At 68.1% G+C, this 55,881-nt stretch carries 53 protein-coding genes and 4 pseudogenes (2 of these 57 only partly in view); 29 read left to right on the plus strand and 28 right to left on the minus strand.

The genetic code is table 11. The annotated features are described in order from the left end of the window. A protein-coding gene (locus BLQ77_RS20160) for a DUF3280 domain-containing protein (RefSeq protein WP_089962508.1) crosses the window boundary here: on the minus strand, positions 1 to 57 show its start. 435 nt of this gene lie to the left of the window's left edge; only the first 57 of its 492 coding nucleotides appear in the window; it begins with the start codon at positions 55 to 57; the stop codon falls past the left edge of the window. A gap of 160 nt (positions 58 to 217) precedes the next feature. Between BLQ77_RS20160 and pedA1 the strand changes: the two genes are divergently transcribed. From pedA1 to BLQ77_RS20190, 6 genes are all read left to right on the plus strand, one after another. After that, complete coding sequence (gene pedA1 / locus BLQ77_RS20165; protein WP_089962510.1) at positions 218 to 1,405, plus strand: lanthanide ABC transporter ABC transporter substrate-binding protein PedA1; 1,188 nt, start codon at positions 218 to 220, stop codon at positions 1,403 to 1,405. Positions 1,406 to 1,414: 9 nt separating this feature from the next. Further along, positions 1,415 to 2,386, plus strand: a complete 972-nt coding sequence (locus BLQ77_RS20170; protein WP_008887341.1) for a YVTN family beta-propeller repeat protein — start codon at positions 1,415 to 1,417, stop codon at positions 2,384 to 2,386. 98 nt (positions 2,387 to 2,484) lie between these two features. Continuing rightward, positions 2,485 to 2,739, plus strand: coding sequence for a PepSY domain-containing protein (locus tag BLQ77_RS20175; protein WP_089962512.1), 255 nt, complete (start codon positions 2,485 to 2,487; stop codon positions 2,737 to 2,739). Positions 2,740 to 2,810: 71 nt separating this feature from the next. Next, positions 2,811 to 3,776, plus strand: a complete 966-nt coding sequence (locus BLQ77_RS20180) for an ABC transporter substrate-binding protein (RefSeq protein ID WP_089962514.1) — start codon at positions 2,811 to 2,813, stop codon at positions 3,774 to 3,776. After that, positions 3,773 to 4,444, plus strand: coding sequence for an ABC transporter ATP-binding protein (locus BLQ77_RS20185; protein ID WP_242661787.1), 672 nt, complete (start codon positions 3,773 to 3,775; stop codon positions 4,442 to 4,444). Before BLQ77_RS20180 ends, BLQ77_RS20185 begins: the two co-directional genes overlap by 4 nt. Positions 4,445 to 4,457: 13 nt before the next feature. After that, positions 4,458 to 4,886 (plus strand): cupredoxin domain-containing protein, encoded by a 429-nt coding sequence (locus BLQ77_RS20190; protein ID WP_089962517.1) that lies wholly within the window; start codon positions 4,458 to 4,460, stop codon positions 4,884 to 4,886. Between the two features lie 54 nt (positions 4,887 to 4,940). Here the strand turns inward: BLQ77_RS20190 and BLQ77_RS20195 are convergent, their stop codons facing one another. Next, positions 4,941 to 7,226, minus strand: coding sequence for an arginine/lysine/ornithine decarboxylase (locus BLQ77_RS20195; RefSeq protein WP_008887376.1), 2,286 nt, complete (start codon positions 7,224 to 7,226; stop codon positions 4,941 to 4,943). A 167-nt stretch (positions 7,227 to 7,393) separates the two neighbouring features. Next, positions 7,394 to 7,960: an SDR family oxidoreductase gene (locus BLQ77_RS20200; RefSeq protein WP_165617163.1), complete on the minus strand. Its 567-nt coding sequence runs from the start codon at positions 7,958 to 7,960 to the stop codon at positions 7,394 to 7,396. 243 nt (positions 7,961 to 8,203) lie between these two features. Here BLQ77_RS20200 and BLQ77_RS20205 point away from each other — a divergent pair, with 243 nt between their 5' ends. Both BLQ77_RS20205 and BLQ77_RS20210 read left to right on the plus strand, forming a co-directional pair. Further along, positions 8,204 to 8,446 (plus strand): type II toxin-antitoxin system Phd/YefM family antitoxin, encoded by a 243-nt coding sequence (locus BLQ77_RS20205; RefSeq protein WP_008887339.1) that lies wholly within the window; start codon positions 8,204 to 8,206, stop codon positions 8,444 to 8,446. Continuing rightward, entirely contained in the window at positions 8,443 to 8,850 is a 408-nt protein-coding gene (locus BLQ77_RS20210) for a type II toxin-antitoxin system VapC family toxin (RefSeq protein ID WP_089962523.1), read from the plus strand. The genes BLQ77_RS20205 and BLQ77_RS20210 overlap by 4 nt, the downstream gene beginning before the upstream one ends. 14 nt (positions 8,851 to 8,864) lie before the next feature. Here BLQ77_RS20210 and BLQ77_RS20215 read toward each other — a convergent pair whose 3' ends face one another. The 6 genes from BLQ77_RS20215 to BLQ77_RS20240 are packed head-to-tail and all read right to left on the minus strand — an operon-like array spanning position 8,865 to position 14,747. Further along, a complete protein-coding gene (locus tag BLQ77_RS20215) occupies positions 8,865 to 10,103 on the minus strand; it encodes a four-carbon acid sugar kinase family protein (RefSeq protein ID WP_089962527.1) in 1,239 nt (412 codons plus the stop codon). A 1-nt stretch (position 10,104) separates the two neighbouring features. Continuing rightward, on the minus strand, positions 10,105 to 11,370 hold the full coding sequence (locus BLQ77_RS20220) for a ribulose-bisphosphate carboxylase large subunit family protein (protein ID WP_089962528.1): 1,266 nt from the start codon (positions 11,368 to 11,370) through the stop codon (positions 10,105 to 10,107). 8 nt (positions 11,371 to 11,378) lie between these two features. After that, the gene (locus BLQ77_RS20225) at positions 11,379 to 11,918 is read right to left on the minus strand and encodes a VOC family protein (protein WP_089962531.1); all 540 of its coding nucleotides are present in this window, start codon (positions 11,916 to 11,918) and stop codon (positions 11,379 to 11,381) included. Between the two features lie 8 nt (positions 11,919 to 11,926). Further along, entirely contained in the window at positions 11,927 to 13,204 is a 1,278-nt protein-coding gene (locus tag BLQ77_RS20230) for a TRAP transporter large permease (protein ID WP_089962534.1), read from the minus strand. After that, the gene (locus BLQ77_RS20235; RefSeq protein WP_089962536.1) at positions 13,201 to 13,734 is read right to left on the minus strand and encodes a TRAP transporter small permease; all 534 of its coding nucleotides are present in this window, start codon (positions 13,732 to 13,734) and stop codon (positions 13,201 to 13,203) included. Before BLQ77_RS20235 ends, BLQ77_RS20230 begins: the two co-directional genes overlap by 4 nt. Further along, on the minus strand, positions 13,734 to 14,747 hold the full coding sequence (locus BLQ77_RS20240; protein ID WP_089962538.1) for a TRAP transporter substrate-binding protein: 1,014 nt from the start codon (positions 14,745 to 14,747) through the stop codon (positions 13,734 to 13,736). Before BLQ77_RS20240 ends, BLQ77_RS20235 begins: the two co-directional genes overlap by 1 nt. 151 nt (positions 14,748 to 14,898) lie before the next feature. On the opposite strand from BLQ77_RS20240, the gene BLQ77_RS20245 reads away from it, so the two are divergent. From BLQ77_RS20245 to BLQ77_RS20260, 4 genes are all read left to right on the plus strand, one after another. After that, the gene (locus BLQ77_RS20245) at positions 14,899 to 15,933 is read left to right on the plus strand and encodes a LacI family DNA-binding transcriptional regulator (RefSeq protein ID WP_089962540.1); all 1,035 of its coding nucleotides are present in this window, start codon (positions 14,899 to 14,901) and stop codon (positions 15,931 to 15,933) included. Positions 15,934 to 16,126: 193 nt separating this feature from the next. After that, a complete protein-coding gene (locus tag BLQ77_RS20250; RefSeq protein WP_089962542.1) occupies positions 16,127 to 18,424 on the plus strand; it encodes a DEAD/DEAH box helicase in 2,298 nt (765 codons plus the stop codon). A gap of 129 nt (positions 18,425 to 18,553) precedes the next feature. After that, positions 18,554 to 19,462, plus strand: a complete 909-nt coding sequence (locus BLQ77_RS20255) for an AEC family transporter (protein ID WP_089962544.1) — start codon at positions 18,554 to 18,556, stop codon at positions 19,460 to 19,462. Between the two features lie 102 nt (positions 19,463 to 19,564). Next, positions 19,565 to 21,607: an ATP-dependent helicase gene (locus tag BLQ77_RS20260; protein ID WP_089962547.1), complete on the plus strand. Its 2,043-nt coding sequence runs from the start codon at positions 19,565 to 19,567 to the stop codon at positions 21,605 to 21,607. Between the two features lie 18 nt (positions 21,608 to 21,625). Here the strand turns inward: BLQ77_RS20260 and BLQ77_RS20265 are convergent, their stop codons facing one another. The 7 genes from BLQ77_RS20265 to BLQ77_RS20295 form a co-directional block, all read right to left on the minus strand. Continuing rightward, positions 21,626 to 23,230, minus strand: coding sequence for an HWE histidine kinase domain-containing protein (locus BLQ77_RS20265; RefSeq protein WP_089962551.1), 1,605 nt, complete (start codon positions 23,228 to 23,230; stop codon positions 21,626 to 21,628). A gap of 187 nt (positions 23,231 to 23,417) precedes the next feature. After that, positions 23,418 to 24,302 (minus strand): formyltetrahydrofolate deformylase, encoded by an 885-nt coding sequence (gene purU / locus BLQ77_RS20270; RefSeq protein WP_089962553.1) that lies wholly within the window; start codon positions 24,300 to 24,302, stop codon positions 23,418 to 23,420. Positions 24,303 to 24,318: 16 nt separating this feature from the next. Further along, positions 24,319 to 24,873: a sarcosine oxidase subunit gamma gene (locus BLQ77_RS20275; RefSeq protein ID WP_089962556.1), complete on the minus strand. Its 555-nt coding sequence runs from the start codon at positions 24,871 to 24,873 to the stop codon at positions 24,319 to 24,321. Positions 24,874 to 24,883: 10 nt separating this feature from the next. Next, the gene (locus BLQ77_RS20280; RefSeq protein WP_089962559.1) at positions 24,884 to 27,874 is read right to left on the minus strand and encodes a sarcosine oxidase subunit alpha; all 2,991 of its coding nucleotides are present in this window, start codon (positions 27,872 to 27,874) and stop codon (positions 24,884 to 24,886) included. Then, entirely contained in the window at positions 27,871 to 28,173 is a 303-nt protein-coding gene (locus BLQ77_RS20285; RefSeq protein ID WP_089962561.1) for a sarcosine oxidase subunit delta, read from the minus strand. Before BLQ77_RS20285 ends, BLQ77_RS20280 begins: the two co-directional genes overlap by 4 nt. An 11-nt stretch (positions 28,174 to 28,184) precedes the next feature. Next, complete coding sequence (locus BLQ77_RS20290; protein ID WP_089962563.1) at positions 28,185 to 29,438, minus strand: sarcosine oxidase subunit beta family protein; 1,254 nt, start codon at positions 29,436 to 29,438, stop codon at positions 28,185 to 28,187. Between the two features lie 151 nt (positions 29,439 to 29,589). After that, positions 29,590 to 30,633, minus strand: a complete 1,044-nt coding sequence (locus tag BLQ77_RS20295; RefSeq protein ID WP_089962565.1) for a GlxA family transcriptional regulator — start codon at positions 30,631 to 30,633, stop codon at positions 29,590 to 29,592. Positions 30,634 to 30,914: 281 nt separating this feature from the next. Here BLQ77_RS20295 and BLQ77_RS20300 point away from each other — a divergent pair, with 281 nt between their 5' ends. The 3 genes from BLQ77_RS20300 to BLQ77_RS20310 all read left to right on the plus strand — a co-directional run bounded on the left by BLQ77_RS20300 (position 30,915) and on the right by BLQ77_RS20310 (position 35,305). After that, on the plus strand, positions 30,915 to 31,664 hold the full coding sequence (locus BLQ77_RS20300; RefSeq protein ID WP_089962568.1) for an electron transfer flavoprotein subunit beta/FixA family protein: 750 nt from the start codon (positions 30,915 to 30,917) through the stop codon (positions 31,662 to 31,664). A gap of 20 nt (positions 31,665 to 31,684) precedes the next feature. Beyond that, entirely contained in the window at positions 31,685 to 32,620 is a 936-nt protein-coding gene (locus tag BLQ77_RS20305; protein WP_089962571.1) for an electron transfer flavoprotein subunit alpha/FixB family protein, read from the plus strand. Between the two features lie 123 nt (positions 32,621 to 32,743). After that, the gene (locus BLQ77_RS20310) at positions 32,744 to 35,305 is read left to right on the plus strand and encodes a GcvT family protein (RefSeq protein WP_089962573.1); all 2,562 of its coding nucleotides are present in this window, start codon (positions 32,744 to 32,746) and stop codon (positions 35,303 to 35,305) included. Positions 35,306 to 35,392: 87 nt separating this feature from the next. Here the strand turns inward: BLQ77_RS20310 and BLQ77_RS20315 are convergent, their stop codons facing one another. Next, positions 35,393 to 36,265, minus strand: a complete 873-nt coding sequence (locus BLQ77_RS20315; protein WP_089962622.1) for a LysR family transcriptional regulator — start codon at positions 36,263 to 36,265, stop codon at positions 35,393 to 35,395. A gap of 157 nt (positions 36,266 to 36,422) precedes the next feature. Here BLQ77_RS20315 and BLQ77_RS20320 point away from each other — a divergent pair, with 157 nt between their 5' ends. The 7 genes and pseudogenes from BLQ77_RS20320 (at position 36,423) to BLQ77_RS29465 (ending at position 42,499) form a co-directional block, all read left to right on the plus strand. Next, entirely contained in the window at positions 36,423 to 37,661 is a 1,239-nt protein-coding gene (locus BLQ77_RS20320; RefSeq protein ID WP_089962575.1) for a stachydrine N-demethylase, read from the plus strand. A gap of 6 nt (positions 37,662 to 37,667) precedes the next feature. Further along, positions 37,668 to 38,744: an FAD-binding oxidoreductase gene (locus tag BLQ77_RS20325; protein ID WP_008887385.1), complete on the plus strand. Its 1,077-nt coding sequence runs from the start codon at positions 37,668 to 37,670 to the stop codon at positions 38,742 to 38,744. Positions 38,745 to 38,775: 31 nt separating this feature from the next. After that, a pseudogene (locus BLQ77_RS20330) lies at positions 38,776 to 39,465 on the plus strand (TRAP transporter large permease subunit); the annotation flags it as partial. A gap of 5 nt (positions 39,466 to 39,470) precedes the next feature. Further along, on the plus strand, positions 39,471 to 39,917 hold the full coding sequence (locus BLQ77_RS29455) for an NAD-dependent epimerase/dehydratase family protein (protein WP_242661788.1): 447 nt from the start codon (positions 39,471 to 39,473) through the stop codon (positions 39,915 to 39,917). Positions 39,918 to 39,989: 72 nt separating this feature from the next. Continuing rightward, entirely contained in the window at positions 39,990 to 40,268 is a 279-nt protein-coding gene (locus BLQ77_RS29460) for a hypothetical protein (RefSeq protein WP_242661789.1), read from the plus strand. 14 nt (positions 40,269 to 40,282) lie between these two features. After that, positions 40,283 to 41,808, plus strand: a pseudogene (locus tag BLQ77_RS20340) (aldehyde dehydrogenase (NADP(+))). A gap of 340 nt (positions 41,809 to 42,148) precedes the next feature. Then, a complete protein-coding gene (locus tag BLQ77_RS29465; protein ID WP_242661790.1) occupies positions 42,149 to 42,499 on the plus strand; it encodes an amidohydrolase family protein in 351 nt (116 codons plus the stop codon). A gap of 154 nt (positions 42,500 to 42,653) precedes the next feature. On the opposite strand, the pseudogene BLQ77_RS29895 reads toward BLQ77_RS29465, so the two are convergent. The 3 genes and pseudogenes from BLQ77_RS29895 to BLQ77_RS20365 all read right to left on the minus strand — a co-directional run. Next, positions 42,654 to 43,547, minus strand: a pseudogene (locus BLQ77_RS29895) (glycosyl hydrolase family 28 protein); the annotation flags it as partial. Positions 43,548 to 44,148: 601 nt separating this feature from the next. After that, positions 44,149 to 44,412, minus strand: a pseudogene (locus BLQ77_RS20360) (cupin domain-containing protein); the annotation flags it as partial. Positions 44,413 to 44,441: 29 nt separating this feature from the next. Beyond that, positions 44,442 to 45,188 carry a FadR/GntR family transcriptional regulator gene (locus BLQ77_RS20365; protein WP_089962625.1) on the minus strand — a complete coding sequence of 249 codons (747 nt, stop codon included), beginning with the start codon at positions 45,186 to 45,188 and terminating at the stop codon, positions 44,442 to 44,444. A 476-nt stretch (positions 45,189 to 45,664) separates the two neighbouring features. Here BLQ77_RS20365 and BLQ77_RS29470 point away from each other — a divergent pair, with 476 nt between their 5' ends. The 3 genes from BLQ77_RS29470 (at position 45,665) to BLQ77_RS20380 (ending at position 47,325) form a co-directional block, all read left to right on the plus strand. Beyond that, positions 45,665 to 46,114 (plus strand): ABC transporter permease, encoded by a 450-nt coding sequence (locus BLQ77_RS29470; RefSeq protein ID WP_242661791.1) that lies wholly within the window; start codon positions 45,665 to 45,667, stop codon positions 46,112 to 46,114. Further along, positions 46,111 to 46,263, plus strand: coding sequence for a hypothetical protein (locus BLQ77_RS29475; protein ID WP_242661792.1), 153 nt, complete (start codon positions 46,111 to 46,113; stop codon positions 46,261 to 46,263). Before BLQ77_RS29470 ends, BLQ77_RS29475 begins: the two co-directional genes overlap by 4 nt. Positions 46,264 to 47,013: 750 nt before the next feature. After that, positions 47,014 to 47,325 carry an FCD domain-containing protein gene (locus tag BLQ77_RS20380; RefSeq protein ID WP_165617165.1) on the plus strand — a complete coding sequence of 104 codons (312 nt, stop codon included), beginning with the start codon at positions 47,014 to 47,016 and terminating at the stop codon, positions 47,323 to 47,325. Between the two features lie 77 nt (positions 47,326 to 47,402). On the opposite strand, the gene pqqE is transcribed toward BLQ77_RS20380, so the two are convergent. From pqqE to BLQ77_RS20420, 8 genes are all read right to left on the minus strand, one after another. Continuing rightward, the gene (pqqE, locus tag BLQ77_RS20385; protein ID WP_008887353.1) at positions 47,403 to 48,515 is read right to left on the minus strand and encodes a pyrroloquinoline quinone biosynthesis protein PqqE; all 1,113 of its coding nucleotides are present in this window, start codon (positions 48,513 to 48,515) and stop codon (positions 47,403 to 47,405) included. Between the two features lie 139 nt (positions 48,516 to 48,654). Further along, complete coding sequence (pqqD, locus tag BLQ77_RS20390; protein WP_089962584.1) at positions 48,655 to 48,930, minus strand: pyrroloquinoline quinone biosynthesis peptide chaperone PqqD; 276 nt, start codon at positions 48,928 to 48,930, stop codon at positions 48,655 to 48,657. After that, complete coding sequence (gene pqqC / locus BLQ77_RS20395; protein ID WP_089962586.1) at positions 48,927 to 49,676, minus strand: pyrroloquinoline-quinone synthase PqqC; 750 nt, start codon at positions 49,674 to 49,676, stop codon at positions 48,927 to 48,929. The genes pqqD and pqqC overlap by 4 nt, the downstream gene beginning before the upstream one ends. Next, on the minus strand, positions 49,673 to 50,569 hold the full coding sequence (gene pqqB / locus BLQ77_RS20400) for a pyrroloquinoline quinone biosynthesis protein PqqB (RefSeq protein ID WP_089962589.1): 897 nt from the start codon (positions 50,567 to 50,569) through the stop codon (positions 49,673 to 49,675). Before pqqB ends, pqqC begins: the two co-directional genes overlap by 4 nt. Positions 50,570 to 50,592: 23 nt before the next feature. Continuing rightward, positions 50,593 to 50,685: a pyrroloquinoline quinone precursor peptide PqqA gene (pqqA, locus tag BLQ77_RS20405; protein ID WP_040384855.1), complete on the minus strand. Its 93-nt coding sequence runs from the start codon at positions 50,683 to 50,685 to the stop codon at positions 50,593 to 50,595. 123 nt (positions 50,686 to 50,808) lie between these two features. After that, a complete protein-coding gene (locus BLQ77_RS20410; RefSeq protein ID WP_089962592.1) occupies positions 50,809 to 51,288 on the minus strand; it encodes an acyl-CoA thioesterase in 480 nt (159 codons plus the stop codon). Between the two features lie 87 nt (positions 51,289 to 51,375). Beyond that, positions 51,376 to 52,056 carry a response regulator transcription factor gene (locus tag BLQ77_RS20415; RefSeq protein ID WP_089962594.1) on the minus strand — a complete coding sequence of 227 codons (681 nt, stop codon included), beginning with the start codon at positions 52,054 to 52,056 and terminating at the stop codon, positions 51,376 to 51,378. Positions 52,057 to 52,065: 9 nt separating this feature from the next. Next, entirely contained in the window at positions 52,066 to 53,643 is a 1,578-nt protein-coding gene (locus BLQ77_RS20420) for a sensor histidine kinase (RefSeq protein ID WP_089962596.1), read from the minus strand. Positions 53,644 to 53,822: 179 nt separating this feature from the next. Between BLQ77_RS20420 and BLQ77_RS20425 the strand changes: the two genes are divergently transcribed. From BLQ77_RS20425 to pedC, 4 genes are all read left to right on the plus strand, one after another. Next, complete coding sequence (locus BLQ77_RS20425; protein ID WP_008887429.1) at positions 53,823 to 54,026, plus strand: hypothetical protein; 204 nt, start codon at positions 53,823 to 53,825, stop codon at positions 54,024 to 54,026. Between the two features lie 186 nt (positions 54,027 to 54,212). Then, on the plus strand, positions 54,213 to 55,013 hold the full coding sequence (locus tag BLQ77_RS20430; protein WP_089962598.1) for an ABC transporter permease: 801 nt from the start codon (positions 54,213 to 54,215) through the stop codon (positions 55,011 to 55,013). Between the two features lie 36 nt (positions 55,014 to 55,049). Continuing rightward, positions 55,050 to 55,772: a lanthanide ABC transporter ATP-binding protein PedB/LutE gene (gene pedB, locus BLQ77_RS20435; protein WP_040384856.1), complete on the plus strand. Its 723-nt coding sequence runs from the start codon at positions 55,050 to 55,052 to the stop codon at positions 55,770 to 55,772. Beyond that, positions 55,769 to 55,881: the beginning of a lanthanide ABC transporter permease protein PedC gene (gene pedC, locus BLQ77_RS20440; protein WP_008887349.1), read on the plus strand. Its footprint extends 685 nt past the window's final position; the window shows 113 of its 798 coding nt (coding positions 1-113); it begins with the start codon at positions 55,769 to 55,771; its stop codon lies off the right edge, out of view. Before pedB ends, pedC begins: the two co-directional genes overlap by 4 nt.

Consider the following 55,881-nt stretch of genomic DNA (forward strand, 5'->3'; position numbering starts at 1 on the left):
GCCGGCCGTGGCAGGGCCGGAGAGCGCCAGGATCAGAAGGGTTGCGCGGCTAAGCATCACATCTTCTTAGAAATTAAGAGTCGCGAACAATGGTGCCGCCGCTACCGTCATGACTGCAACCGATCCGGAAGTATCGGTTGGCAGAAACTGCGCGAGGATCGAGGTTTCGGGCCGTGGACGGGCTGGGAGGTACCGTCCAGATCATGGGAGGAAGATCGTGTCCAAGAGGATCGTGCCGCTGCTGGCAGCGGCCTGTCTTGCCGTCATCGCAGGCGGCGCCGAGGCGGTCGACGTGCGGGCGGGCGTGCTGCGGGTGGATTACCCCGCGCTGCTGCCGATCTCGCGCTACGACCTGCGCCCGGACGATCTGGCCTTCGCCGGGGCGGTGCTCGCGGACGAGGACAACGCCACCACCGGGCGCTTCATGGGCCACAGCTTCGAGACCACGACCCTCGCGGTGCCGCCCGAGGGCGCGACCGAGGCGCTGGCCGGGCTGCTCGACGACGGCGTCCGCTACATCGTCGTGGACGCGATGCGCGAGGAACTGGCGGCGCTGTCGGACCAGGCGGCCGAGGCCGGCGCGCTGGTGTTCAACGCCCGCGCCGCGGACGTGGACCTGCGCAGCGAGAGCTGCCGTGCCAACCTCCTGCACATCGCGCCCTCCTACGCCATGCAGGCCGAGGCAGTGGCCCAGTTCGCGGTCTGGAAGCAGTGGAAGCGCTGGTTGCTGGTCTCGGGCTCGAACCCCGCCGACCGTGCGCTGGCCGAGGCCTACCGCCACGCCGCCCGCAAGTTCGGTGCGCAGATCGTCGAGGAGCGCGAGTTCGAGGACACAGGCGGATCTCGCCGCACTGACAGCGGCCACGTGCTGGTGCAGCGCCAGCTGCCGACCTTCATGCAGCGGACCGAGCCGCATGACGTGGTGATCGCCGCCGACGCCACCGACTATTTCGCCGCTTACCTGCCGTATCACCTCTGGACGCCGCGCCCGGTGATGGGCAGCGCCGGGCTGCGCCCCGTCACCATGCACGGCGCCCACGAGGCCTGGGGCGCGACGCAGTTCCAGACCCGCTTCGAGAAGCTCGCCCGCCGCCACGTGCAGGAAGAGGACTACAACACCTGGCTGGCCCTTCGGGTGCTGGGCGAGGCGGTGACCCGCACCGGCTCGGCCGATCCCGCGAAGATCGAGACGTACGTGCTCTCGGACGCCTTCGAACTCGCCGCCTTCAAGGGGCAGAAGGTCACCTTCCGCCCGTGGAACGGCCAGCTCCGGCAGCCGATCCTGCTTTACGACGGGCGCATCACCGTGAGCGTGAGCCCGCAGGAGGGGTTCCTGCACCAGGTCTCTCCGCTTGATACCCTCGGGCTCGACCGTCCCGAGTCCAGTTGCACCGCCTTCGACTAGGGGACCGACATGATCCGACCGCTTCTGACCGCCACGCTCTGCCTCGCCGCTTCCGGTGCCTTCGCCGGCAAGGCCTTTGTCTCGAACGAGCGCGGCAACACCATCACCGTGCTCGACACCGAGACCTGGGAGGTGCTCGAGGAGTTTCCCGGCGGCAACCGGCCGCGCGGCATCACGCTCTCGCCGGACGGGACGCTGCTCTATGTCTGCGCCTCGGACGACGACACGGTGCGGGTCTTCGACACCGCGAGCTATGAAGAGCTCTACACGCTGCCCTCGGGCCCGGACCCCGAGCTCTTCGTGATCCATCCCTCGGGCAACCCGCTCTATACCGCCAACGAGGACGACAACCTGGTGACGGTGACGGACACCGAGAGCCACAGCATCCTTGCCGAGGTGCCGGTGGGGGTGGAGCCCGAGGGCATGGCGATCTCGCCCGACACGAAGTGGGTGGTGAACACCTCCGAGACCACCAACATGGCGCACTTCATCTCGACCGAGGATTACGAGATCAAGCACAACGTGCTCGTCGACCAGCGGCCGCGCTACGCGGAATACACCGCCGATGGCACCCGGCTCTACGTCAGCGCCGAGATCGGCGGCACGGTGAGCGTCATCGACATCGCCGAGGACGGCACCCCGACCCTGCGCCAGAAGATCGGCTTCGAGGTGCCGGGGGTGCTGCCCGAGTGGCTGCAGCCCGTGGGCATCAGGACCACGCAGGACGGCAGCCGCATCTTCGTGGCGCTGGGGCCGGCCAACCGCGTGGCGGTGATCGACGGCGAGAGCCTTGAGGTGATCGACTACATCATGGTGGGGCAACGGGTCTGGCAGATGGCCTTCACCCCCGACGAGAAGTTCCTCGTCACCACCAACGGGAATTCCAACGACGTGACGGTGATCGACGTCGAAAAGGAAGAAGCGATCAAGTCGGTGCAGGTCGGCCAGCAGCCGTGGGGCGTGGCGATCACACCGAACTGATCCGGGCCACCTTCGCCTTTGGTCGAATGGACCGGGCGTGGCAGACACCGGAAGGTCGAGGCAACGGCGGCGCTGCCGCCAACGGGAGGAAAGACGACATGAGGACACTGGCAATCGCGCTGGTCGCGCTGTGCCTGGCGGCACCGGCGATGGCCGACGACATGGTCTCGGACGAGGCCAAGGAGAAGATCGCTGCCAAGCTGACCGAGATGAGATGCGAGGTCGATCCGGACGACATCGAGATGACCGACGAGGGCGGCTACGACCTCGACGACGTGATCTGCGAGGGCACCGGGCAGTTCGACATCGAGCTCGACGCCGAATTCAACGAGGTGAACCGGCGGGCGGAATGACGGCGGCGCGGCGGCCCCGGCGCGCGGGGCCGTCGGCACGACGGCAGGCGCGCCTTTGGGGGGAGGGGACCATGAAGACATTCGTTGCAGCACTCGTCGCCGGCTGCGTAATCGCGGCCGGCGCCGTCGCGCAGGACCTGCCGGTGATCCGGGCCGCGACGCTCAAGATCGGCACCGTGAACTGGGAGCTGTCGACCATCACCGAGATGGGGCTCGACGAGAAGCACGGCTTCCATCTCGAGATGCAGCCCTACGCCGACAACGGCGCCACCCGCATTGCGGTCGAGGGCGACGAGGCCGACATGGCGGTGGCCGACTGGATCTGGGTCGCCCGCCAGCGCGCAGAGGGCAGGGATTACGTGGTGATCCCCTATTCCCGCGCCGTGGGCGGGCTGGTGGTGCCGCAGGACTCCGGGGCCGAGACGCTCCGCGACATCGCCGGTGGCAAGATCGGCATCGCGGGCGGGCCGCTCGACAAGAGCTGGCTGATCCTGCGCGCCTACGCGGCACAGGAATATGACATGGACCTGAAGGCCGAGACCGAGCAGGTCTTCGGCGCACCGCCGCTGATCTTCAAGTCGGGGCTTGGCGGCGACTATGCCGGGGCAATCAACTTCTGGCACTTCCTCGCCAAGATGAAGGCCGAGGGCATGCGCGAGCTGGTCTCTGTCGAGACCGCCGCCGAGGCGCTGGGGCTCGACCCGGACGTGCCGCTGCTGGGCTACTACTTCAAGTCGTCGTTCTTCGAGGCGAACCCCGGGCTGGCACAGGCCTTCTACGAAGCCTCGCGCGAGGCCAAGGACCTGCTTTCGGGCGATGACGCCGCGTGGGAGGCGCTGCGCCCGCAGATGAACGCCGGCAGCGACGCCGAGTTCGAGCAACTCCGCACCGACTGGATCGCTGGCATCCCCGCGCGCGGCCCGGTGGACGGGGCGGCGGCCGACAAGCAGCTGTCGCTGATGGCAGATCTCGGCGGCGCCGAGCTCGTTGGCTCGGCCACCAGCCTGCCCGAGGGGCTCTTCGTGGAGGTGCAATGACGCCCGGGATACGGCAGGACGGGGCGCGCGTGGTGCCCCTGCGCCCGCTCAGGCACGAGGAGGGGGCGATCCGCGTGGACGTCCGCGCCAAGCACTTCGGGCGCACGCAGGTGCTGCGCGACGTGCATTTCTCGGTGTCGCGCGGCGAGACGGTGGCCCTGCTGGGGCCGTCGGGGATCGGCAAGTCGACGCTTCTGCGCATCGTCGCCGGTCTCGACCGCGATTTCGACGGCAGCGTCCAGCGTCCCGAGGAGATGGCCATGGTGTTCCAGGAGCCGACCCTGCTACCGTGGCGCTCGGCGCTTCAGAACCTGCTGCTGGTGCATCCCGGCCTGACCCCCAGTGAGGCCCGCGCGGCGCTCGACCGGGTCGGGCTCAAGGGCCGCGAGGACGCCTTTCCGCGTGCGCTCTCGCTCGGCCAGCAGCGGCGGCTGGCGCTGGCCCGCGCCTTTGCCGGGCGGCCCCGGATGCTGATCATGGACGAGCCCTTCGTCTCGCTCGACCCCAGGCTTGCTAATGCCATGCTGTCGCTGGCCGAGGATCTCATCGCCGAGCAGCGCCCGGCGACCATTTTCGTCACCCATGCCAGAGCCGAGGCCGACCGCCTTGCCAGCCGGGTGCTCGAACTGCGCGGCACCCCCGCCACGCTTACCCCCCATCCGATCTGAAGGAGGTCATTCCATGAAGGCACCGCTTTTCGCGGCCGCGCTCGCCGTGCTTGCCATTCCCGCCAGCGCCCACGAGTTCGGCTTTGCCGGCGTCCTGTCGAATTCCAACAAGGGCGAGATGCCCGGCATCACGCTCTCGGTGGGCAAGCCGCTGACCGACGGGCCGATCGCGCTCAAGTCCGGGATGCTCTACGAGCTCGAGATCGAGGCCGACGGCACCGGCGAGCTGGCGCTCGAGGGCTCGGGCTTTTTCCGCGCGATCTGGGTTAACGAGGTGGTGGTGAACGGGCTCGAGATCCGTCCCTTCGGGCTGGAATCCGTCGAGTTCGACGAGGAGGGCACCATGGAAATCGAGTTCCTGGCGATCAAGCCCGGCCAGTATTTCCTCAAGATCCCCGGCTCCAAGGGCGAGAGCCAGCGCGTCGACATCACGATCCAGTAGACCGCGCGTCGAAATCCGCGGGGGCGCGCATGACACGCGCCCCCGCGGCAGAGCTCATTCGCCGACGCAATCGGCGAAGTAGCGGGTCTGCCCGTCCTCGCCGGTTTCCACCACCAGACCGTGGATGTCGGTCTCGAAGCCCGGGCATTCGCGCGCGAACTCGCGGTTGAAGCGCAGGTAGTCGACGATCTTGGTGTTGAACACCTCGCCCGGGATCAGCAGCGGGATGCCCGGCGGGTAGGGGGTCACGAGGCTGGTGGTCACGCGGCCCTCGAGATCGTCGATGGCGACCCGCTCGGTCTTGCGCCGCGCAATATGCGCGAAGGCATCCGAGGGCGTCATCGCCGGGCGGTGATCGCTGAGGTAGATCTCGGTCGACAGCCGCGCCACGTCGTACTTGGCGTAAAGCGCGTGCACGTGCTGGCAGAGATCGTAGAGCCCCATCTTCTCGTACCGCGACTGCTTGGCGCAGAACTCGGGCATCACCCGCCACAGCGGCTGGTTCTTGTCGTAGTCGTCCTTGAACTGCTGCAGCGCCGCCAGCAGGGTGTTCCAGCGGCCCTTGGTGATGCCGATGGTGAACATGATGAAGAAGCTGTAAAGCCCGGTCTTCTCGACCACCACGCCATGCTCGGTCAGGTACTTCGACACGATCGAGGCGGGAATGCCGGTGTCGCCGAAGTTGCCCTCGATATCGAGCCCAGGTGTTATGATCGTCGCCTTGATCGGGTCGAGCATGTTGAAGCCCGGCGCCATGTCGCCGAAGCCGTGCCACGCATCCGCGCCCGAGCTCTCGACGCCCTCGCTGTCGGTCTTCTTGAGCTCCCAGTCGCGGGTGCGGCCGATGCCTTCCTCGGCCAGCTGGTCAGGGCCCCAGACCTTGAACCACCAGTCGTTGCCGTATTCCTCGTCGACCTTGCGCATCGCCCGGCGGAAATCGAGCGCCTCGTCGAGGCTTTCCTCCACCAGCGCGGTGCCGCCCGGAGGCTCCATCATCGCCGCCGCCACGTCGCAGCTCGCGATGATCGAGTATTGCGGCGAGGTCGAGGTGTGCATCAGGTAGCTCTCGTTGAAGAGGTGCCGGTCGAGCTTGGTCTCCTCGCTGTCCTGCACCAGCACGTGGCTGGCCTGGCTGATGCCGGCGAGCAGCTTGTGCACCGACTGGGTGGCATAGGTCACCGAGTGCTTGGTGCGGCCCCGCTTGCGGCCCATCGAGTGGTAGCTGCCGTAGAACGGGTGGAAGGCCGCGTGCGGCAGCCATGCCTCGTCGAAGTGCAGGTTTTCGACCCAGCCGTCGAGCATCCGCTTGATCTCTTCGGTGTTGTAGAGAACCCCGTCGTAGGTCGACTGGGTCAGCGTCATGATCCGCGGCTGCACCGCGTCGGCGTCATAGCCCTCGAGCAGCGGGTTCTCGCGGATCTTGGCCTTGATGGTCTCGGGCTCGAACTCGGAATGCGGGATCGGGCCGATGATGCCGAAGTGGTTCCGCGTCGGGCGCAAGAACACAGGGATCGCGCCGGTCATGATGATCGAATGCAGGATCGACTTGTGGCAGTTGCGGTCCACGACGACCACGTCGCCGGGCGCCACGGTGTGGTGCCAGACCATCTTGTTCGAGGTCGAGGTGCCGTTGGTCACGAAGAAGCAGTGATCGGCGTTGAAGATCCGCGCGGCGTTGCGCTCGGAGGCGCCGATGGCGCCGTTGTGGTCGAGCAGCTGGCCCAGTTCCTCGACCGCGTTGCAGACGTCGGCGCGCAGCATGTTCTCGCCGTAGAACTGGTGGTACATCTGTCCGATCGGCGATTTCAGGAACGCCACGCCGCCGGAGTGGCCGGGACAGTGCCACGAGTACGACCCGTCCTCGGCGTAATCCAGAAGCTCCTTGAAGAACGGCGGCTGGATGCCCTCGAGATACCCCTTGGCCTCGCGGATGATGTGGCGGGCGACGAACTCGGGCGTATCCTCGAACATGTGGATGAAGCCGTGCAGCTCGCGCAGGATGTCGTTGGGCAGGTGCCGCGAGGTCTTGGTCTCGCCGTAGACGTAGATCGGCACGTCGGCGTTCTTCCAGCGCACTTCCTCGATGAAGGTGCGCAGGCTCAGCACTGCCGGATCAAGATCGGGGCCGGGGGTGAACTCCTCGTCGTCGATCGAGAGGACAAAGGCGCTGGCACGGCTCTGCTGCTGCGCGAATTGCGACAGGTCGCCGTAGCTGGTGACGCCCAGCACCTCGAAGCCTTCTTTCTCTATGGCCTCGGCCAGCGCACGAATGCCCAGCCCCGAGGTGTTTTCGGAGCGGAAATCCTCGTCGATGATGACAATGGGGAAACGGAACTTCATGTGCCTCTCCTCTCGGCCGGCGTGGGAAGTGTCCTTGTCCTTTCATCGTTCGGGCGCCCGAACGTCAAGGGCCGATGCCATGCGGTTCCTGCTGGCAGAGCCCGGCGCGATCACGAAAAAGGGCGCGCTGGTGGTGGCGCGCCCTCATCGGGGCCCGGAAGGGTCGTTCAGCGCGCCAGCCAGCCGCCGTCGACGTTGATGACGGCGCCGGTGACATCGGTCGCCGCGGGCGAGGCGAGGAAGGCGGCGGTGCCGCCGATGTCCGAAGGCTCGCCCCAGCGGCCCGCCGGGATGCGCCCGGGGATGGCCTTCGAGCGCCCGGGGTCGTCGCGCAGCGCCTCGGTGTTGTTGGTGGCGATGTAGCCCGGCGCGATGGCGTTCACGGTGATCCGGTGCGGCGCCCATTCGTTGGCGAGGATCTTGGTGACCCCCGCGACGCCGTGCTTGGAGGCGGTGTAGGCCGGCACCCGGATGCCGCCCTGGAAGGACAGCAGCGAGGCGATGTTGACGATGGCCATCTCGCGGGGGTCGAGGAAGCTTGGGGTTCTGGTCTCCTCGACCTTGTCGAGCGTCAGCGCCCCGCCGGCGGGCACCGCGCCGCCAAGGCTGAAGCGGTCGCAATGGGTGTAGATCAGCCGGATTTCACCGTCGCGGAACATGCGCTTGCCAATGAAATGCTCGCGCAGTTCTTCGGTCCACATGTCGCGGGCGTGGCGGGTCTCGACGCTCAGCATGGTGCGTCCTCTCCGTCTGATCGCGTGGCGTTGCGGCCGGGCCCTTAGCTTGATGATGTCATACAATATGGCCAAACCATCATATGATAAGCAATCTGCGCTGTAATACATCTGACAGATCAAGCGCGTTATGGGGCGGATGCTGACCTGCGGCAGATCTGCAGGCAGCGCTGCGGAGCGGCTTGCTTGACGAACGGGTTTCGAGATACTATCTAGCCAGATAGCTAGATAGGAGAGACTCCCATGCTGACCCTGCAAGATGCAAAGAACCGCTTCAGCGCGGTGGTGGACGCGGCGCTCGCCGGCCGTCCGCAGGAGGTCTCGCGCCGGGGCAAGCCCGCCGTCGTGGTGGTCTCGGCCGAGGAATACCACCGGCTGGTCCACGCCGCGCAGGCCCGCCGCGAGAGCTTTGCCGATCACCTCATGGCCTTCCCGGGCGACGAGTTGCCCCGGGCCGAAGTTGCGCCGCGGAACGTCACCTTTTGATCCACATCCTCGACACCAACGTGATCTCGGCGGTGCGTCGGGCCGACCGTGCGCCGCAGGTCGCCCGCTGGCTGGGCGCGCAGGCCGAGACCGACCTCTATCTCAGTGTGGTGACGCTGGGCGAGATCGAGCGTGGCATCCGCCTGCAGGAGCCGCGCAACCCCGATTTCGCCCGTGACCTCCGGCTCTGGCTCGAGCGCACGGTGACGGTCTTCGCCGACCGGCTGCTCGCGTTCGACGCCGCGGATGCGATGATCTGGGGGGAGCTCTCGGCGCGGCTCGGTCACAACGGAGCGGACCTGATGATCGCCGCGCAGGCGCTGGCGCGCGACGCCGCCGTGGTCACCGGCAACGTCTCGGATTTCGAGCCCACGGGCGCGCGGGTGGTGAACCCGTTCGACTGACGCGGCACTGGGGCTCAGCTGGTGGCGATCCCTGCGCCGACGCGCTCGGCGAAGCGGTCGAAGAGATGCTCGGCCCCCATCTGCCCGCCCTTGAGCAGGATGCGCATCCGGTCCCGGCGCGGGTCGGGATGGCCGGCGCGGCAGACGCTGACCCCGGCCCCGAGCGTGCTTTCGTAGTCGAGCGTGTCGAACCCCAGCCCCGAGCAGATGCGGCTGGAGGTGTCGCCCCCCGCAAGCCCGAGATAGCCGATCTCGGCCCGCGCCAGCACCGCCGCGATGAACGCGCAGGAACGGTCGGCGAGCGCGTCGGGGCTGAGCCCGTAGTCGAGCTCGGGCAGCAGGTGCGCGAGCACCGGGATGCCGTCCTTCAGAAGCCTCGCGGCGGTCTCGACGGGCTCGGCCGAGGCCAAAGCCTCGGGCGTCAGCGGCAGCTTGCGGTAGGCCCGCGCCCTGCCCACCTGCGCCTGCGTCACCGCCGAGCGGCTGCCCGCGAAGAACAGCAGCCCCGACGACTGCGGCGGCGGGGCAGGGACCGGCGGCGTGGAGCTCGCGTCACCGCCGAGGATCTCGGCCACGGAGCTGGCGCCGATCAGCAGTTGCCGCCCGCCCGCCGCGCGCAGGGCCTCGCCGATCTGCGCAAGGTCGGTATCCGAAACAGCATCGCACAGCACCGGTCCGGCGCGGAACCGCGCGACGCAGCCTGCGGTATCGGCAAGCTCGGCGTGGCCGAGCTTCGACAGCCCTTCCAGCCCCTGCCGCCCGAGATGCAGGGCAAGATCCGCCTCGCCCATCGGGGTGACCGGGTGGCGGCTCATCACCGGGTGGCGGTCGCTGCGGTGAACGGCGCCGTCGGGCCCGCGCGCGAAGAGATTGCCGAAGACGCAGTAGCGCCCGAGGCTCGGCTGGCCGCCGATCACCGCCACGATGTCGGGGGCGAAACGCTCGGCCAGCGCCTGTGCGACCGCGCCGATGGAGCCGATATGCGGCGCGGAATCGAAGGTCGAGCAGACCTTGAGGTGCAGCACCCCGGGCGCCTCGGCGGCGATGCGGGGCCAGAGCCGGGCGACCTCGGTCCGCGCCCGCTCGGGCGGCAGCGAGCGCAGGTCCGTGGGCAGGCCCAGCACGTCGAGCCCGGTGGTCCCGGCCTGGGGCGACATCAGCATCCGCGTCCGCAGCCCGCCGCGCGCGTAGGTGGCGAGGCTGTCCGAGGCGCCGGTGAAGTCGTCGCCGACGAAGACGATCCGTGCGCCCATCTCAGCGCGCCCCGAAGAAGTCCAGCGCCCCGGCGAGCGCCTTGTGGGCGATGGCGCCGTCCTGCAGCGAGCGGCCCGCCTTCAGCACTTCATTGGCCTCGTGCAGCGAGGCAATGCCCGCCTGCGGCCCGCCGGGATGGGCGAGGATGCCGCCGCCGCACATGAACATCAGGTCATGCGACTGCGCCGCCTGCAGCGTCTCCGGCAGGGTCCCGGCCCATTGCCCTGACGAGAAGGCGGGCATCACCGCATCGGCGGGCCCGCCCTTGCAGAGCGGCTGCAGGCAGGCGCGGGCGGCCTCGGTGACCTCGTCTGCGGTGTCGACGAACTTGCCGCCGATGCCGTGTACGTGCATGTGGTCGATCCCCGCGAGGCGGTAGAGCGCGTGGTAGGCTTGGAAGCCCATGCCCAGAAGCGGATGGCGGCTCATGGCGCCAAAGCCGTTGCGGTGGGCGTGGATCGCCAGATCGGTGTGGGCGCGCAGCGTCTGCATCCCCGAGAGGCCGCACCAGTTGAGGCTTGCCATGACGCAGGAGCCGCCCTCGTCCCGGACGAGATCGGCGTGGCGGCGCATGGCGTCGGTCTCGTCGGTGATGTTGAAGGCCATCATCACCCGGCGCCCGGTGCGGTCCTCCCAGTTGCGGATCACCTCCATAACGGCGGGCACGCGCTCGGACAGGGGCGCAATGTCGGGATTGGCGCAGACCTCGTCATCCTTGATGAAGTCGACGCCCGCGGCGCAGAGCTGGTCGACCAGCGATGCGATCTCGACCGGGCGCATGCCGACGTTGGGCTTGATGATGGTGCCGAAGATCGGTCGGTCCGCGACGCCGAGGATCCTGCGCGTCCCGGCGATGCCGTGGACCGGCAGCGGGTAGCGGGCGCGATAGCTCCCCGGGATATCGAGCGACACAAGCTTCAGCCCGGTGATCTCGCCGATGTCGTAGAGGTTTCCCGAGACCGTCGCTGCCAGCGTCGGCAGGTTGCGCCCGATGTTGCCGGTCGGGAAGGCGATGCGCACGCGGGCGCGGCGGAAGGGGCCGGGGGGCGCCTTGCGGGCGACGTAGGCCGAGTGCAACGTCGGTGCCGCCGCCTCCTCCAGCAGCTCGACCGAGAGCACCTCGGCGGCGGCGCGGGCGCGCAGCTCGTCGGTCTCGCCCGCGACGCGGACGAAGGTACCCGAGGATTGCTCGCCCGCCATCATCGCTGCCACGTCTTCGGGCGGGTAGGGGGTCTCGAGCAGGTATTCAGCGACGATCCGTTCCATCGCCGGCCTCAGAGCTTCGACAGGTCCGGGAAGGGCCGCACCGGGTCGGAGCCGTCCCAGCCCTCGGAGGCGTCGCGGATCATGTCGAACATGGTGCCCTTGGGGCCCAGCACCTCGGAGAGCTCGATGCAGGTGCCCGGGTGATGCTCTTCGGCGAAATAGGCGAAGCGGCCGTTCTGGCCGACGCAGCCCGACATCTTCACGGTGAAGCCGCGGTCCAGCATCATCTGCAGGTCGGCGTCGTAGTCCCTGGTCCAGAACGCCATGTGCTGCAGGCCGCGCAGGCCCTTCTGCATGTAGTCGCGGTACATCGACGGCACGTCGTTGCGGCACTGGATCAGCTCGACCTGCATCGGGCCGGAGTTCGCCAGTGCCACCGAGTTGTGCGGCTGGTAGCTTTCGCCGTCGAAGCGGTAATCCTCGATCGGAACCTGCGGATTGTAGAACCACGGGCCCACGCCCATGGTCTCGGACCAGTATTTCATGCCCGCCTCGATGTCGTCGACGACGTAGCCGAGCTGGCGGATTGGGCCAAGAAAGGTGCTCATGGGGAACCTCAGTTCATCAGGTTTTCGGGGAGCCAGGTGGACAGCGCAGGTACGGCGGAGACCACCAGCAGGGACAGGAGCAGCGGGATGAAGAAGGGCATCACCCCGGCGATCACCTTGGAGATGGGCATCTTGGTGATGATGGTGATCATGTAGAGGCTCATGCCGACGGGCGGGGTCAGCAGGCCGATCATCAGGTTCAGCACGAAGACGATGCCCAGCTGCAGCGGATCCACCCCGGCGGCGGTCAGCGCCGGCGCCACGATGGGCGCGATGATCAGGATGGCGGCGATGCTCTCGAGCACCATGCCGACGATCAGCAGCAGGACGTTGACCAGCAGGAGCAGCACCAGCGGGTTCTCGGAGAGGCCGAGCAGCAGCGCCGAAGCCTTCATCGGAACCTGGTCCAGGGTCAGAACCCAGGCGAAGAGCGCGGCGGTGGCGACCACGAAGAGGATGTTCGCCGTGGCCTCGACCGTGTCGCGCAGCGCCTCGAGGATCGCCCGGCCGTTGAGCGATCGGTAGATGAAGATGCCGATCAGCATGGCATAGGCCACGGTCACGCCCGCCACCTCGGTGGGCCCGAAGTAGCCGCTCATCAGCCCGCCGATCAGCAGCACCGGCGCCAAAAGCGCGGGGAACGAGATCGCGGCCTTTTTCGCCACGTCGCGGGGTCTGGCGCTGACGTCGTCGCGGGGCAGGCCCTTGACGCGGGCGACGATGGCGACCTGCGCCATCAGCAGCGCGGTCAGCAGAAGGGCCGGGACGATGCCCGCGAGCAGCAGCTTCACAGCCGAGACGTTGGCGACCGACGCGTAGATGATGATCGGGATCGAGGGCGGGAAGATCGGGCCGATGGTGGCGGCTGCCACGGTGAGCCCGGCCGCGAAATCCTCGCGGTAGCCCTGTGCCTTCATCTGATTGATCTGGATCGCCCCCAGCGCGCCGATGTCGGCCAGCGCCGCGCCGGAGACGCCCGAGAAGATCAGCGAGACGAAGACGCTCACCTGCGCCACGGCGCCCCGGATGCGGCCGAAGATCATCCGCACGAGGTCGAAGAGGTGGGTGGTCACGCCGGTCGCGTTGAGCAGCGAGGCGGCGAAGATGAACAGCGGCACCGCCAGCAGCGGCGAGCTGTCCAGCGCGTTCAGGCTGCGCTGCGCCAGCACCGAGACCGGCAGGCCCTGGGTGACGATCACCACGGCGGAGGACAGGCCGAGGCACACGGCGATCGGTGCGCCGAGGGCCAGCAGCACGGCGAAAATGCTCAGAAGGAGAAGGCTCATATGGGTAGTCCGGTCTCGTCCCGGTTGTCATGATAGGCGGCGCCGGGCAGCCGTCCGCGCAGGGCCGAGACGACCCGGGTGAGGGCTACGGCGGCAAGGAAGAGGCTGCCGGTGAGCGCGAGGCTGTAGTAGACCCAGTTCGGCACCTGCATCGCGGGCGTCAGGAACTTGCCGGCGCGGGGCAGGAACTCGGCGAAGCTCCAGAGCATCAGCACGGCGAAGGCGAGCGTGGCGAGGTCGGCGATCAGCGTCATCGCCTTGCGGACGCCCTTGGGCGACATGTCGGGCAGCATCGTCACGGCGACCAGCACCTGGCGCCCGGCGAGGCAGGGCACCGACAGGAACACCAGCCCGATGCACGAGAACCGCGCCAGCTCGTCCGCCCAGGGCAGCCCGAGGTCGAGGAAGTTGCGCGCCGCCACCTGCAGCACCACGAGGAGGGCCATCAGCGCGAGCAACGCCATGCCAAGCCAGATGCCGCACTGGACGAGCCGCGCGAGTGACGCGCGGCCCGGAGTTTCCCGTGCCATCAGGCGACCGCGTCGATCTTGGCGTAGAGTTCGCCGTATTCGCTGCCGAAACGCTCGTCGACCAGCTTGCTGACCGAGGCGCGGAAGGCGTCGAGCTGCAGGCCCTCGGCCTCGCCGACCACCGTCATGCCGAGATCGCGCAGCTTCTGGGTCTCGGTCTCCTCGTTGTCGAGGATCGCCCTGGTGGCCTTTTCCCGGGTCATCCGGGCGGCCTCGCGCACGGCGTCCTTCTGGCTGTCGCTCATGTCCTGCCAGACGTCCTCGTTCATCACGACGACCTCGGCGTTGGACATGTGACCGGTCAGCATGAGATGCGACTGCACCTCGTAGAGCTTGACGTTGAGCACCACATTGACAGGGTTCTCCTGCCCCTGCACGACGCCGGTGGCGAGCGCGGTTGGCACCTCGGACCAGTCGACCGGCACGGCCACGGCGCCCATGCCCTCGACCGCGGTGGTGTAGATCGGGAAGGGCACGGCGCGGATCTTCACGCCCGCCAGATCCTCGGGCGACATCACCGCTTTGTTGCAGGTCAGGTTGCGGCGGCCGAAGTAGTGGGCGTAGATCACCCGCACGTTGGCGGCGGCGATCAGGCCTTCGTTCAGCTCCTGCATCACCGGGCTTTCAACGTCGGTCACCTTCATCAGGTGGTCCACGTCACGGTAGAGGTAGGGCGTGTCGAGCGCCGCGAAGGGCTGGTAGAGCGAGCCGAGCGCGCCGGCGGTGTTGTGCGAGAAGGCGATGGTGCCGAGCGACACCGCCTCGGCCAGTTCCTGCAGCTTGCCGAGCTGGCTGTTGGGGAAGACCTGCACCGTGACGTCGCCGCCCGAGGTCTGACCAAGCGCCTCGGCGAACCAGTCCGCCTGCGCGCCGGCGACCGAGGCCACCTCGTTGTTGTGGCCGTAGCGCAGCGTCGTCGCGGCCAAGGCCGGGCGCGCGATGAAGGGCGCCGCGAGGGCGCCTGCGCCGGTCAGCAGCAGGCTGCGGCGGGTCAGTCCGGGGGCGTTGTGCATCTGATCTCCTCCCAAAGAAATTTTGACGCATTCTGAGGTCTCATCCGGAGATATTCCGGCGTTACCTCTAATTTTCAGTATGTATTGACGAAGTCTAAGATTCCGGAGCAGCATAGGTCAAAGCAAAGTTAATGATGGGTTTTGAGGTGTCATGAGGGACAAGTCAGAAACTGCCCCGGCAAGCGCTCGGCCGCTTCTGACCGACATCGCCGAACGGGCGGGGGTGTCGCTCGCGACGGTCGACCGGGTGGTGAACCGCCGCAAGGGCGTCAAGGAGCGCACCCGTCAGCGGGTGCTCGAGATCGCCCGCGAGCTGGGCTATCTCACCGAAACGCAGGGCGGATTCTACGAAGCCGAACGGCCGCGCAACATCGTCGTGCTGCTGCCCTCGGGCTCGAATCCCTACCTGCGGCTGCTGGGCGATCAGCTGCGCGAGCGGGTCGAACGCTCGGCCCCGGACGATCCCTTCCTGCGCTGTTATTTCATCGAGAGCTTCAACGCACAGGCCCTCGCCGAGGCGCTCCGGCGCAACGCCGGCTGGGCCGATGGAATCGCCTTCTTCGCCATCGAGCACCCGCTCGTGCGCGAGGCTGCGGTCGAGGTGCTCGCCGCCGGCACGCGGCTGGTGACCATCGTCTCGGACCTCGGCAGCCTGCCCGAGATCCCGCATGTGGGGCTCGACAACCGCGCCGTGGGGCGCACCGCCGGGCTGCTGATCGGGCGGCTCGCGAAACAGCCGAGCGGCTCGGTGGCGCTGGTGGCGGGCTCGCGACACTACCGGGCCCATTCCGAGCGCGAGGCGGGGTTTCTCAGCATTCTCGAGGAGTTGTTCCCGCATCTTCGCGTCGTTGGCATGCGCGAGGGCCACGACGACGCGGGCGAGAACTATCGCCACACGCTGGGGCTGTTCGACCAGGCGCCGGACCTCGTGGGAATCTACAACGTTGGCGGGTCGTCGGGGGGGATCACCCGGGCCATGCGCGAGCGCGACCGGTTGGAGGTGGTGTTCATCGGCCACGGGCTCACGCCCGACACGCGACGGGCAGTGGTCGAAGGAGCGATGGACGTGATCTTTGACCAGGACCCCGACGCGCTGGTCGACCGGGCGCTGCGTTGTCTGTCGGAGCAGGCACCTGTCGCGCGCCCTCTCAAGTTCGACATCTACTTCCGCGAGAACCTGCCCTGAGCCCCCGCGTGCCGTGCCCGCTGGCGTGGCATTCCGCGGCAAACGCCGGAATATCTGCGAATTCCCGCAGATTGGGCATATACTTTCGCGACGACTCCCGCTAAAGGCAGTTTTTTCGTGTCGCGTACGGCGACCCACCACGGCTCACAGCCCGGCAGGCCCTCTGCCGACCTTCTCCATGGACTCTCTCACTATGATCACTCCCCTGTCCGATGCGCTTTCCGAGCGCGGATACGACACCCTTACCCCCGTCCAGGAGGCCGTGATCGCACCCGAACTCGCGGGACTGGATCTGCTGGTTTCGGCCCAGACCGGGTCGGGCAAGACCGTGGGCTTCGGCCTCGCCATCGCGCCGACGCTGCTGGGCGACGAGACCCGCTTCGGTCCCGCCGCCGCGCCGCTGGCGCTGGTGGTCGCACCGACCCGCGAGCTTGCGTTCCAGGTGATGCGCGAGCTGACCTGGCTCTTCGCCCGCACCGGCGCCGTGGTTGCCTCCTGCGTGGGGGGCATGGACGTGCGGCAGGAGCGGCGCGCGCTCGAGCGCGGTGCGCATATCGTCGTGGGCACCCCGGGCCGTCTGCGCGACCACATCGAGCGAGAGTCGCTTGACCTGAGCGCGATCCGCGCCGTGGTCCTGGACGAGGCCGACGAGATGCTCGACCTCGGCTTCCGCGAGGATCTCGAGTTCATGCTGGGCGAGGCGCCCGAAGACCGCCGCACGCTGCTGTTCTCGGCCACCGTGCCGCCGATGATCGCGACGCTGGCGAAGAGCTACCAGCGCGACGCGCGCCGGGTGAACACCGTCGACAGCGCCAGCCAGCACGCCGACATCTCCTACCAGGCGATCCGCGTGGCACAGTCGGACGTCGAGCACGCGATCTTCAACCTGCTGCGCTTCCACGACGACGAAAGCGCCATCGTCTTCGCCAACACCCGCGCCGCGGTGAGCCGCCTGACCGCCCGCCTCGCGAACCGTGGGCTGGCAACGGTGAGCCTCTCGGGCGAGCTGAGCCAGACCGAGCGCAGCCACGCGCTGCAGGCGATGCGCGATGGCCGGGCCCGGGTCTGCGTCGCCACCGACGTGGCAGCGCGCGGCATCGACCTGCCGAACCTGAACCTCGTGATTCACGCGGACCTGCCGACCAACACCGAGACCCTGCTGCACCGCTCGGGCCGTACCGGCCGCGCCGGGCGCAAGGGCATCTCGGCGCTGATCGTGCCGTCGAAGGTGGCGAAGAAAGCCGAGCGCCTGCTGAAATGGGCGAAGATCTCGGCGGAATGGACCGTGGCGCCTTCGGTCGACGACATCCAGCGCAAGGACGAGGAGCGGCTGCTGGCCGATCCCGTTTGGTCCGAGCCGCTGACCGAGGAGCAGGGCGCCTTCGCCGAGAAGCTGCTGGCGCTGCACCAGCCCGAGGTCATCGCGGCCGCCTACCTGCGGCTTTACCAGGCCCGCCACGCCGCGGCCGAAGAACTGCTGCCGCCGGACACGAAGCCCGCCGCGCGCGAGCCGCGCGATTTCGGCCCGAGCCGTTGGGTGACGCTCTCGGTCGGCCGCGACAACCGCGCCGAGGCGCGCTGGCTGCTGCCGCTGCTGTGCCGCGCGGGCAACCTCGACAAGGCGTCGATCGGTGCCATCCGGGTGCAGGATTCCGAAACCTTCGTCGAGCTCGCCGAGCCCAGCGTCGAGGGCTTCGTCGCCTCGCTGGGCGAGGGCGGTCTGCTCGAGGAAGGCATCTCGGCGCGTCTGGTCGAGGGCGTTCCCACCTTCAGCGCCGGCCGTCCGCCGAAAGGCGACAGCCGCGGGCCGCGCCCCGAGGGCCGTGACCCCCGCCGCGACGACCGTGGTCCGCGCAAGCCGCGCGAGGCTTCGGCCAGCGCCGCCCCGTCCGAGGAAATGGCTCCGCGCGTCGAGGGCCCGGTGAGCGACGACGCGCCCGAGCGCAAGCCGCGCCCGGCCCCGAAGGCCGATGCACCGCGCCGCGACGATCGCCCCGCCTACAAGCGCGACAGCGCCCCGGCGCGCGAGCGTTCCTCCGACGGTCCGCGCGACAAGGGCAAGTTCGGCAAGCCGAAATCCGACAAGCCGCGTGACGGCGGCTTCGGCAAGCCCAAGTCCGACAAGCCCTACGGCAAGGACAAGCCGCGCGAGGGTGGCTACGGCAAGGACAAGCCGCGCGAGGGTGGCTACGGCAAGGACAAGCCCCGGGATGGCGGCTTCGGCAAGCCGAAGTCCGACAAGGCGCGTGATGGCGGGTTCGGAAAGCCCAAGCGTGACGGCAAGCCCGGTGGCAAGACCGGCGACGGCGCACGCAAGCCCAAGGGCAAGTTCGGCGACAGCAAGCCCAAGGGCAAGTCCGCCGGTCCCGCGCCCGACGCCCGCGACGCCTCGCGCCGCTTCACCCCGCCGGGTGGCGCCAAGCCCGGCGCCCGCACCCCGCGCAAGCCGGGGGCCGGCGGCAACGAGCCGCCCCGCCGCGGCAAGCGCTGATCCTGCGCGCGCGACCTCGCCGGGCAGAGGCTTTCTCTGCCCGCGCAGCCCGGGACGTCTGGAACAGGACAGGCGCCCGGTGCTAGGGCTGGCGGGACGCTCCGCCATCCCAGCCGCCGAGGATCCGACGTGCTCATCCTGACCATCTGGCCGCTTTTCGCGCTGATCTGCCTCGGCTACGTGCTGGCCCGCGCTGGGTTCCCCGAGCCCGGCTTCTGGCCCGCCGCCGAGCGGATGAACTACTTCATCCTCTTCCCCGCGCTGCTGGTCGCGAGCCTCATGAAAGCGCCTGTGCGCGATCCCGCGATCCTGAAGCTCGGCGCGGCGGCCATCGCCACGGTCTGTATCGCGTCGCTCGTCATGCTGGTGGCCCGCCGGATCCGCGGCGTCCCCGCCTCGCGCTTCGGGCCGGCGCTGCAGGGGGTGGTGCGCTTCAATACCTATCTCGGGCTTGCCATCGTCACGAGCCTGTCCGGCCCCGAGGGCATTGGTCGGGCGGCGGTCTACCTCGCGGTGACCGTGCCGCTGGTGAACGTGCTGTCGATCATGGCGCTGACCGAGGCCAACGCGCTTCGCGATCCGCTGGGGCTCGGGCGGGCGATGCTGCGCAACCCGCTGATCCTCGCCTGCATCGTGGGCATCGTGCTGGCGCTCTCGGGCATCGGCCTGCCGTTCGGCGGGGGCACCTTCCTCGAGCTTCTGGCCCGCGGCAGCCTGCCGCTCGGCCTGCTCTGCGTCGGCGCGGCGCTGCGTCCGGTCGCCATGCGCAAGGACGTGGTGGCGCTGGTCGGCAACGGCGCGCTGCGGCTCCTGGCGATGCCGGTTCTGGCGGCGGGTGTGGCAGCGCTGTTCGGCCTCGGCGCGACCGAGGCGATGGTGCTGGTGGTGTTCTCGGCGATCCCGACGGCGCCCACCGCCTATGTGCTGACCCGCCAGCTTGGCGGCGACGGCACCTTCATGGCGGGGCTGGTGACGGCCCAGACCCTTGCCGCCGTTGCCACGATCCCGCTGATCCTGCTGTTGCTGGGCATCGGCTGAGCGCCGCACCGGCGTCCGCCCGGGCCAGATCGAAGTTCCCTTTATGTTCCTGCCGCGCTATCCTGCCCCCAAACCGGAGCGCAACACGGGGCAGGGCAGGACATGGCTGAGGCCGGGTATCTCGATACGTTGAACGACAACCAGCGCGCCGCCGTCGAATTCGGCGTCGGGGCCGAAGGGCTGCCGCCGCCGCTGCTGGTGATCGCGGGCGCGGGCTCGGGCAAGACCATGACGCTGGCGCATCGGGTGGCACACCTGCTGGTCAACGGCGCCGATCCGCAGCGCATCCTGCTGATGACCTTTTCGCGCCGCGCCGCGACCGAGCTTACCCGGCGGGTCGAGCGCATCACCGCCAAGGCCATGGGCAAGGGCGTGGTGGCCGAGGCGCTGAGCTGGGCCGGGACTTTCCACGCCATCGGCGCCCGCATCCTGCGCGAGCACGCGCTGTCCATCGGGCTGCATCCGGATTTCTCGATCCATGACCGCGAGGACAGCGCCGACCTGATGAACCTCTGCCGCAACGGGCTTGGCTTCTCGTCGACCGAGCGGCGCTTCCCGGCCAAGGGCACCTGCCTCGCGATCTACTCGCGGGCGGTGAACTCGGGCGACCCGCTGGACGAGGTGCTGCGCGACCACTTCCCGTGGTGCGCCGAGTGGGCGGAGGAGCTGAAGCAGCTCTTCGGCGCCTATGTCACCGCCAAGCAGGAGCAGAACGTGCTCGATTACGACGACCTGCTGCTGGCCTGGGCCGAGGTCATGTCGGACGAGGGCTTTGCCGCCCATATCGGCGGGGCGTGGGATCACGTTCTCATCGACGAGTACCAGGACACCAACCGGCTGCAGGCGCGGATCCTCATGGCGTTGAAGCCCGACGGGCGGGGGCTGACCGTGGTCGGCGACGACGCCCAGTCGATCTATGCCTTCCGCGCCGCCACCGTGCGCAACATCCTCGACTTCCCCGACGCCTTCAGCCCGCGCGCCGATGTCATCACGCTCGACCGCAACTACCGTTCGACGCAGCCGATACTGGAGGCGGCGAACGCGGTGATCGGGCTGGCGCGCGAGCGCTACACCAAGAACCTCTGGACCACCCGCGCCTCGGACGCGCGCCCGCGCATCGTCACTGTCGCCACCGAGGCCGACCAGGCGCGCCACTTCGTCGACCGTATCCTCGAGGACCGCGAGACCGGCACCCGGCTCAAGGACCAGGCGGTGCTGTTCCGCACGTCGAGCCATTCCGTGCAGCTCGAGGCCGAGCTGACCCGGCGCAACGTGCCTTACGTCAAGTTCGGCGGGCTGAAGTTTCTCGACAGTGCCCATGTGAAGGACCTGCTGGCGGTGCTTCGGTTGGCGCGCAATCCGCGCGACCGGGTGGCGGGGTTCCGGGTGCTGCAGCTGATGCCGGGGATCGGGCCCAAGGCGGCGGGGCGTATCCTCGATGCGCTCGACCTTGCCGCCGATCCGCTCACCGTTCTGCGCGAGATCCCGCCCCCGGCGCGCGCCGCCGCCGACTGGCCCGCCTTCGTCGAGGCCATGGCCGCGCGGGCCGACTGGCCGGCGGGGCTGGGGCTGGCGCGGGCGTGGTACGAGCCGCATCTCGACCGCCTCCACGAGGACGCCGAGACCCGCCACGCCGACCTCATGCAGCTCGAGCAGATCGCCGCGGGCTTCCCCTCGGCCGAGGCCTTCCTGACCGAGCTCACCCTCGATCCGCCCGACGCCACCAGCGACCGGGCCGGCAAGCCGCTGCAGGACGAGGACTACCTGATCCTCTCGACCATCCATTCCGCCAAGGGACAGGAGTGGCGGTCGGTCTATCTGCTGAACGCGGTCGACGGCTGCATCCCCTCGGATCTGGGCACCGGCTCGAGCCACGAGCTCGAGGAGGAGCGGCGGCTGCTCTACGTCGCGATGACCCGCGCGAAGGATCACCTGACGCTGGGCCTGCCGCTGCGCTTCTACGTCAGCCAGCAGGGGCGCAACGGCGACCGGCACGTCTATGCCACGCGGACCCGTTTCATTCCCAAGGCGATGCTGGGCAGATTCGAGCAGGTCACGTGGTCGCCGCTGCCGCGGCCCGGCGCCACCGGGCCGGCGCCGCAGCGCATCGATGTCTCGGCGCGCATGCGGCAGATGTGGGGCTGAGCCAGAGAGCGGCGCGGGTCAGGCGGGCTCGGTTGCCGGGGTCGCGGCGCGCCATGGCAGGTCCATCGCGCAATGCATGCCCTCGGACGTGAGCTCGCGCGTGAGCCGGCCTTCGTGCTGCCGCTCGACCATCAGGTGCAGGAGGTTGGTGCCGAAACCCTCTTTTGCCGTCTCGGGCGCCGGGGGCGGGGTGTCGCAGGCCTCGCGCCAGTCGATGGCGAGACGATCCTCGGGCGTCAGGCCCCAGCTGACTTCGAGCCCGCCGCCGGTCTGGCGCAGCGCGCCGAACTTGGCGGCGTTGGAGGTGAGCTCGTGGAACACCATGCCCAGCGACTGGCACTCGTCCGGGGTCAGCACCACATGCGGCCCATCGAGCCCGATGCGGATCGCGGAATTGCCGCGATAGGGCGCGAGCTCCTGTTCGAGGATCTGGCGCAGTGCCACCGGCTCCCACCGCTGGTTGGCGAGCAGCGCGTGGTTCTTGGCCAGCGCCGAGAGCCGGTCGATGAGCTTGGCGCGCATGGTCTCGGGCTCCTCGGCCCGCGCCAGCCGGATCATCGCCTGGGCCACCGACAGCAGGTTGCGGGCGCGGTGGTTGATCTCGCGCGACATCAGGCGCTCGCGCGCGATGGCACGGGTGCGCTCCATCAGCGTCATCATCCGCGACAGCACGGCCTCGACCGTCTCGACCTCGAGATCTGTCCAGTGTCGCGCGGCGAAGGAATGGGCGAAGAGGATCGCCTCGGTCCGGCCCTCGGTCACCCACGGCACCGCCAGCGCCGAGGCGCAGCCGATCTGGTCGAGCACCTTGCGCTCGACCTCTTCGCGACCGGGGGTGCTGCCGTCGATGCGGACCACCCGACCCAGCAGCAACTCGGCCCAGGCGCTGTTGTCTATGGGGACCTGCCCGCGCGCCGCCGGGACCGGCTCGACGCCTTCGGCGCACCATTGCTCGACGACCGGCAGGGCGTGGTCAGGGTCGGAATGGCGCTGTTCGCGCAGGCCGACGCGGTCGACCTCGAGATGCCTGCCCAGCATCTCGAGCGAGCGCCCGCGCACCGCGTCGACGTCGCCCATGGTGCGGTAGACGTCGCTGAGCTCGAGCAGGAAGCGGGTGTGGGTCTGTTGCATGACCTGCCGCGTGGTCTCGTTACCCGAATTGAACACGCCGCGGATGGAGCCGTCGTCATCGCGGATCGGCGTGAAGTTGTAGGTCCAGTAGGTCTCTTCCTCGACCCCGTAGCGCCGCATCGGCAGCATCTGGTCGCGGAAATAGACGCCCTCGCCGCTGCTGATCGCCCGGGTGAACTGCGGCTCGATCACATGCCAGATGTCGGACCAGACCTCTTCCGCAGGCTCGCCGAGACAGCCGGGATGGCGTGGACCGGGAATGAGCGACCAGCTGTCATTGTAGAGCAGCCGCAGCTCGGGGCCCCAGTAGATGCAGGTCGGAAAGGCCGAGTTCAGCGCGATCCCCAGCGCCGAGCGCAGGGCCGCGGACCATGTGTCCGGCGGGCCGAGCGGATGGGTGCTCCAGTCGAAATCCCGGATGCGCTTTGCCATCGCGCTATGGCCGGACAGGAAGGAGAGCTTGTCGAAATCTGGTGACTGGCGGCGTAGCAAAACGGCTCCTTGCAACTGAACCCTCCGGGGCCGCGTCGGCTTTCCGGCAGGGGTTCAGTGGAAGATAGGGCAGGAGTCGCGGTCTGCACAGACAAATCACCGCCGCGCGGGGACGTATCGTCGGGGTGTCACTGGGTCGAAGGGGGCGGGGCGGACCCGCCCCCTTCGGGAACAGTGGCGGCTGGCCTCAGCCCATGCGTTCGCTGGCGTATTCGCCGGGCGAGGCCGGGAAGACCACGGTCTTGTCGCGGTTCATGAACACCCGGCGGTGGATGTGCGCATGGATGGCGCGCGCCAGCACCTGGCTTTCCACGTCGCGGCCCAGCGACACGTAGTCCGACGGGCTCTGGGCGTGGGTCACGCGCACGGTGTCCTGCTCGATGATCGGGCCCTCGTCGAGGTCCGCGGTCACGTAATGCGAGGTCGCCCCGATCAGCTTCACGCCACGCTCGAACGCCTGCTTGTAGGGGTTTGCCCCCTTGAAGGACGGCAGGAACGAGTGATGGATGTTGATGATCCGGCCCGACATCTCCTGGCACATCTCGTCCGACAGGATCTGCATGTAGCGCGCCAGCACGATGAGATCGGCGCCGCTCTCGCGGACGATGCGCATCTGCTCCGCCTCGGCCTCGGGCTTGTTCTGCTTCGTCACCTTGATGCAGTGGAAGGGGAGGTCATGGTTCACCACGACCTTTTGGTAATCCATGTGGTTCGAGATCACCGCCACGATGTCGATCGGCAGCGCGCCGATGCGCCAGCGATAGAGCAGGTCGTTCAGGCAGTGGCCGAAGCGGGACACCATGATCACGACCTTCATCTTCTCGGACGGGTCGTGGAAGGCGTAGTCCATTTCGAAGGAGGACGCGGTCTCGGCGAAGCCCTCGGTCAGTGCCGCGCGGGTGACGCCGCTCTCGGATTCGAAGCTCAGCCGCATGAAGAAGCGGTCGTTCGCGATGTCGGAGAACTGCGAGCTGTCGTGGATGTTGCAGCCCTGCTCGGCCAGGAAGATCGAAATCGCCGCAACGATACCGGGACGTACCGGGCAGGACGCGGTCAGGATGATCTGGGGCATGGCCCGTCCTTTGCGGTCAGAGGGACTCGGCGGCCAGTTCGCGGCTGCCGGTCTCGAGAAGGTGGAGGAGGTGCGGTGCGAAGCTGTGCCACAGGTCCATGCGGAACCGGTCGGCGGCGTCGCGCCACAGGATGACGGTGACGCCGTCGAAGACGGTGCGGCGGCCCGAGCCCGGGAGGATGGTCTCGATGTCGCGGGGGCAGCCCATGGTGAGCAGCTCCGAGGCGCGCGGTCCCTCGATCACGAAGGAGGTCTCGCGGCCCGACACGTCGACGAGGCTGTGCGGGTGGCTGCCGTAGAGCGGTGCCAGCGCCGCCTCGAGGCCGGCGACGGCCTCGACCGGGCAGTGCAGCATCCACTCGTCGGGGCCGAGCCGGATCGACTCGGTCTCGCCGGCGGTGGCGCGGGCGCCGATGGGGCCGCCGAGCGACAGGCCGAGCACCGCCTCGAAGGGAGCCAGATCGCCGCGGGCCCGCAGCGACAGCCGGCCGCAGGGTGCCGACTGCGAGACGCGTGCGGCGCTGGTCTCGACCAGCGGGCCGGACGCGAAGGAGGAAATGGGTGCGTTCATTCTAGTCTCCTCAGATCTTCAGGCGTGCGTTTTCGGGATCGAAGAACACCGTTCCGGTGATCTTCGCGGCGATGGTTCGATCGGGCATCGGGATGTGGACGATCTCGCCCAGGCGATCGTGGCCGCCCTCGACCAGGGCCAGCGCGATCGGGCGGCCGGTGGTGCCCACGTCGTAGGACGAGGTGACGTGTCCGACCATCTTCATCGGGATCGGCTGCTTGGGATCGAAGACGATCTGCGCGCCTTCTTCCAGCTTCGAGCCGTCCTCGGACAGCAGGCCCACGAGCTGCTTGCGGCCCTTGGCGACGAGGTCGGGCCGTGCGAGGCCGCGCTTGCCGACGAAATCGGGCTTCGCCTTGCCCACGGCCCAGCCCATGCCCGCGTCAAAGGGCGTGACGGTGCCGTCGGTGTCCTGGCCGACGATGATGTAGCCCTTCTCGGCGCGGAGCACGTGCATGGTCTCGGTGCCGTAGGGCGTGATGCCGTACTGCTGACCGGCGTCCCAGAGCGTTTCCCAGAGCTGGCGTCCCATGGGGGCGGGGACGTTGACCTCGAAGCCGATCTCGCCGGTGAAGCTGACGCGGAACAGGCGTGCCGGCATGCCGGCGACGGTGCATTCCACGCAGGACATGTGCGGGAAGGCCTCTTCGGTCAGCTCCACACCCTCGACGAGCGGGGCGAGCAGCTTGGCGGCGTTGGGGCCGTTCAAAGCAACGGTCGCCCATTGCTCGGTGGTCGAGGTCAGCCAAACGTTGAGGTCGGGCCATTCGGTCTGGAGGTAGTCCTCCATCATGTTCAGCACGCGCGCCGCGCCACCGGTGGTGGTGGTGACGTGGAACCTGTCCTGACCCATGCGGCCGATCACGCCGTCGTCGCGGATGAAGCCGTCATCGCCGCAGAGCAGGCCGTAGCGGCAGCGGCCGACGCCCAGCTTGGTCCAGGGGTTGGTATACATGCGGTTCATGAACTCGACCGCGTCGGGGCCCACCACCTCGATCTTGCCGAGGGTGGAGGCGTCGAAGATGCCGAGGCTCTCGCGGGTTGCGGCGCATTCGCGACGCACCGCGTCGTCCATGCTCTCGCCCGCCTTCGGGAAGTACCACGCCCGGCGCCACTGGCCGACCGGCTCGAAGGCCGCGCCATGCTGTGCCGCCCACTCGTCGATGCGGGTCTTGCGGGTCACCTCGAAGTGGCTGCCGCGGTGATAGCCCGCGAAGGCCCCGAAGGTGGTCGGCGTGTAGGGCGGCCGGAAGGTCGTGAGACCGACCTGCGGCTGCTTCTTTCCAAGCGCGTCGGACGCGATGTTCAGGCCGTTGATGTTGGACATCTTGCCCTGGTCGGTCGCCATGCCGTTGGTGGTGTAGCGCTTGACGTGCTCGATCGAGCGCATGCCCTCGCGAACGGCGAGACGCAGGTCCTTGGCGGTCACGTCGTTCTGGTAGTCGACGAAGGCCTTGGCCTTGCCCGGCGAGCGGTCGGTCGGCAGCTCCTTCATCGAGACGCCGGTGCCGGTGCGGTCGTCGGCGACCGCGTAGGCCACCGAGGCGCCGGACTTTCCAAGCGCCGCCACGACCTCGCGGCCCTTCTCGGCGCCGTCCCTGAGTGCCGCCTCGACGCCCCAGAGACCGCGGCTCGCGCCGGCGATCACGCAATCCTCGGGGGTCTTCTCCGGGAGGAAGGTGGTCAGGTCGTCGTTCCAGGCCAGCGAGCCCTTGGTGTGCGAGAAGAGGTGCAGCGAGGGGGTCCAGCCGCCCGACATCAGCACGGCGTCGCAGTCGATCTCGGTGCCCGAGCCGACCTGGCCGCCGCGGACCGGGTTCACGCGGATCTTGGAGACGCGCAGCCGGCCGCTGGTGGCGGTGGCGGTGTGCGAGAGCTTGACCGGAATGCCGCGAGCGCGGGCTTCGGTCAGCAGCGCCTCGTGCACGCCCTCGCGGATGTCCACGATGGCCTGAACCTTGGCGCCCGCATCGGCGAGATCGAAGGCCGCATACCATGCGGAGTCGTGCGAGGTGACGACCACGGGACGGGTGCCCACGAGCACGCCGTAGCGGTTGAGGTAGGTCTGGGCCGAGCCCGCGAGCATCACGCCCGGACGGTCGTTGCCGTGGAACACCAGCGGCTTCTCGAGCGCGCCCTGCGCCAGCACGACCTGGCCTGCGCGCACCCGCCACAGCCGCTCGCGCGGGGTGTCGGCGGGAAGCGTGGCGAGGTGGTCGGTCAGCTTTTCGCACAGGCCCACCATGTTCTGGTGGTAGTATGCGATGGCGGTGGTGCGGGTCATGATCTTCACACCCAGCGCCTTGAGCGCCTCGACCTCGGCCGCGAGCCAGTCCCATGCGGGTTTGCCGTCGATCTTCACCTGCGGTTCGGACAGCAGTGTGCCGCCCGCCTCGGGGCTCTCGTCGACCAGCACGACCTTCAGCCCCTCGACGGCGGCTGCGCGGGCCGCGGCGAGGCCGGACGGGCCAGCCCCCACGATCAGCACGTCGCAGTGCATGTTGCGCGAGGCGTAGTGGTCGGGGTCTTCCTCGGTCGGCGAGACGCCGAGGCCAGCCGCGCCGCGGATGAACGGCTCGTAGACCTTGTCCCAGAAGCTGCGCGGCCACATGAAGGTCTTGTAGTAGAACCCGGCCGAAAACAGCATGTAGGCAGCGTCGTTGACCGCGCCCACGTCGAACTTGAGGCTCGGGTACTTGTTCTGCGAATTGGTCTGGAGCCCGTCCCAGATCTCCTGCACGGTGGCGCGGGTGTTGGGCTCGAACCGGCCGGCGCCGCGGCGGGTGCCGATCAGCGCGTTGGGTTCTTCAGAGCCAGCGGCGACGGGGCCGCGCGGACGGTGATACTTGAACGAGCGGCCCATCAGGTGGACACCGTTGGCCAGCAGCGCCGAGGCGACCGTGTCGCCCTGCGCGCCGGTGAAGGTCTTGCCGTCGAAGGTGAAGCTCACGGGGCGCGAAGTGTCGACGCGGCCCCGGCCGGATACGCGATACTGGCTCATTTCAGGCGCTCGGTCAGGCTGGCGAGGTCGGGACGCGGTGCGCCGGCCTCGTAGGTGGTCAGGAACTTGTCGGAAACGGTGTCACGCACGGCGTTGAAGAAACGTCCGCAGCCGTGGAGGTGGCGCCAGCGTTCGTAATGCGGGCCCTTCACGTTGTCGCGGAGGAAAAGGAACGCTTCCCAGTCGGCGTCGGAAACTTCGGACGGGTTCACCGGGCGCGCGATGTGGGCCTCGCCGGCATAGGCGAATTCGACCTCGGGCAGCGTCTCGTTGCAGTAGGGGCAATGAATCAGGAGCATGGTCGGGATCCTCAGTGCGCGACGGCGGCGGCGGCGGCTTCGTCGATGAGCCGGCCGGTGCGGAAGCGTTCGAGCGTGAACGGCGCGTTGATCGGGTGCGGCTCGTCCTTGGCGATGGTCCAGGCGAAGACGTGGGCCGAGCCCGGGGTCGCCTTGAAGCCGCCGGTGCCCCAGCCGCAGTTGACGTAGAGGTTCGGCACCGGGGTCTTGCCGATGATCGGCGAGCGGTCCGGGGTGTTGTCGGTGATCCCGCCCCATTTCCGCAGCATCCGCATGCGGTTGAAGATCGGGAACACCTCGGAGATCGCCGCGATGGTGTGCTCGATCAGCGGCAGGCCGCCGCGCTGGGAATAGGATACGTACTGGTCGGTGCCGGAGCCGATCACCAGCTCGCCCTTGTCGGACTGCGAGCAATAGGCGTGCACGGCGTTGGACATGACCACGCAGGGGAAGACCGGCTTGATCGGCTCGGAGACCAGCGCCTGCAGCGGCATGGATTCGAGCGGCAGGCGGACGCCCGCGGTCGCCATGACCACGCTGTTGTGGCCCGAGGCCGAGACCGCGACCTTCTTGGCCTTGATGAAGCCCTTGTCGGTGTCGACGCCGATCACAGAGCCGTTCGGGCCGCGACGGATCGCGGTGACGGCGCAGTTCTGGATGATGTCGACGCCGCGCGCCGCGGCCCCGCGGGCATAGCCCCAGGCGACCGCGTCGTGGCGGGCGGTGCCGGCGCGTTCCTGCAGCGCACCGCCCATGACGGGGTAGCGCGAGGTCTTGGAGATGTTGATTGGAGGGCAGTATTCCTTGCACTCCTCCGGCGTGAGCCAGCGGTTGTCGACGCCGTTGAGCCGGTTGGAGTGGACGTGACGCTTGAAGCTCTGCACGTCATGCACCGTATGCGCCAGCATGAGGCAGCCACGGTTCGAATACATGACGTTGTAGTTGAGCTCCTGGCTCAGGCCCTGCCACAGGTCGACCGAGTGGTCGAACAGCCGCGCGCTCTCGTCGTAGAGATAGTTCGAGCGGATGATCGTGGTGTTGCGGCCGGTGTTGCCGCCGCCCAGCCAGCCCTTGTCGATCACGGCGATATTGGTGATGCCGTGCTGCTTGGCGAGGTAGTAGGCAGCGCCCAGGCCATGGCCGCCGGCGCCGACGATGATCACGTCATACTCGGCTTTCGGCTGGCTGTCCGGCCACTGTTCGGTCCACTTCTTGTGACCGGTCAGGGCGTGTCTGAGAAGGTTGAAGGCGTTGAAACGCGTCATGGGCGTGCCCCCCGCTGGAGAAGTCTGACAGGCTTCGTAGCGGGCGGCGCGGCGGCATTATTGAATGTTCGCGACGCGGAACGCGGAGAATCGCGCCAAGGCCCGGCGCAGATCTTCTTTCCGGGCGATGGCGCGATTTGCCGATGTCGCGTCAGTCGTCGGGGGTGTCGCTTTTGCGCAGGGCCCGCGGGGTGACGCCGAAGCGGCGCTGGAACATCCGGCTGAGATGCGAGGAATCACAGAATCCGCAATCCAGCGCGATCTGCGCGATGGACTTGTCGCTGGTTTCGATCAGGTGGTGCGCGAGCGACAGGCGGATGCTGAGGAAGGCGGCCTGCGGCGAGGTGTCGAGCGCGGTGCGGAAGTGCCGCTCGAGCTGGCGCTTGCTGTGGCCCATGCGCCGGGCGATCTCGGTCACGGAGAGCGGCGTGTCGATGTTCTGCTGCATGAGAAGCAGCGTGCGCAGGACGATCGGGTCGCGGGTCTTGAAATCCATGGTGATGCCCGGCTGCGGCTTGTCGGCCTGCAACTGGTCGTCGATGATCATGATGTGCAGGCTCTTGCTCGCCGCGGCGCGGCCGACGTGCTTGTCCACCAGATAGGCCGCGAGATGCGCCGAGCTGGCGCCGCCCGAGCACGTCAGGCGGTCGCCGTCCACCACGAAGATCTGGTCCGCGACCGGCGTCAGCCCCTCGAACTGCTCGAGGAAGTCGACGTGGTGGAACCAGCTCACGCAGCAGCGGTAACCGTCGAGCAGCCCGGCCTGGTGCAGCATGAAGGCGCCGGTGCAGACGCCCACCAGCGGCACCCCGGCCTCGGCGGCCTGGTGCAGGAACTTGACGTAGCCGGCGCTCAGCCCCGGCATCTCGTCCATCAGCCCGCCGATCACGACGATGTAGTCGAATCGCGACGGATCGCCGAGTCGCTCCTTGGGCTGCACCGAGATGCCGCAGCTCGAGGTCACCGGGTCCATGGTCTCCGATAGCACGGTCCAGTTGCACAGGATCGGGCGCGAGCGGTCGCCCTCATCCGCCGCAAGTCGCAGAACGTCGACGAAATTCGCGAAGGCGCAGAGCGTGAAGCGCTTGGCGAGGATGAAGCCGACCGACAGGCGCGCGGCGCCGGTGCGGGGTCTCAGCGCATGGGGATTCGAGGTGCGGGCAGGGGGGCGGAGGGGGGCGTTGGCAGGTGTCATCAGGTCGCGCTCCGGTGCTCGGAAATTCCTGATCCGTTGTCGTAGCCGTAATCTCGCATTGACGCAATCATACTGTTTTTCGGATGCGGGAAATTGCAAGAGTGTCGGTCAGCCGCGCTGCGCGTCCGGGCGTTCCGCCAGTAAGCGCTGCCAGTCAGCGCTGCGGCCAAGGATCTGGACGCCCCGGGGACGGGGCGCAGGAAAAGGATAGAGGGGCGTCGCGCACGTCCTGAATGACGAAACGGACGGAGCCCCGGGGGCACCGACAGAGAGGACAGGACATGAAGGTACTCGTGCCCGTGAAGCGCGTCGTCGACCACAACGTGAAAATCCGCGTGAAGGCGGATGGCAGCGGTGTGGAGCTTGCCAACGTGAAGATGTCGATGAACCCCTTCGACGAGATCGCCGTGGAAGAGGCGATCCGCCTCAGGGAGGCCGGCAAGGCCTTGGAAGTGATCGCGGTGTCCGTCGGACCGGCACAGGCGCAGGAAACGCTGCGCACCGCGCTCGCCATGGGCGCCGACCGTGCCATCCTGATCACCGCCGAGGACGCAGTCGAGCCGCTCAGTGTCGCGAAACTCCTGAAAGGGGTGGTCGAGGCGGAAGAGCCGGGCCTCGTGATCCTCGGCAAGCAGGCCATCGACGACGATTGCAACCAGACCGGCCAGATGCTCTCGGCGCTGCTGGGCTGGTCGCAGGGCACCTTCGCCTCGGCGCTCGAGCTGGGCGAGGGCAAGGCCAGGGTCACCCGCGAGGTCGACGGCGGCCTGCAGGCCATCGAGATCGCGCTGCCGGCCATCGTCACCGCCGATCTGCGCCTCAACGAGCCGCGCTACGCCTCGCTGCCGAACATCATGAAGGCGAAGAAGAAGCCGCTCGAGACCAGGTCGCCCGAGGATTACGGCGTGACCGTCGCCAGGCGCCTGACCATCCTGCGCGTCGAGGAGCCGGCCGCACGCGCCGCCGGCGTCAAGGTTGCCAGCGTGGCCGAACTGCTCGACAAGCTCAAATCCGAAGCCGGCGTCCTCTGACAGAAGCGGGAACAGATACCATGGCAATCCTTCTCTTCGCAGACCACGACAACGCGTCGCTTTCCGAGCAGACCGCGAAAGCCCTGACCGCCGCCGCGCAGATCGGCGCAGAGGTCGACATCCTGATCGCCGGCAAGGACGCCGCGGCCGCCGCCTCGCAGGCCGCCGCGCTGGCCGGGGTCCGCAACGTGCTGCTGGCCGAGGCCGATGCGCTCGAGCACCGTCTCGCCGAGCCCGCCGCCGCGCTGATCCTGTCGCTGGCTCCTGGCTACGACACAATCATCGCGCCTGCGACCACCACCGGCAAGAACGTGCTGCCGCGCGTCGCCGCGCTGCTCGACGTGATGCAGGTCTCGGAGGTGACCGAGATCGTGTCCGCCGACACCTTCAAGCGCCCGATCTATGCCGGCAACGCCATCGAGGTGGTGCAGAGCACCGACGCGACCAGGGTTGTGACCGTGCGCACCGCGGGCTTCGCCGCCGCCGGTGCAGGGTCTGCAGCGGCACCGGTCGTCGCCGTCGAGACCACCGATGCCGGCGCCGCGCTGTCGAGCTTCGTCGAGAACATCCTTTCGGCCAACGACCGCCCCGACCTGACCTCGGCCAAGATCATCGTCTCGGGTGGCCGCGCGCTTGGTTCGGACGAGCAGTTTCGCGCGGTGCTGAACCCGGTCGCAGACAAGCTCGGCGCCGCCGTGGGCGCCTCGCGCGCCGCGGTCGACTCGGGCTACGCGCCGAACGACCTGCAGGTCGGCCAGACCGGCAAGGTGGTGGCTCCGGACCTCTATATCGCCTGCGGCATCTCCGGTGCGATCCAGCACCTTGCAGGGATGAAGGATTCGAAGATCATTGTCGCCATCAACACCGACGAGGAAGCACCGATCTTCCAGGTGGCCGACTACGGCATCGTGGGCGATCTCTTCCAGATCCTGCCGGAGCTGGAAAGCAGCCTCTGACACCGAACCGGGGCGCGCGGCGAGCGGTCGCTTTCCGCGCGTGCCATGCCGTTTGAGCCCGACAGGGCCGGCCGGTCATCGCTACTGTGAAACGCAAGACCTCATAGACAATTGGATTCGCCCATGTCCTCCTTCCCTGAACGCGCCAATGTCGTCATCGTCGGCCTCGGCGGCATCGTCGGCGCCTCGGTCGCGCACCACCTCATCGAACGCGGCTGGGACGACATCGTCGGCATCGACAAGTCGGCCATCCCGACCGACATCGGCTCGACCGGCCACGCGTCGGATTTCTGCTACGTCACCAGCCATGACCTGCTGAGCACCTGGACCTCGACCTACTCGGTCGATTTCTACGAGAAGCTCGGCCACTACAGCCGCATCGGCGGCCTCGAGGTCGCCCGCGTCGGCGACGACGAGCGCATGCAGGAGCTCAAGCGCCGCTGCGACTCGGGCCGCGCCTTCGGCACCCGCGTGAAGATGATCTCGGCCGCGGAGGCCAAGGAGAAGTTCCCGCTTCTCGAGGAAGACCAGATCCAGGGCGCCATGTGGGACCCGGACGCCGGCCTCGTGGTGCCGCGCTCGCAGACCGTTGCGGGCAAGCTGGTGGACGCTGGCGAAAAGGCCGGCAAGCTGCGCGCCTTCGCCAACACCCCGGCGCTCGAGCTGATCCAGGAAGACGGCCGTGTCGTCGGTGTGAAGACCCACCGAGGCACCATCATGGCCAACCACGTCGTGGTCTGCGCCGGCCTCTGGGGCCGCCTGATCGCCGACATGGTGGGGGAAGACCTGCCCGTCATGCCCGTCGACCACCCGCTGACCTTCTTCGGCCCCTACGATGAGTTCGCCGGCACCGGTCTCGAGATCGGCCGCCCGCTGCTGCGCGACCAGGGCAACTCCGCCTATCTGCGCGACACCGGCGATCCTGCGACCACTGAAGGCGGTCAGATCGAATGGGGGTATTACTACGAGAAAGAGCCGCGCATGGTGCACCCGCGCGACATTCTCGAAAAGGGCCAGGCACGCCTCGGGCCGTCGATGCGGGATCTGGAACTCGAAGACGTGATCGAGCCGCTCGAACGCGCCATGGAGCTGACCCCGATCCTTGCCGAGCTGGGCTTCAACGAGAGCCACTCGTTCAACGGCCTGCTTCAGACCACCACCGACGGCGGCCCCTCGATGGGCGAGAGCCGCAAGGTGCGCGGCCTGTGGTACGCGGTCGCGATCTGGGTCAAGGACGCCCCCGGCATGGCCAAGCTCATCGCCGACTGGATGACCGACGGCCGCACCCACATCGACCACCACGGCATCGACTACTCGCGTTTCCAGGACTACCAGCTGACCGAGGACTTCATCTGGGGCCGCTGCGAAGAGACCGCCAAGAAGATCTACAACCCGCCCGTCCACCCGCGCGAGCCCTTCGCCAACGCGCGCGGCATCCGTCGCTCGCCCTTCTACGAGCGCGAAGTCGAGCTTGGCGGCCACTTCATGGAGCTCGGCGGCTGGGAGCGGGCCCACGGCTACGCGGCGAACGAGCACCTGCTCGAGAAATACGCCGACCAGGTGCCGGTGCGCGAGAACGAGTGGGACAACCGCCACTTCTGGCGCGTGTCCAACGCCGAACAGCTCGAGATGTCGAACGACTGCGCGATCATCAACCTGTCGCACTTCCACATCACCGACATCGAGGGCCCGGACCACGTCGCCCTGATGGAGTGGCTCTGCGCCGCGAAGATCGGTGGCGACGGCAACATCGGCAAGGGCATCTACACCCACATGCTCGATGACGAGGGCATGGTGCGCGCGGACTTCACCGTCTTCCGCATGGGCGACCGCATCCGCATGGTGAACGGCGCTGACGCCGGCCCGCGCGACCTGATGTACATGAAGCGCACCGCACAGGACCGCGGGCTCGACGTGACCATCACCGACGTGACCGAGAAGTTCACCACCATCGGCATCTGGGGCCCGAACGCCCGCGAGACGCTGAAGAAGGTGGTGGCGGACCCCGCGGGCCTCGACATCGAGAACTTCCCCTTCGCGGCCATTAAGCCGATCGAGATCGCGGGCAAGACCGTCACGGCCTTCCGCATCTCCTATGTCGGCGAACAGGGCTGGGAACTGCACATGCCCTACGAGGACGGCCTCGCCGTCTGGGATGCGCTGCGCGAAACCGGCATCATGGCCATGGGCGTCGAGACCTACGCGAACTCGCGTCGCCTCGAGAAATCGCTGCGCCTGCAGAACGCCGACCTGCATACCCAGTACAACCTGATCGAGGCCGCGCTGGCGCGTCCGAAGGTCAAGGAGGCGGACTTCCGCGGCAAGGAGAAGCACGTCGAGTTCAAGGCGCGCGAGCACCAGCCCGCGATGCTCTGCACGCTGGTGATGAACGACAACACCGACAGCCAGGGCGTGGCCCGTTACCCGGTGAACACCATGCCGGTAATGGACCCCGAGACCGACGAGGTGCTGATCGACAGCCTCGGCCGCCGCTCCTACACCACCTCGCAGGCCTTCGGCCCGAGCGTGGGCAAGAACATCATGCTGGCCTACCTGCCGCATGAGTATTGCGAAGTGGGCCGCAAGCTGAAGGTGACCTACTTCGACGAGCCCTTCGAGGTCGAGGTGGCCGGCGTCGGCTATGCACCGCTCTACGATCCCGAGAACCTCAAGCCGCGCAGCTGACGCGGCCCGGCAGGACCTACCGACCGGCGGGCTTCGGCCCGCCGGTTTTGTTTTCGGGTCGCGCAGGGGCTGTTTGGCGGGGGCGCCTCAGTGCTCTGCCAGCCAGTCCGCGAAGAGCCGGGCATTGGCCGAGGCGCGGGCATGGATGCGCAGGTAGAACGGGTGCGGAGAGGGCATCGAATCGGGCACCAGTTGCAGCAGCCGACCGCTGTCGAGATAGCCGCCCAGCAGCCCCTCCCAGCCCAGCACCGCGCCGATGTGGTCCTCGGCCGCCTGCAGCGAGATCAGGTAGTTGTTGAGGTGGAAGCCCGGGCCGCGCGGGGCAGGGCGGTCGAGCGTCGCGAACCACTCGGACCACTCGGTATAGGGGTTCACCCCCGACTGCGTGTGGATCAGCGGCACGTCCGAGAGGTCCGCCAGCCGGGTAATCCCCCAGGTCTCGGCGAATTGCTCGGTGCCAAGCGCGAGGATCCGGTCGCTGAACAGCACCCGCGTCTCGTCGTCCTCGGCCTCGGGATCGCCGTAATGGATGCTGAGGTCCACGTCCTGCGGCTTGCGATCATCCTGGATGAGCTGGGATATCGCGACTCCGGGATGCTCTTTCCAGAACGCGGCAAGCCGGGGCGTCAGCCATAGCCCGCTCATGGCGGTGGTGGCCGCAATCGACACGCCGCTGCGATCGTGGCGGCTGCGAATTCGCTGCACCGTTCCCGAGATCGTCTCGAAGCCCCGCTGCAACGACACGAAGAGCAGCGCGCCGGCCTCGGTCAGCTCAACGCCCCTATACTGCCGGTTGAACAGGGGCTGGCCGAGCTCGTTTTCCAATGCCTTGATCCGGTGACTGACCGCGGCCGGGGTGACGTTGAGTTCAGTTGAGGCCATTTTGAAGCTTAAATTTCGAGCAGCCGCCTCGAAACATGCTAGGTCGCCGAGGGAGGGCAGATCATAGGGCTTGGGCACAAGGGCGTCGCTTTCCGGCAAGTGATGTCGCAAACGAAACAGTCTTATGACTGAGTTTACCCAGAATAAACTGAGATGAGTTTTTTGCCAATTGTCAGAGTGGTCTCGCAATGGCCATGTGCACGACAAATAGCCCTCCCGAGACAGGAGACTCGTAATGGCACGTTCTACCGCACCGATTACCGACTTGCTGCGCCAGCACCGTCCCGGTCACGCGCTTCAGCAGCCGTTCTACAACGACCCGGATATCTACGAGGCCGACCTCGAAGCGATCTTCTACCGCGAATGGCTCTACGCTTTCCCGGCCTGCCAGCTCGACAAGACCGGCGCCTACCAGCGCCTGCGGATCGGCGCCTACGACGTCATCGTCATCCGTGACGGCAAAGGCCAGATCGTCGCTTACCACAACTCCTGCCGTCACCGCGGCTCGGTGATCTGCTCGGCCTCCAAGGGCCGCGTCGCCAAGCTGACCTGCCCGTACCACCAGTGGACCTACGATCTCGACGGCCGTCTCCTCTGGGCGCGCGACATGGGCCCGGACTTCGACCCCTCCAAGCACGGCCTGAAGCCGGTGCACTGCCGCACCGTGGCAGGCCTCGTCTACATCTGCCTCGCTGCCGAAGCGCCCGATTTCGAAGCCTTCGCCGAGACCGTGACCCCCTATCTCGGCGTGCACGATCTGTCGGACGCCAAGGTGGCCTTCCAGTCGACCATCATCGAGAAGGGCAACTGGAAGCTGGTGTGGGAAAACAACCGCGAGTGCTACCACTGCGCCGGCAACCACCCCGACCTGTGCCGCACCTACCCCGAGGACCCGTCGATCACCGGCGTGAGCCCCGACGGCACCTTCCCCGAGAAGGTCGAGACCCACTTCAACCGTCTCGAGGCCGCCGGCGCACCGTCGCGCTTCCAGATGGCCGAGGGCGGCCAGTACCGCGTCGCGCGGATGCCGCTGCTTGACGGTGCCGAGAGCTACACCATCAACGGCAAGATCGCCGTGCAGAAGCGTCTCGGCCGGGTGCCGTTCCTCGACGCCGGCACGTTGCTGATGTTCCACTACCCGACCACTTGGAACCACTTCCTGACCGACCACTCGATCACCTTCCGCGTGACCCCGATCGGCCCGCAGGAGACCGAGGTGCAGACCACGTGGCTCGTGCACAAGGACGCGGTCGAGGGTGTGGACTACGATCTCGAGAACCTCACCGTGGTGTGGGAGCACACGAACGACGAGGACCGTCGCGTCGTCGAGGACAACCAGCAGGGCATCAACTCGCCCGCCTACGAGCCCGGCCCGTACTCCGCGCTGCATGAGGACGGCGTGCTTCAGTTCGTCGATTGGTACCTCGCGCGCATGCGCTCCACCCACCTGCCTGCCACTCTCGCCGCCGAATAGACTGGAATGCCGATGACACAAGCCGCCGAACACTGGACCGACGACGAGGTGCTTGAATGCGTCTCGATCCTGCCTGAGACGCCTGGTGTCATCACCGTCTGTTTCCAGGCGCCATCCGGGCGACCCTTCAAGTTCAAGGCCGGGCAGTTCCTCACGCTGGAATTGCCCGTCCCGGGCGGTCCGCTGTACCGCACCTACACGATCTCGTCCTCGCCGTCGCGGCCGATGTCGCTGACGCTGACCATGAAGGCGCAGGCCGACAGCATCGGCACGCGCTGGATCATGGACCACTTCAAGCCCGGGATGACGCTCAAGGTGCTCGGACCGGGCGGGCGCTTCACCGCGTTCGAGAACCCGGCCGAGAAATACCTCTTCATCTCGGCCGGCTCGGGCATCACCCCGATGATGTCGATGGCGACCGAATTCTACGACCGCGGCCGCAGCTGCGACATCGTCTTCGTGAACTGCGCCCGGCGGCCGTCCGAGATCATCTTCCGCGAGCGGCTCGAGCACATGGCCTCGCGGATCGAGGGTCTGGACCTGCGCTGGGTCGTCGAGGCGCGCGACAAGTACCAGCCCTGGACCGGCTACCAGGGCCACTTCAACCAGCTGATGCTGGGTCTCATGGCGCCGGACTACCTCGAGCGTGAGGTGTTCTGCTGTGGTCCCGAAGGCTTCATGACCGCCGTGCGCGAAGCACTGGCGGGCCTCGGCTTCGACATGGACCATTACCACCAGGAGAGCTTCCAGGCGCCGGGCACCCCGGGTCCGGAGCTGGTCGAGGCGCCGGTGCCCGAGGACGACCTCCCGGAAGAGAATGTGCAGGCCGAGGTCACCTTCGACATCGCCGGCGTCACCGCCACCTGTCCCGAGACCGAAACGGTGCTCGCCGCCGCGCGCTCTGCGGGCGTGGCGATCCCGACCGGCTGCACCTTCGGTGTCTGCGGCACCTGCAAGGTCAAGAAGCTCGAAGGCGAGGTGCACATGGTGCACAACGGCGGCATCACCGACGAGGAGATCGAGGAAGGCTACATCCTGGCCTGCTGCTCGAACCCGCGCGGCAAGGTGACCGTCGAGCTCTGATCTTCCGGGCGCCCGCGCCAAGCGCAACTGCCCGGCCGAGACCTTCCCCGGCTTCAGGTCGCTCGCCATCTTCACCGTGGTGGCGCTGCCGGGCCTGATGGCCGCGGTCATCATCGTGGGTGGCGTGCTCTCGGGTGTGATGACGGTGACCGAGAGCGGGGCCTTCGGCGCGATCTGGGCGGTGCTGGTGACGATCTTCGTCTACCGCGAGATCACCTGGGACAGGTTCCGCGCCGCCGTCGTGGCCTCCGTCCGCACCACCGCGCTGGTGATGCTGCTGGTGGCGACCGCTTCGGCCTTCTCCTACCTGCTGACCCTCTGCCGCGTGCCGGCGCTGCTGGCCGGGGTGGTGACAGGGATCTAGGACAACCCCATCGTCATCCTGCTGCTTCTCAACCTCGTGCTTCTGGGTCTGGGCATGATCATGGACATGGCGGCGCTGATCCTGATCACCACGCCGATCTTCCTGCCGGTGGTGGTGGGGCTGGGCATGGACCCGATCCAGTTCGGTGTTATCCTGACGATGAGCCTCGGCCTCGGCCTCGGGCTCTGCACGCCGCCGGCGGGGGCAGGCCTCTTCGTCGGCTGCGTCGTGGGCGGGGTCAGGATCGACCAGGCGGTCAAGACGATCTGGCCCTTCCACCTCGCGATCTTCGTGGCGCTGATGCTGGTGACCTGCGTCCCCGTCTTCTTGATGTACCTGCCGGGGCTGATGGAGTGAGCACGATGTTGAACCGTCTCCTGAGCACCGGCGCCGCGGGCCAGCTCGGTTCCATGCTGCGCGAGAAGCTGCGGGGCAGGGCTGCGATCCTGCGCCTGTCGGACGTGGCCGATCTTGGCGAGGCCCGCGAGGGCGAGGAGCTGGTGCCCTGCGATCTCTCCGACGGCGACGCGGTGATGCGGCTGGTCGAGGGCTGCGACGGCATCGTCCACCTGGGCGGCATCTCGGTCGAGAAGAGTTTCGACCTGATCGAGGCCGCCAACCTGCGCGGCGTCCACAACCTCTACGAGGCGGCGCGGGCGCATGGCCAGCCGCGCATCGTCTTCGCCTCCTCCAACCACACCATCGGCTACCATTCGCAGACGGCGCGGCTCGACCACGGCGCGCCCTACCGTCCGGACGGCTATTGCGGCGTCTCCAAGATCTTCGGCGAGGCCGTCGCCAGCCTCTAACACGATAAGTTCGGGCAGGAGAGCGCGCTGGTCCGCATCGGCTCCTGCACGCTGAAACCCGAGAACTGGCGCATGCTCGCCACCTGGTTCAGCCACGACGACTTCGTCGCGCTGATCGAGGCGGTGTTCCGGGCGCCGGTGCTCGGTTGCACGATGGTCTGGGGGGCCTCGAACAACGACCACGGCTGGTGGGACAACTCCCACGCCGCCTTCCTCGGCTGGCAGCCCAGGGACAACGCGGCCGACTGGGCGGAGGAAATCGCCCGCACCGTGCCACGCCCCGACCCGGACGAGGCCGTCGCCGGCTGCCAGGGCGGCGTCTTCACCGATGAACCCATTCACAGATCCTGAAACGGAGGACCGACATGCCTGACGAGACCTTCATGCCGCATGGCAAACACCTGATCGCGGGGGAGTGGGTCGCCGGCGCGGCGACCTTCGCCTCCGAGCCTGCGCACATGGCCCCTCGCACGCCTTCGCCGTCGGCACGCCCGAGCTGGTCGACGCCGCCTGCAAGGCCGCCGAGGACGCGTTCTGGGGCTTCGGCTACAGCACCCGCGCGGCCCGTGCCGATTTCCTCGACGCCATCGCCGACGAGATCGAGGCCCGCGCCGCCGCGATCACCGGGATCGGCACGCAGGAGACCGGCCTGCCCGAGGTCCGGCTCAACGGAGAGCGCGGCCGCACCACCGGTCAGCTCCGGCTCTTCGCCACTCACATTCGCAACGGCGATCATCTCGACCGTCGCCACGACGCCGCGCTGCCCGATCGCCAGCCGCTGCCGCGCCCGGACCTGAAGATGGTGCAGCGCCCGATCGGCCCCGTGGCGGTCTTCGGCGCCTCGAACTTCCCGCTCGCCTTCTCCACCGCCGGCGGCGACACTGCCCTGGCACTGGCTGCGGGTTGCCCGGTGGTGGTCAAGGGCCACTCCGCCCATCCGGGCACCGGCGAGATCGTGGCCGAGGCCATCCACGCCGCCATCGCCAAATGCGGCATGCCCAAGGGCGTCTTCTCGCTGATCCAGGGCGGCAACCGCGAGGTAGGCCAGGCGCTGGTGCAGCATCCGCTGATCAAGGCGGTGGGCTTCACCGGCAGCCTCGGCGGCGGGCGCGCGCTCTTCGACCTCTGCGCCCGGCGTCCCGAGCCGATCCCCTTCTTCGGCGAGCTGGGCTCGGTCAACCCGATGTTCCTGCTGCCCGAGGCGGTGGCCGTACGCGGCGCCGAGATCGGCGCCGGCTGGGCCGCCTCGCTCACCATGGGCGCGGGCCAGTTCTGCACCAGCCTCAGCGTCGCCGTGGTCGAGACCGGCCCCGAGGGCGACGCCTTCGTCAAGGCCGCGACCGAGGGGCTCGCCGCCACGGGTCCGCAGACCATGCTCACCGACGGCATCGCCAAGGCCTACAAGGACGGCAAGGCCCGCTTCGACGGCCGCAACGCGGTGCGCCCGGTGCTGACCAACGACAGCGAGGGCCGCAGCGCCGCGCCCAACCTCTACGAGACCGACGCCGCCACCTTCCTGCAGGATCACGCGCTCGGCGAAGAGGTGTTCGGACCGCTGGGCCTGGTGATCCGGGTCGCGGGCCCCGAAGACATGGAAACCCTCGCGCGCGGCTTCGTCGGCCAGCTCACCGCCAACCTGCACATGGACGCGGGCGACACGGCGCTGGCGCAGCGACTGATGCCGGTGCTCGAGCGCATGGCGGGACGGGTGCTGGTGAACGGCTTCCCCACTGGCGTCGAGGTTTGCGACAGCATGGTCCACGGCGGCCCCTATCCCGCTTCGACCAACTTCGGGGCGACCTCGGTCGGCACGCTCTCGATCCGCCGCTTCCTGCGACCGGTCTGCTACCAGAACCTCCCCGACGCGCTGCTGCCGGGCGACCTGACCTGACCTTCCGCGGGGCGGCCCGAAACTGCCGCGCAGCTTCATCTTGCCAGACAAACTCCGGGGTGAATTGGCGCGCATGCGCCAAGAGGGGCAGAGCCCCCCGGCACCCCGCCAGGAGAGGATTGCCCAATGGATCCGCAACAGATCAAGACAGCGCTCGGCTCCGGTCTTCTGTCCTTCCCGGTGACGCCCTTCGACGCCGACAACAAGTTTGCACCCGGCAGGCGGTGGTGACCACGCCCATCGAGCACGAGAACGGCGTGGTGCGGATCTCCGATGCGCCCGGCCTCGGCATCGAGATCGACCGCGACGCGCTGGCCCGGTTCGCACCGGAGGCGGGGGCATGATCGACCGCAAGATCTCCGGCGCGGCACCGCTTGTCAGGGTCCCGAAGGGGGCCATCGACAGCCAGATGAACATGTACCTGCCCGGGTTCGCAATGCGGGCCGACGGGGTCGGGGCGCCCGCCGATCCGCTGCCCGATCCCGCCATGTACCGGCAGGTCATGGGCTGGCTCGGGATCGATCGCGTGGTGATCACGCAGGGCAATGCCTATGGCACCGACAACGCCACCCTGCTCGCCTGCATCGCGCAGATGGGCGGCTGTGCCCGCAATCATCAGCCGGCCGACGCCCTGGGAATCGTCCGTGCCGATGTCCTCGGTCAGGTGGGAGCCCGGCCTGCCGTCGCGTAGTTGCCTTCGACGCAGCCAAGCCCCGCCACGTGGCATATCGGCGTGAGCCGGGTCTATGCCATCGCGAGCCAGTCCACCGCGCGCCCAGACCGCCGGTGCCGGCCATGTGGCAGTGCTCGACGGTCACGTCGGTGATGCCGCCGGACATCACAGAGCCGATCACCACGCCGCCGTGGCTACGCTCCATCAGGCAATGGCGGATGGCAACGCGCTCGGTGTGGCTGAGGGGGTCGTTCTCGCCCGAGGGCCCGCGCTTGCCGGCCTTGATGGCGATGCAGTTGTCGCCGACCGAGAAGCGGGTACCGATGATCTCGACGTCTTCGCGCATCTCTGGGTTGAAGCCGTGGGTGTTAGGGGTGTCGCGCGGCGCCTCAATGGTCAGCGCGGCGCCGCTGAGGCGCCGGCATCCCTGAGGATGCACCGTCCGGGACGGCGCGTTGCAGATGGTGAGGCTCAGCAGGGTGACGTCGGTGCAGTCGATAAGGTGCAGACAGCGCGGGCGGAGGGCGGTGTTTCGGGTCTCCTTGGGCCAGCTCCACAAGTCGTCGCGGTCGCCACCGCCGTCGAGCGAGCCGGGACCCGCGATGGCGAGCTGCCCGGCGACGATTGCGTGAGCGGCGCGGCGAAACAGGTTTCGGGGAGGCCCTCCCAAGAGCCCGACATCCGGCCATCGTTGTCGCGGGCGGGGAGGGTGGGCCAACCCGCCCGCGACCGCGGCGCCGCAAACACGGCACCGGGGGGCGAGTAGCAGGGTCATGGACCCGCGCATTGCCACCGGGAGGGACAGATAGCGCCCGGCGGGCACCTGCACAGTGCCATTATGCGGCGCTGCAGCAATTGCGCCGACCAATGCGCTGGAGTTCGCCAACGCGGCCCCGGGGGCATCGCCCTGCGTGGCGCCGACCTCGCGGATGTCGGCAAGCCCGGCGCAGGCGGCCGTGTCGAAGGCGAAGGGCGCGAAGCCCGCCGCCTCGAAGACGTAGCGGGTGGCGGGCGCGAGAACGTGCAGCGGCAGTACGACGGGGTCGGCCTCGCCCACGGCCACCATCGCGCCGTCACGGCGGAGCTGCCACGGCAGGGTGGCCGAGAGGCTGCAGCGCGCCGGGCTGCGGCAGGCACAGGGCAACCGGCCGCGCGGAGCGCGCGACAAGATGGCGCCTGGGCATGGATCGAACCTCTGGCTGCGAAACGGGCATCCCCGGCGCGGGACCGGGGCTGACGGAGGGGTGTCAGCTGTCGAAAGCCTCGGGCACGTTGTTGGTGGCGTCGATGATGGCCCCAGCGGCGTCCTCGGCGCCGATCATCTCGCAGGAATTCTCCTCGAGCGCGTCGATGAACGCGACGCGCAGCTCCGGGGGCTCTTTGAAGGGCGAGATCGCGGGGCCACTGGCCTCCATGGGGGGCTTATGCGCCCTGACGATCTCGGGCTTGATCAGCCCTGCGTCGATCAGCCGGTCGGCGGCGCACTTTTCGGCGGGCAGGCCGCGAGTGTCCCTGAGCGCGTCGATGCCCGAGGGCTCGGTCAGGGTGCAGTTGACGATCTGCGCCGCGGCCTCGGGCTGCTTGGAGCGCTTCGAGGTGACGAACAGCATCAAGGGCTTGCGACAGGCCCCCTCGGTGAGCGTGCTCTCGAAGCGGATGGGCGGCGCGAGGCAGATGCCGTGGGTCGCGTTCGAGGGAATCACGAAGCTGTCGCCGGGGACGACTTCGAACTCCTTGCCGGCGAGGTGAAAGCGGAACCGGCCGCTTTCGACGAAGGTGGATTGCACGTGGGGATGGCTGTGCAGGGCGCCTTGCGCGCCTTCCTCGAAGCTGATGGACACCCCCATAAGCTCGGGGGCATCGGCCAGCACCTGTCGGATGACGCCGGCATCGGGCGAGACGGCGGGAAACTGCCGGGTGGCATCGGTCATGGGATCTCTTTTTTCGGGATCGGTTGCGCTCAGGGCCTCTCGGCCTTACCGGCCCGCAGCAGTGCGCGATAGCGCGCCTGGCTGCTCTTGAGATGATGGCGCATGGCGTCGCGCGCAGCCTCCTCGTCGCCGTCGAGGATGGCGTTCACGATGACCTCGTGCTCGCCCCGAATGACTTCGAGGTATTCCTTCGGTGCGGGTTCACTGCTGCTGTCGGACAGAGCCTTCCGGGGGATGAGATTCGAGCCGATCATCGACAGGAAATCGCCAAACCGCGGGTTGTTGGTGGCTTCGGCGATGGCGAGGTGCAGGGCGAAATCCGCCTCCATCGTAGGCTCGCCGGCGGTGGCGGCACGATCGACCTCGCGCAGGCAGCCGATGAGCTTTTCCTCCTGCGCGGGCGAGCGGCGCTGCGCGGCCAGTGTCGCGGCCTCGGTCTCGACGGCGGTGCGCAGCTCGAGCAGTTCGATCATCGACGAGATTCGCACGAAGTCGATGTTCTGGAAGGGCAGCTCGACCGGGGCGGGCGGCGCGAGCACGAAAACGCCCGTTCCCTGACGCGGCGCCACCAGCCCGTCGGCGCGGAGAGAGGCCACGGCCTCGCGGATCACCGTCCGGCTGACGCCGAACTCCTTTGTCATCTGGGCCTCGCTGGGCAGACGGCTGCCGGGCGGATAGGCCCCCGCGGCGATCTGTTCACGCAGCGCATCGCGCACGGTCTCGACCAGTGTGCGGCCCGCCCCGGGGCGGTCTGCGCGACGCGATCTGGCTGACATGTCCATGGTTGCCCTGCAAAGTCCTCATACAAGCGCGCCACGTTAAGTATGAGATGTTGCGCCTTGCTTGTCCTAGAGATCCGCAGACGCAGTCGTCCCTGCGGGCTCGGCCCGAGGCGATCCGACGCGCGGGGACCGGCGCCTGAAAAATGAAAAATGTATAACAAGTGTTGATATGTGTCCGACTGAATAGGGTAGCCCCGGTGGCCGCGGGGGGCATGCGACTCTACAGGCGCCGCCTGAATGGCCGTGCCGGACAGGGAGCCTCGATCCTCGTGGCGTTTTCGCGCCGCTGATCTCCACTCACTAGCCGTTCCTGCAGGACTTGCAGAAAACCACGCAACCGGCTTCCAAGACGCATTTTTTCGGGACCGACGAGCTTGGTCGGGAGATCGTCTCGCGGCTCGTGCATGGCGCGCGGATCGCGCTGACGATCATGTTCCTCGTGACCATCGTGGTGTGGCCCATCAGGGCACTTGTTCGGTACCGTTGAGGGCTATTTCGCCGGGCGCGTGGACACGTTTCTGATGCACATCACCGACATCTTCCTGTCCTTCGCCTCGCTGATCCTGTCGCTGGCCTTCGTGGCGGCGCTGGGACCGAGCCTCAACATCGCGATCATCGCCATCTCTCTCACAGCATGGTCGCCGATAGCGCGTCTGGCGCGGGCCGAGACTATGATCTTCCGGCAGGCGGGCCACATCGCAGCCTCGCGGCTGCAGTGGGCCTCGCCCGCTCGGATCATCTGGCGCTCCATCGTGCCGATGTGCCTGCCCTCGGTATTGATACGGCTGACGCTGAACATGGCGACGGTGATCCTGACTGCCGCCGGGCGCGGATTCCCGGGCCTCGGGGCGCTGCCGCCGTTGCCGAAATGGGGCACGACGATCGCCACCGGCCGGCACTACGTGATCGATAGCTGGTGACCTTCTCCGGCCTCGGCATCCTCTGCGTAAGCCTAGCTTTCAATTTTCTTGGCCACGGCCCGCGTCAGGCGATCAACGCCGACGGCGCCACCGAGCCCTATGCGCAGGAGCTGATCGCCGCCAGCCTCGATTACGAGCGGGCAGTCTGAGCAGGGCGTGCCTCGCAGCGTGAGCTTCGCCACGCAACACACAGATTAGTCCGCAAAAAGGGCGCGGATGCCGATCGCACCCGCGCCCGTCCGCATCGTCCATGAGCGTATCGTAGAAATACCTTTAATTTCAGGTCGGTGCGAGCCCACCTTCAAGCTCATCGCCGCACATGGTCGCGCCATAGGCCAGCACCTTGTCGCGCTGGCCGCCGATCAGCTAGTAGCTGGACCTCGTACTTGGGGACCGGATGCGCATGGTCGGCGCCGTCGGAATGGCGTCGTGTCTTGTGCTTGAACACGCGCGCAGAGACATCGGTGATGATCGCGGTCCTGGTCCTTCCTCCCGGTGGGCGTCACGCACCGGCCGGCCGTCATGATCTGTATGACAGGATGTCTTGCAAATTCTTGGTGACGGGCAACGGGCAAGCCGACAGCCTCGGCCCGCGATGCTGTCGGCTTGCCCGGTGCTGGCGGGGTTGGGCGGGGAGGGCCGTGGTTTCCGCTATTCCTGAAATCTGTGCAACAGCAGGAGGACAGGTTTCGTGGCGGAGACGACTTCAGCCGGCACGCCGGGGCTCAGCCCGGCGCTGACCCGGGCGGCGGCGATCGCCGACAAGTTGCGCGCGGCATCGAGGCAGGGAGCTTTGCGCCCGGAGACCGGCTGCCCAGCGAATTCGAGCTCACGCGGCGCCATTCGGGCCGCCGGACCGTGGTGCGCGGATCGACCGGATCGCGCGGGCAAACGAGGAGGTGACGAAGTGTTTCGACACCGACGTCTCGACCCATGAGGCGGTTAACGCCTTTCACTATATCATCTCGGAAGCCTCACAGAGCATGCATTTTCCGGTATTCCTTTCACTAATCCGATCTGGGCTGGTTCCGAACATCAAGTTCGAGGCGCGCAGCGGGCCGCCGCGCGCCCATGTGCCCAACCCCGACCTGGTGAAGGACTACGACCTCATCATCGACGCGATCCTGCCCGGAGATCCCGTTGCTGCGCAGCATGCGATGCAGACTCATCTCGAGCGCTACCGGAACCTTTTCCGGGGCACGCGGCGCTAGGCCAGGATAGCGGAGAGGTGTGTGCACGCGGCCGGAAATCTGTAAAGAATGAGGCGCAAATTATTGAAAATTTGTGCCTACTCCCCGACCGGTTCGACAACAGTGCGTCCCGGCTGGCCGCGATAGACCAGCGGCGCCTCGGCAGCGGCATGGGCCGCGGCACGGGCCTGCAGGTCGACGTGGTGCGGGGATTTCACGCAGACCGGATCGGTCGCCGAGGGATCGCCTGCCAGCGCCATCGCCTGACAGCGGCAGCCGCCGAAATCGACGGTCTTGCGCTCGCACGAGGCGCAGGGCTCGGGCATCCAGTCGGTGCCGCGATAGGCGTTGAACGCGTCGCTGTGCTGCCAGATCTCGGCAAGCGGCCGGTCGCCCACCGTGTCGAAGCGCAGGTGCGGGATGCTCTGCGCGGCGTGGCAAGGCAGGACCTGTCCGTCGGGCGCGACGTTGAGCCCGGTCGAGCCCCAGCCGCCCATGCAGCGCTTGGGATAGTCCGAGTGATAGTCCGCGGGCACGTAATCGATGACCAGCGTGCCCTTCAGTCGCGTGCGGGCCTCGGTCACGATGCGGGTCGCTTCCTCGGCCTGCTCGCGTGTCGGCATCAGCGCGTCGCGGTTCTGCAGCGCCCAGCCATGGAACTGCACGGTCGCGACCTCGATGCGGCGCGCGCCCATCTCCACCGCCATCTCCAGCGCCCGGGGCAGCTGGTGCAGGTTGCGGCGATGCAGCACGGCGTTGAGGGTCAACGGGAAGCCAATCTTCCCGATCCACGCGGCGACCTGCATCTTGCGGTCGTAACCGCCTCGGTAGCCGCCGATTTCGTCGGCCATTTCAGGCGTGGTGCCCTGCAGGCTGAGCTGGATGTGGTCGAGCCCGGCGCGGTCCAGCGCCTCGAGCCGGCGCTCGGTCAGCCCGATGCCGGAGGTGATGAGGTTGGTGTAGAGCCCGGCCTCGCGCGCCGCGGCGACGAGCTCTTCGAGGTCGCGCCTCGTCGCCGGCTCGCCCCCTGAGAGGTGAAGCTGCAGCACGCCGATGTCAGCCGCCTGGACGAAGACGTCCTTCCACGCATCAGTAGATAGCTCGCTATCCTTGAGCGCCATGTCGACGGGGTTCGAGCAATAGGGACACGAGAGCGGGCAGCGATGGGTCAGCTCGGCCAGCATCGCGATGGGCGGACGGGCGACGGTCATCGGCTGATCCCTTCAGGTGCGGCGACGCGGAATGGCGCATTTCGGGTCTTCGGAAAAGCGAGAAGTTCGCCCGGCATGTCCTTAGTATTGCTGGATATGACTTCATGAATAGCATGCCCTGAAAATCGGATCCGAGCCATCACGCAAGCTCCAGGAAACGGCGGTCGCGTAGCGCGCCGAGAAAGCCCGCCGCGTCGCCCGCGATGGCCTCGGGCGGGGCGTCATAGGCCTCGGCAAGCTCGGCGGTGATCTCGCCGAAGCTGCGCTGGCCGTCGACACGGGACAGGATCGCGTGGGCAGTGGCGTCGAGCATCACCGCGCGCTCGGGCGCCAGCAGCACCCAGCTGCCGCGCACCCGGTCGTGGTGCAGCCGCACGCCGCGCGGCAGGCTGGGGATGTCCGAGGGCTGCATCATGCCGCCCGCGCGTCCGCCAGGCCCTCGCCGGGCAGCCATGCGCCGGGGGGCACCCGGGCGGGTTCGACATAGGCGCCCCAGAGCGCGTCGAGCTGTGACCAGAGCACGTCGGTCTTGAAGATCAGCGCCTTGGCGGCGGCGTCCTGCTTTTCCTGCGTGTCGGCGTGGTCGAGCACCCATTTCAGCCCGAAGGCCACGTCCTTGGGCGCCTCGCGCAGCCGGTTGCGGAAGTAGGACAGCGACGAGTCGTCGGCAAAGTCGTAGTTCTTCAGCAGCCCCTCGATGCGGTTGGCGTGGATCGCTGGGGCGAAAAGTTCGGTGAGCGAGGCGGCCACGGCCTCGAGCAGGGTCTTGTCGCGCACGAAGCGGACGTAGGCGTCGACGGCGAATTTGGTCGCCGGCAGGACGCCCTCGCAGGAGGCGACGTAATCGCGGTCGAGCCCCACCGCCTTGGCCAGCCGCAGCCAGCGACGGATGCCGCCTTCGTTGGTGTCGGTGCCGTCGTGGTCCTCGATCCGCGAGCGCCAGGCACGGCGCAGGTCGGGATCCTCGACGCGGGACATGAAGGCCGCGTCCTTCATCGGGATCGAGTGCTGGTAATAGTAGCGGTTGATCACCCAGGCGCGGACCTGGTCCGGCGTGCAGTCGCCGCCGTGCAGGCGGTGGTGAAACGGGTGCAGGTCGTGATAGCGCTCGGCGCCGATCTGGCGCAGCCGGGCCTCGAAAGCCTCGCGTGTCTGGGTCATGCCGTTACCTCCATTCCGTCCTGACCGATGGTCCATCCCGCCTTTTCCGCCGCGCGGCGCTCCTCCGAGCCGGGGCGGAGGACGGGGTTCGTATTGTTCATGTGGACAAAGACCTTGCGGCCGATCTTCATGTGCTCGAAGGCGGCGATCGAGCCGTCGGCGCCGCTCATCGACATGTGGCCCATGCGGCGCCCGGTCTTCTGTCCGAGACCCGCGCGCACCATTTCGTCGTCGCGCCAGAGCGTGCCGTCGAAGAACACCAGCGCGGCGCCCTCGAGCCTGTGGCGCAGCGCGTCGTTCAGCATCGCGCAGCCGGGGATGTAGAAGGCGGTCTCGTCGCCCGCGCGCAGTTCAACGCCCACGGTCTGTTCGCCCACGAGGTCGGTCTGCACCTCGTCGCCTTCCATGTAGAGCGGCACCTTGCCGGGCACCGCGAAGAGCGTGGCGAAGAGCCCGGGCGCGATCTCGGCGGGCCGCTCCAGCGCCACCTCGGCGCGGGTCACCACCGAGGGGTTCAGGGCCGCAAAGATGGGGTTCACGGCCAGGACCTCGTGGATGCCGGCGGTGGCAAAGAGCGTGAAAGGCTGCATCTCGCGAAGGGTCAGAAGCCCCGCCACGTGGTCGATGTCGCCGTTGGTGAGCAGCACCGAGCGCAGCGGCATCTCGCGCAGACCGGTCGGGTGCAGCTCGGGGGTGGTCGCCAGCTGGGCCCGGATGTCGGGCGAGGCGTTCAGGATCGCCCAGTCGGTGCCGTTGGCCGACACCGCGAGCGAACTCTGGGTCTGCGCCGGGATCTCGCCCGCGCGGGCGAGCCGGCAGTTTTCGCAGCCGCAGTTCCACTGGGGCAGGCCCCCACCGGCTGCGGCTCCGAGAATTCGCGCGCGGAATTGCATCACGTCCTCCCGCGCGCGCGGTCTCAGAACAGGACGCCGTCGTCGTGCTCGGGACCGTACATGTTGATTTCCATGCCGCACTCGATTTCGCGGATTACGGGCTTCGTCCAGGCCATGTGTATCTCCTCCTCTCGATACGTTTGACTCGTGTCAACGCGGCCAGCTTGGCAAAGAGAGGTGGCTGCTGGCTAGCCTTATAATCTAAGAGACCTTGCGACTTTGGTCGGCACGGGACGGAGTCAGTTGCGACCTTCGGCGGCCTTTTTCAACTCTGCCGAGAACTGGCGGCGCAGCGTGCGGCGGATCTCGGCGGCGCGGTTGCGCTTCTCCTCGGTCTCGGTGAGGATCTTGAGCTCGGGCACTTCGGCCGGTTTGCCGTCGTCATCCACGGCGACCATGGTGAAGTAGCACGAGTTAGTGTGGCGGCGGGTGCCCTTGCGGATGTCCTCGGCCTCGACCCGGATGCCGATCTCCATCGAGGTGCGGCCGACGTGGTTCACCGCCGCCCGGAAGGTCACCAGCTCGCCCACGTTGATCGGCTGCTTGAAGGTCACCTGGTCGACCGAGAGCGTGACCGCATAGCGGCCCGAGAAGCGCGAGGCGCAGGAAAAGGCCACGCGGTCGAGAAGGTTCAGCAGCGCGCCGCCGTGCACCTTGCCGCTGAAATTTGCCATGTCGGGGGTCATCAGCACGGTCATTTCCAGCTGGCGGGGGTCCATCGCTTGCTCCTTCTTGGTGGCGTTGGGTGCGCATCCGGCGCGGTTTCGGTCATACACCATGCAATCCCCGTAGCGCGCAAGTCCGCGTCAGCGCAGCGGTGCAGCGCCTTCGAGACAGAAGCCCTGATGCCGCACCGTGACGATCTCGAAGCCGAACTCGGAGGCAGGTTTGAGCTTCTTGCGGAGGTAGCCGATGTAGACGTCGACCACGTTCTCCGAGCTGGATTCGCCGGCCCAGAGCGCGTCGAAGATGGTGCCGCGGGGCAGGGGCGTGCCGGCGTGCTCGGCCAGCAACGCCAGAAGCGAGAACTCGCGGTCGGTGAGATGCACGTGGCGGCTGCCGGCGCGGAGGCTCTTGTCCGCGGCCGACAGGCGGGCGGGCGCGGGGCGGGTGGCGGCGGCGCGGCGTTCCTGCACCCGGAGCCGTGCGGCGAGTTCCTCGAACGAGAACGGCTTCACCATGTAGTCGTCGGCCCCGGCTTCGAGCCCGGCGGCGCGGTGGTCGACGTCCGAGAGCGCCGAGAGCATGACGATGGGCAGCTGCGCGCCTTGGGCGCGGGCGGTGCGCACCAGCTCGACGCCGCTGTCGGCGCCCAGCATCACGTCGACGACGGCGGCGGAGAAACCCGCGCCGGTGAGGTCGGGCAGGGCGGTGTCGGCGCGGTTGCGGGTCTCGACCGCGAAGCCATGCAGCGCCAGCCCGCGCGCGAGGGCGGAGCAGATCTCGGGGTCGTCGTCCACGACGAGCAGGCGGGTCGGTTCAGTCATGGCGGCAGGTTAGCCCGTCGCGAGCGGCATGCGAACCGAGATCTTGGTTCCGGATGCGGTGCCTTCGGCCCGATCGTGGGTGACCGGACTTTCGACGGCGATGCTGCCGCCCTGTTCCTCGATCACCCAGCGCGCCAGTGCGAGGCCGAGCCCGAAGCCCTGCGCGCTGCCGGTCTGGCTTTGGGCGAAGCGCTCGAAGATCCGCGCCTGATCGGCGGCGGGGATGCCGGGGCCGTTGTCGATGACGGCGATCACGCCCATGCCTTCGGCCTCGGTCAGCTCCAGCCGCAGGGCGCCGCCCTGCCGGGCGTGACGGATGGCGTTGCGGATCAGGCCCACGACCACTTGCCGCAGCCAGTTCCGGTCCGCGCGCACCCGGGTTCTGCCGGGCTCGGGCGCGGTGAGCGTCATCCCCGCGTTCGAGAGCTCGGCGGCGGTCTCGGCGATGGCATCCGCCAGAACCTCGCCAAGATCCAGCGGCACCGGCTCGAGCGCCAGCTGCCCGGTCTCGGACCGTGCCACGCGCAGCAGGTCGTCGATGCGCCGGTTGAGGCGGCGGGCGCGGGCCTCGATGACCTCGAAGGCGGGGGCGGGCTCGGCGCCCTGCCGGCCGAGCTGCGCCTCCATCAGGATCACGGTCAGAGGCGTGCGCAACTCGTGGCTGATGTCGGCGAAGAAGCGGCGACGGTCTTCGTCGGTGCGTTCCAGCCGTTGGTTGGCGAAGCGCAGCGCCTCGGTGCGCTGGTCGATGATCTCGCCCAGCCTGGCGCGGTCCTCGGCCACGGCGGCGGCGCGGGCGGCGAGCGCGCGGGCCATGCGGTTGGTCTCGGTGGTGAGCTGACCGATCTCGTCGGGGCGGGTGTCGGGCAGGTGGACGGCAAACTCCTCGCGGCCGATCTGGCGGGCGGCGTCGCGCAGCGCGTCGAGGCGGCGGAACTGCGGGCGCACGAGGCCGAAGTAGAACCCCGCCGAGAGCACCAGCGCCGCCAGCCCGATGAGCACGGCGGCCAGGGTCAGCCGCCGGCGCAGGTCGTCGATGCCCGCGAGGATCTCGGCGCGCAGGCGCTTCTCCTCGTTCACCGCCCCCGCGAGCTGCGGTTCGAAGCCCGAGGCGAAGGTGTCGAGCCATGCCCGCAGCCGCTCGCGGTCGCCGGTGTCCGCGACCAGCGCCGCGCGTGTGTTGCGGAACAGCGCCTCCATCCGGGCGATGGCCAGCGACTGGGTGGCGCGGCGGCTCTGGGCGTCGAGCCCCATCGGCGCGGCATCGGCGACTTCGGCATCGAGCCCGCGGCGCAGACTGGCGAAAGTGCGGTCGAGCGTGTCGGCGATGCCCGCGAGGCGCTCGGCCCGGGTCTCGGGCGGCAGGCCGCGCTGGATCACCTCGGCGGCGACGACGATGAATGTCGAGACCTGCGTCGAGAGCGCGGCGTAATGCTCGAGCCGTTGCTCTGCCGCGAGCGCGGTGTCGAGCCGCTGCGATACCCGCGCCATCCCGGCCACCAGCATGGCCGCGGTGAGCAGGGTCGCGAGCCCAAGAAGCCCGGCGCCCAGCCCGAGTCTGGCTTTCAGGGAAAGGCGTCTGAACATGCCGGTCCGGGTCCTTTGTCTTGACCGTCTGCGTACGAATTCGTCAAATGCACCCATATAGTGCAAAAATTTTTCCCGAATGCTGCGCTGCAGCATCGCTGACACAAACCGGTTTATCCCTTCTTTGCACTTTCACGGCGACCCTGAGAAGGCATCACGTCCAACTCAACGAGGCAATCATGATTGAGCTTCTCTTTGTGGCCTGCTTGTCCACTGCGCCAGATCAGTGCCAGGAACGCAGCCTTCTCTACACCGACATCACCCCCATGACCTGCATGATGGGCGCGCAGCCCGAACTTGCGAAATGGACCGAGACCCACCCGGCCTTCACGGTGACCGGCTGGAGCTGCCGCATGGTGCGCGACGGCGAACGGGAGGCCTGATCCTCTCACGCGGCCCTCTGGGGAGGGTCGGCCGCGTGACCCCAATTCGTTTGTGACTTTTCCAGATTTTCGAGATTTCGGGACCCGGCAGGGGCTGGGCGCGGAAAACGCGGTCTAGCCCATTCGGACCGGTTGCCTTTCCCCCGGCTTGGCGGCAGCATCCGTCGCGGAGGAAGGGAGGATCCCGTGCAGGGAAACGATACGGCAGAACGCTGGACCCGCGCGCCCGACAAGGGCACGGGGCCGGGCAGGGTGGGTGTGACCGTGATCTCGCTGGCGGGCTTGCTGGCGATCTGGATCGTTGCCGCCGCGCTGACCGCCGACCCCCAGATCCTGCCGCAGCCCTGGGATCTCGTGCAGCCTTTCGCGCAGGCGCTGGCCTCGGGAGAGCTGCTCTACCATCTCGGCTGGACCCTGTCGCGGGTGCTCTGGTCCTTTGCGCTGGCGATGTCGCTCGGCATCACGCTGGGGCTCGTCATGGGGCGCTACGAGGCGCTGAACCGCTGGCTCGACCCGTGGCTGGTGGTGTTCCTCAACCTGCCGGCGCTGGTGCTCATCGTGCTCTGCTACCTCTGGATCGGGCTGACCGAGGCCGCAGCCATCGCCGCGGTGACGCTCAACAAGATCCCCAACGTCGCCACCGTGATCCGCGAGGGCGCCCGGGCGCTCGATCCGGGGCTCGACGACATGGCGCAGGTCTACCGGATGCGGCGCTGGACGCAGATGCGCCACGTGGTGCTGCCGCAGCTTGCGCCTTTCATCACCGCCGCCGCGCGCTCGGGCGTGGCGGTGATCTGGAAGATCGTGCTGGTGGTCGAATTCCTCGGCCGCTCGAACGGCGTCGGTTTCCAGATCCACCTGTATTTCCAGCTGTTCGACGTCGGCATGGTGCTGGTCTACGCCTTCTCCTTCATCGCGGTGATGCTGGCGGTGGAGTGGCTGGTGCTGCAGCCGTGGGAGCGCCGGGTGCGCCGTTGGCGCGACTGAAGAATGACCATGACGATGCAAGACGACATTTCCCGCATGACCGCTCTCGACGTGTCCGGCCTCGGTTACAGCTACGGTGCCCGGCGGGCGCTCGACGGCGTGAGCTTCGCCCTGCGCCCCGGCCGCTTCACCGCGCTGCTGGGGCCAAACGGCGCGGGGAAGTCCACGCTTTTCGCGCTCCTGACCCGGCTCTTCGTGAGCGGCGAGGGCAAGATCACCGTGGCGGGCCACGACCTCGCCCGGTCGCCCCGCGCCGCTCTGTCGCGCATCGGGGTGGTGTTCCAGCAGCCGACGCTGGATCTCGACATGAGCGTCGCCGCCAACATGCGCTACTTCGCGGCGCTGCATGGCATCTCCGGGCGCGACGCCGACCGGCGTGCCGCCGAGGCGCTGGCAAGGCTCGGGATGCAGGAGCGCGCGGCCGAGAAGGTCCGCAACCTCAACGGGGGACACCGCCGCCGTATGGAGATTGCCCGCGCCCTGATCCACGCCCCGCAGGTGCTGCTTCTGGACGAGCCGACCGTGGGGCTCGACTTCAAGAGCCGGCAGGCGATCGTGGCCCACGTGCACGACCTCGCGCAGTCGGGGCTGACGGTGTTCTGGGCCACCCACCTCGTGGACGAGATCCGCGACGGCGACGACGTGGTGGTGCTGCACCGGGGCAAGGTGCTGGCGCACGAGCCCGCCGAGACCCTGCGCGGCGACCGGCCGCTGAGCGATGTCTTCATCGCGATGACCGCAGAGGAGGGCGCCGCATGAGGCTCTGGCTGACGGCCCTCCTTGCCATCGTGCGGCGCGAGGCGCTGCGCTTCGTGCACCAGAGATCGCGCTTCCTTGCGGCGCTGGTGCGGCCGCTGGTCTGGCTCGT

The organism is Salipiger thiooxidans, from assembly GCF_900102075.1.
GTDB lineage: Bacteria > Pseudomonadota > Alphaproteobacteria > Rhodobacterales > Rhodobacteraceae > Salipiger > Salipiger thiooxidans.

Coding starts and splice junctions, on each gene's coding strand:
- BLQ77_RS20320 (WP_089962575.1), top strand. CDS start 36,423: ATGGCACGTTCTACCGCACCGATTACCGACTTGCTGCGCCAGCACCGT.
- BLQ77_RS20325 (WP_008887385.1), top strand. CDS start 37,668: ATGCCGATGACACAAGCCGCCGAACACTGGACCGACGACGAGGTGCTT.
- BLQ77_RS20295 (WP_089962565.1), bottom strand. CDS start 30,633: ATGACACCTGCCAACGCCCCCCTCCGCCCCCCTGCCCGCACCTCGAAT.
- BLQ77_RS20410 (WP_089962592.1), bottom strand. CDS start 51,288: ATGGACCCCCGCCAGCTGGAAATGACCGTGCTGATGACCCCCGACATG.
- BLQ77_RS29465 (WP_242661790.1), top strand. CDS start 42,149: ATGATCGACCGCAAGATCTCCGGCGCGGCACCGCTTGTCAGGGTCCCG.
- BLQ77_RS20280 (WP_089962559.1), bottom strand. CDS start 27,874: ATGAGCCAGTATCGCGTATCCGGCCGGGGCCGCGTCGACACTTCGCGC.
- BLQ77_RS20235 (WP_089962536.1), bottom strand. CDS start 13,734: ATGGCACGGGAAACTCCGGGCCGCGCGTCACTCGCGCGGCTCGTCCAG.
- pedB (WP_040384856.1), top strand. CDS start 55,050: ATGACCGCTCTCGACGTGTCCGGCCTCGGTTACAGCTACGGTGCCCGG.
- BLQ77_RS20185 (WP_242661787.1), top strand. CDS start 3,773: ATGACGCCCGGGATACGGCAGGACGGGGCGCGCGTGGTGCCCCTGCGC.
- BLQ77_RS20290 (WP_089962563.1), bottom strand. CDS start 29,438: ATGACGCGTTTCAACGCCTTCAACCTTCTCAGACACGCCCTGACCGGT.
- BLQ77_RS20170 (WP_008887341.1), top strand. CDS start 1,415: ATGATCCGACCGCTTCTGACCGCCACGCTCTGCCTCGCCGCTTCCGGT.
- BLQ77_RS20215 (WP_089962527.1), bottom strand. CDS start 10,103: ATGGGCGCACGGATCGTCTTCGTCGGCGACGACTTCACCGGCGCCTCG.
- BLQ77_RS20175 (WP_089962512.1), top strand. CDS start 2,485: ATGAGGACACTGGCAATCGCGCTGGTCGCGCTGTGCCTGGCGGCACCG.
- BLQ77_RS20180 (WP_089962514.1), top strand. CDS start 2,811: ATGAAGACATTCGTTGCAGCACTCGTCGCCGGCTGCGTAATCGCGGCC.
- BLQ77_RS20230 (WP_089962534.1), bottom strand. CDS start 13,204: ATGAGCCTTCTCCTTCTGAGCATTTTCGCCGTGCTGCTGGCCCTCGGC.
- BLQ77_RS20365 (WP_089962625.1), bottom strand. CDS start 45,188: ATGTCAGCCAGATCGCGTCGCGCAGACCGCCCCGGGGCGGGCCGCACA.
- BLQ77_RS20220 (WP_089962528.1), bottom strand. CDS start 11,370: ATGGAACGGATCGTCGCTGAATACCTGCTCGAGACCCCCTACCCGCCC.
- pqqC (WP_089962586.1), bottom strand. CDS start 49,676: ATGACCCAGACACGCGAGGCTTTCGAGGCCCGGCTGCGCCAGATCGGC.
- BLQ77_RS20260 (WP_089962547.1), top strand. CDS start 19,565: ATGGCTGAGGCCGGGTATCTCGATACGTTGAACGACAACCAGCGCGCC.
- BLQ77_RS20415 (WP_089962594.1), bottom strand. CDS start 52,056: ATGACTGAACCGACCCGCCTGCTCGTCGTGGACGACGACCCCGAGATC.
- BLQ77_RS20190 (WP_089962517.1), top strand. CDS start 4,458: ATGAAGGCACCGCTTTTCGCGGCCGCGCTCGCCGTGCTTGCCATTCCC.
- pqqB (WP_089962589.1), bottom strand. CDS start 50,569: ATGCAATTCCGCGCGCGAATTCTCGGAGCCGCAGCCGGTGGGGGCCTG.
- BLQ77_RS20285 (WP_089962561.1), bottom strand. CDS start 28,173: ATGCTCCTGATTCATTGCCCCTACTGCAACGAGACGCTGCCCGAGGTC.
- BLQ77_RS20195 (WP_008887376.1), bottom strand. CDS start 7,226: ATGAAGTTCCGTTTCCCCATTGTCATCATCGACGAGGATTTCCGCTCC.
- BLQ77_RS20300 (WP_089962568.1), top strand. CDS start 30,915: ATGAAGGTACTCGTGCCCGTGAAGCGCGTCGTCGACCACAACGTGAAA.
- purU (WP_089962553.1), bottom strand. CDS start 24,302: ATGCCCCAGATCATCCTGACCGCGTCCTGCCCGGTACGTCCCGGTATC.
- BLQ77_RS20205 (WP_008887339.1), top strand. CDS start 8,204: ATGCTGACCCTGCAAGATGCAAAGAACCGCTTCAGCGCGGTGGTGGAC.
- BLQ77_RS20245 (WP_089962540.1), top strand. CDS start 14,899: ATGAGGGACAAGTCAGAAACTGCCCCGGCAAGCGCTCGGCCGCTTCTG.
- BLQ77_RS29455 (WP_242661788.1), top strand. CDS start 39,471: ATGTTGAACCGTCTCCTGAGCACCGGCGCCGCGGGCCAGCTCGGTTCC.
- BLQ77_RS20310 (WP_089962573.1), top strand. CDS start 32,744: ATGTCCTCCTTCCCTGAACGCGCCAATGTCGTCATCGTCGGCCTCGGC.
- BLQ77_RS20200 (WP_165617163.1), bottom strand. CDS start 7,960: ATGCTGAGCGTCGAGACCCGCCACGCCCGCGACATGTGGACCGAAGAA.
- BLQ77_RS20250 (WP_089962542.1), top strand. CDS start 16,127: ATGATCACTCCCCTGTCCGATGCGCTTTCCGAGCGCGGATACGACACC.
- BLQ77_RS29460 (WP_242661789.1), top strand. CDS start 39,990: ATGCTCGCCACCTGGTTCAGCCACGACGACTTCGTCGCGCTGATCGAG.
- pqqE (WP_008887353.1), bottom strand. CDS start 48,515: ATGACCGTCGCCCGTCCGCCCATCGCGATGCTGGCCGAGCTGACCCAT.
- BLQ77_RS20425 (WP_008887429.1), top strand. CDS start 53,823: ATGATTGAGCTTCTCTTTGTGGCCTGCTTGTCCACTGCGCCAGATCAG.
- BLQ77_RS20420 (WP_089962596.1), bottom strand. CDS start 53,643: ATGTTCAGACGCCTTTCCCTGAAAGCCAGACTCGGGCTGGGCGCCGGG.
- BLQ77_RS20225 (WP_089962531.1), bottom strand. CDS start 11,918: ATGAGCACCTTTCTTGGCCCAATCCGCCAGCTCGGCTACGTCGTCGAC.
- BLQ77_RS20240 (WP_089962538.1), bottom strand. CDS start 14,747: ATGCACAACGCCCCCGGACTGACCCGCCGCAGCCTGCTGCTGACCGGC.
- pqqD (WP_089962584.1), bottom strand. CDS start 48,930: ATGATGCAGCCCTCGGACATCCCCAGCCTGCCGCGCGGCGTGCGGCTG.
- BLQ77_RS20275 (WP_089962556.1), bottom strand. CDS start 24,873: ATGAACGCACCCATTTCCTCCTTCGCGTCCGGCCCGCTGGTCGAGACC.
- BLQ77_RS20305 (WP_089962571.1), top strand. CDS start 31,685: ATGGCAATCCTTCTCTTCGCAGACCACGACAACGCGTCGCTTTCCGAG.
- pqqA (WP_040384855.1), bottom strand. CDS start 50,685: ATGGCCTGGACGAAGCCCGTAATCCGCGAAATCGAGTGCGGCATGGAA.